Raw genomic sequence first — 57,671 nt, 5'->3', positions numbered from 1 at the left:
CAGCTGATCGTCAGCGGTGCCACGGTCGTCGGCGGTGTGGTGCTGATGTTCCTCATCGACCTGTGGCTGATGGCCGTCACCCTCGGCTGCCTGGGCGCCGCCAGCGTGCTGTCCATCGTGCTCGCCCGGAAGCTGCGCGGAGAGGCCCTGCGGAACCGGGAGGACACCGGCGCGTTCGCGAGCGGCGTGCAGCGCGTGCTGTCCGTGCTGCCCACGGTGAAGGCGTCCCGCGCCGAGTCCCGCGAGGCCGCCCGCATCGGGGGACTGGCCGCGCGGACACGGCGTTCCGGCATCCGGGTCAACGCCTACAACGCGCTGCTGATGCCGTCCATGAACGTCGGCACGCAGGGCGCCCTGGCCGTCGTCGTGGGCGTCGGCATGGCCCGGGTGGCCCGCGGCGAGATGGACACGGCGAGTCTGACCACGTTCATCATGTACCTCTTCCAACTGGTCTCGCCGCTGGTGCTGTTCTTCATGGGCGTGGGCCAGTTCGTCCAGGGCCGCGCCGCCGTGCAGCGGGTGGACGAGCTGGCCCGGCTGCCCCAGGAGGACGGGGGCACGGCCGGCGCGGCGCACCCGGCGTCCCTCGGCGCACCGGCCCCGTACCGGACGGCGGTCGAGTTCCAGGACGTGCGCTTCGCCTACCGGAGGGGGGAGCGGGCGGAGCGCACGCAGGTGCTCGACGGTGTCTCCTTCAGCGTGCCGGCCCACGGGCTGACGGCGGTGGTGGGGCCCTCCGGGGCGGGCAAGACCACCCTGTTCCAGCTGATCGAGCGCTTCTACCCGGTGGACGCCGGCCGCGTGCTGCTCGGCGGGCAGGACATCGCCACCCTGCCCCTGGACACGGTCCGCGGGCTGGTGGGCTACGTCCAGCAGGACAGCGCGGCCCTGCGCGGCACCCTCCGCGAGAACCTGACCTACGCCGCCCCGCACGCGGATGACGACGCCGTCCGGGAGGCGGTGGAGATGGCCGGCCTCACCTCGGTGATCGACCGCCTGCCGCACGGCCTCGACACCGAACTCGGCGACCAGGGCTCCGGGTTGTCCGGCGGCCAGCGCCAGCGCCTGTGCATCGCCCGCACGCTGTTGCAGCGGCCCGCGGTGATGCTGCTGGACGAGGCCACCTCCCATCTGGACTCCGAGACGGAGCGGGACTTCCGTGACGTGCTGCGCGGGGTGTCCCGGCGGTGCGCGGTCATCGCGATCGCCCACCGGATCTCCACGGTGATCGACGCCGACGAGATCGTGGTGCTGGAGGCGGGCCGGGTCCGGGCCACCGGCACGCATCACGACCTGATGCGCAGCGACGACCTCTACCGGCGCCTGGCCGGCTCGCAACTGCACGCCGGACTCGCACCGGCCCCCGGACTCGCACCGGCCCCCGGGCCCGCACCGGCCCCCGGACTCGCACCGGCCCCCGGGCCCGCACCGGCCCCCGGGCCCGCACCGGCTCCCGTACCCGCATCCGCATCCGGCAGCGCCGCGCGGGCGACGAGTCCGGACAGACGGGTGACCGGTCCGGACACGCGGGCGCCCGAGCCGGAACGGGCCGGACCCCGAGCACCCGAGCCCTCCTTCGCGGCCGGCCCACCGGCCCGTGCCGGGCACGGGGAGCGGCCGCCGCGGCTTCGGCCGGACGAGAGTGAGGAGCAGTGGTGAGTACCTCGGATGTCGCCATCGTGGGGACCGGGCCCAACGGCCTGGCGGCGGGCGTGGTCCTGGCCCGGGCCGGCCTGCGCGTGGAACTGCACGAGGGGGCCGGGACGATCGGCGGAGGGCTGCGCACCGCCCCGCTCTTCGACTCCGGCGTGGTGCACGACATCTGCTCCGCCGTCCACCCCATGGCCGCCGCCTCGCCGTTCTTCCGCGCGTTCGACCTGGCGGCCCGCGGGGTCGAACTCCTGCAGCCCGAGATCAGCTACGCCCATCCGCTGGACGGCGGTCGGGCCGCCCTGGCCCACCGCTCACTGGCGGCGACCTGCGAGCACCTGGGCGCCGACGGACCCGCCTGGCGCCGGCTGATGGGCCCGCTGCTCCAGCACAGCGAAGCCGTGGTCGACCTCGTCCTCTCCGGGCGGCGCGCGCTGCCGCCGGACCCCGTGGCCGCCCTGCTGCTGGCGAGCCGGGTGGCGGTGCACGGCAGCGGGCTCGGCGCGGCGCGATTTCGGGGCGAGGAGGCGCCCGCCCTGCTCACCGGCGTCGCCGCGCACGCGGTCGGCAAGCTGCCGAGCGTGGCCTCCGCCGCGGTGGCCATGCTGCTGGGCCACCTGGCGCACGGGACGGGATGGCCGCTGCCGCGCGGCGGCAGCGGCCGTATCGCGCAGGCCCTGGCCGAGGACATCACGGCGCACGGCGGTGTCTTCCACACCGGGCACCACGTGCGGGACCTGGCCGAACTGCGCGGCACCCGCGTGGTGCTGCTCGACACCGGAGTCAAGGGGTTCCTGGCCCTCGCCGGCGGCCGGCTGCCCCGCGCCTACGCGCGCCGCCTGGAGCGGTTCCGCTACGGCCCGGGGGCCGCCAAGGTGGACTTCCTGGTCTCCGAGCCGATCCCCTGGAGCGACCCGGCGGTGGGCCGCGCCGGGACGGTGCACCTGGGCGGCACACACGCCGAGATGGTCCGGCAGGAGACGGCGAACACCCGCGGTGTGCGTACCGGGGAACCGTTCGTCCTGCTGGTGGACCCGGCGGTGACCGACCCCGGGCGGGCGCTGCCCGGGAAGCGCCCCGTGTGGGCGTACGCGCATGTGCCCAACGGCGACCCCACCGACCCCCATGAGCTGGTCCGGGCGAGGATCGAGCGCCACGCCCCCGGGTTCGGGGACACCGTCCTCGCCCACCGTTCCGTCACCGCCGCCGGGTACGAGTCGTACAACCCCAATTACGTCGGCGGGGACATCGGGTCCGGCGCCATGACGCTCTATCAGAGCCTCGCGCGGCCGGTACCGCGGCTCGATCCCTATCGCACGCCGCTGCCCGGAGTCTTTCTCTGCTCGGCGGCCACCCCGCCGGGTCCCAGCGTGCACGGAATGTCGGGATATCTGGCCGCGCTCTCCGCACTCCGGCATGCTTTCGGGATACGGGACATGCCCGACTTGGCGCCCCTTCCCGTACCGCACGCCTTGCCGGAGTCCCGGTGATTACGAGGCGCCGACGCGTCACTGACCGACCGTCAGGTCCTTTTATTCCAGGCGTGTTTGAGAGATCACCCACCCGATATTCACGGGGCGGCTGATATCGCATTTGGTACGGTGGGGGCAACGAGTCTCCCCACGGACTCCGTTGAGGCGTTACCGCGCTGCTGCTTCACCGACCACGCGGGTGGTCGCGGAGCTTTCCGCGACCGGTGCACCGGCGACTCGCTTCCCGCCGGGTGCCGACCCCTCGGCATAGTGACGCTCCCATCGGTATGTCAGTGGGGACAACACGAGGGGGAATACCTGTGGAAACCGCAGTCGACGACATAGGTTACGGCAGGCAGTTCGAGGGTTGGTACGACCGACTGATCCCGGACGACAGAATCACCGCCGAGGCCGTGCGGGCCCTGGCGGACCGCCATCCCGATCCCGGAGCGGGAACCCTTGAATTCGGTGTCGGCACCGGGCGGATCGCGCTTCCGCTCTCCCGGACCGTCGGCCGGGTGACCGGCGTGGACTCCTCCCCGGAGATGCTGGACGCGCTGCGCGGCAAGCTGCGGGACGGCGACGACGTCACGCCGGTGCACGGGGACATCCGCAGCTACACCTCCCCGTCCCGCTACGGGCTGGTGTACTGCGTCTGCGCCACCCTGTCGTGCCTGATCACCCCCGAGGACCAGCAGCGGGCCGTGCGGCGCGCCGCCGACCTGCTGGTTCCCGGTGGCCGACTGGTGATCGAGACGCACAACAAGCCGGCGATCCTGGCCCTTCACGAGGGCCGGACCCGCACCACGTACTTCGTGCCCTACCCGCGGCCGGGGACCGGGGTGCAGACCCATTCCGCCCTGCTCGACGGCGGCCTGTGGCAGTGCTCGCACATCCTCTACGAGGCCGACGGGACCAGCAGGGTGGGCAGCGAACTCACCCGGCTGACCACGCCGGACGACGTCGACGGTTACGCGCGCGCGGCCGGGCTGGAGCCGGAGGCCCGTATGTCGCGCTGGGACGGCACCCCGTACAGCGCGGGGTCACCCCTGTTCATGTGCAGCTACATCAAGCCGTGAACGCACTCCACACAGCACGCGGTTGCCATGAGGGGGTTGTCCGTGGGGCGTCCGCCAGCACTTCCGGCAGACAAGAAACTCGGCCTGGTCATGAGAGTGATGAGCGGTGAACTGACGGCGGCGGAAGCCGCGCGGGAAGCAGGGGTTTCCGAACAATCGGTGTCGAACTGGCGCCGGCAGTTCATCGAGGGAGGCCGCAACGGCCTGGCCGGCGATGGCGGCAGGGACACCGAGGAAGTCTCCCGCATAGCTGAACTGGCTAAAGAAAACGCTATGTTGAAAGCGACGATCGGCGAACTCTACATGGAACTGCGGAAATACGGCCGGAGCGTGATCGACAGGCCGCCGCAGCCGCGTGGGCGAACCCATCCCGGGCGGATGGCCAATTAACCCATAAAATGAGCCCGGCATTACGTGTTAGCTTTCCGGGCAGACAGTCACTTCACATCACGGGGGAGGGAATGTGGCGTCTTTGGAGCGCCAGTTTGCCGTCGGCATCACTGGATTGGCCGGCGCAAGCCTTCTGACCGGTGCGGTAACGCGATTCGCCGGTGCTCGCGAGCGTGCGCGCCGCTACCAGCTGCACGAGAGGCCGGACGGCAGCCTCGTCGAGGTGTGCGTCCATATTCCCGCGCGGGCCCGGCGCGCCGTTCTGCTGGACAACGGCATGGGCGCACCGCAGGAATACTGGGACTGGGTCTGCGGGGCACTTCCCGCGGACATGGGGTACGTGCGGTTCAACCGCCCCGGCTACGGGCTCAGCACGCCGGACACCGGCTACGGCCTGGAGTCGCGGTTCGAGCTGCTCCAGGAGCTGCGCGACACCTACCTCGCCGATCTCCCGGTCGTCCTGGCGGGCCACTCCCTGGGCGGGTACTTCGTGGCGGCCTACGCCTCGCTGCACCCGGACGCGGTGCGGGGCGTGACCCAGGTGGTGATGATCGACGCCACCGAGGTGGTCAGCCTGCGCCACGCCCGGCGGACCGACGTGGACCGCTGGTCCCACCAGCGGATGGTCATGGAGCGGGTGTTCGCCGCCACGGGGCTTTCGGTCTTCCGCCCCGCCATGAACGCGCACCAGCAGTACCGCCCGGACGTCAACCGCAGCTACCGGGCGTTCCTGGCGACGCCCCGCACCTGGGCCACCGCCCACCGGGAGTACCGGGACGCGATGACCTATCCGGAGCTGGCCGCCCTGGACTGCCCGCTGACCGTGGTCACCGCGGAGAACAACATCGGCGACAACACCCTGCACGCCGGGATCCAGGCCAGGCTGGCCGTCATCTCCCGGCGGGCCCGGCACCACTTCGTCGAAGGCTCCGATCACGAGTCCCTGCTCGCCGTGCGCCGGCACGCCGAGGAGGTGACGGAGCTGATCGCCGGGGAGCCGCCCGCCGAGCCGCTCGGGGCGTCGTGGCAGCCGTCCACCACCGGACGCCGGGCCGGTGCGGAGAAGCGGGCCGGTGCGGAGAAGGCGGAGAAGGCGGCGAAGACGGAGCGACGAGAGGAGGAACTGGCGTGATCATCAAGCTGGACACCGAGCGCGCGAAGACCGCCGCCGTCACGACGGCACTGGCGGCCTGGCTGGTCGCGACGGCCGCGGCGCAGATCCCCGAGCAGCGCTTCGACGGTCTCCTGAACCGCGGGAAGCTGCGCGTGCCCACCCCGAACTGGCGCTTCTTCGGGCCGAACCCGGGCGTCAAGGACAACCACCTGCTCTACCGCGACATCACGGCCGGCCGGCCCGGTGCGTGGACGGAGGTCCCGGTCGTCCACGACCGGCCGTGGTACGCACTGGCGTGGAACGCGCGCAACCGGAGCCCGAAGGCCCTGTTCGACGCGACCCAGCACACCCTCGCCCAGGCGGTCGCCTTCGGCTCGGCGGTGCTCCCCGTGACGACGGCCTCCGGCTACCGGCTGCTGGCCCGCTACATCCAGCGCCACCTGCCCCATGCCGAGGGCGCCTCGCACAGCCAGTTCATGCTGCTGCACTCGTATCCGACCAGCCCCGAGGACCGGCACATCGAACCGGTCTTCGTCTCCCTCGAATTCCCGCTGGAGGGAGACGTCACTCCCGCCGGCGCCCCCACCCTGGCCGCGTAGCGAGTCGACCGACCCTCTCGACTGGAAGCCGCGAGCTCACTCGGCACCGCGTACCGCGTGAGTCCGCGCCCTCCCGCCGAACGGCTGGAGAACTCGCCCGAGAAGTTCCGAGAGAAAAGAGGACATTGTGTCTGTTGTGGCCGACTTCGCCAACACCGAGCTGACCGACGTGCGTCCGGGCCGTATCGGCAACGACGCGACCCCGACCATGCTGACCCCGCTGGCCACCCTCGCCACCCCGGAGGGTGTCGCGGTGACCTCCGCGACCGCCTACGCGCTGCACGAGGTCACCAAGGACATCCAGCGCTGAAGCACCGGCCGGCCGGTGGTGCCGACCGGCACCGTTAGCTCCGGCTGACTGACGCAGGACCGACTGACGGAAAACGCGGCGGCACGGTACGCCCGATACGCGTACCGTGCCGCCGCTTTCCCCTCCACCGTACTCGCCTCACATCACCGGGAGCACCCCTCCATGTTCCTCAGCGCTCCGCCCGAGGTCACGGCACGCCGAGTGGCTTCGCTGGGTACGCTGGTCTCCGCACTGGAAATGCTGAGCCAGACACGTAAGTTCGAAGACGGCGAAATGCTGAGCGGCCAGGTGGCGAACATGCGCCCCGGATTCGCCAAGCGCTTTCCCCGGCTGACGCGCGCCCTCGAATCCAAGAAGGCGGCGGTCGCGCTCTACGGGATACAGGCGGGTGCTTCCGCCGCGACCCTGGTCTGGGGCCACAAGCGCGCGGTGCGCACGGCGGGCAGCGCCGTCCTGGCGGTGACCGGCGCGGCCGGGCGGCTGCGCTCCCCCTTCGGCGGCGACGGCGCCGACCAGCTCCAGCAAGTGATCAACATCGTGATCGCCTCGACCGGCACCTTCAAGGACGACGAGAAGGCCCGTGACGTCGCCATGCGCGCGCTGGCCCTGGAGACGACCATCTCCTACGTCGCCTCCGGCGTGGTCAAGCTGGTGTCCCCGGTGTGGCTCAGCGGGGAGGCGTTCGGCGGCGTCATCCGCACGCACAACTACGGGGACCAGCGCGTCTACCGGCTGGTGCACAAGTACCCGATCGCGGGCAGGCTGGTGACCTGGGGCACGATCGCCGCCGAGGTCTCCTTCCCGCTGGTCTTCGTGCTGCCCAAACCGGTCGCGAAGGCGTTCCTCGGCTCGATGACCCTGTTCCACCTGGGGATCGGACAGTTCATGGGCCTCAACCGCTTCGTCCTGGCCTTCGGGGCCACGCACCCGGCGCTGCTCTACGTCTTCGACCGGAGCGGGCGGAGCGGGCGGAGCGTGGAGCCGGCGGCCGCGAGGACCCCGGTGGCCGAGGCCCCCGTGCAGGCTCCCGTGCCGGCCCTCGCCGGGTAGACGACACGCGACCGCGGTGCATCCTGAGAGGGCCCGGGGAACCCGGGCCGGTCACCACGCGTTGATAGCTTTGGGCGAGCGCCACCTGCCGCCGTACCCACCCCCACCCCTCTCAGGAGCCCGGAACCGTGACGACGCTTGCCCTCGGCCCGAGCTGGCTGGATCCGAATTACCTCCTGGACACCTTCGGCATCTGGGGTCTCCTCCTCATCGTCTTCGCCGAGTCCGGCCTGCTCATCGGCTTCTTCCTGCCGGGTGACTCGCTGCTGTTCACCTGCGGCCTGCTGATCACCTCGCACCAGCTGGACTTCCCGCTGTGGGCCGCGGTCGCGCTCATCTGCCTGGCGGCGGTCCTGGGCGACCAGGCGGGCTACATGTTCGGCAAGAAGGTCGGGCCGTCCCTGTTCAACCGCCCCGACTCGCGCCTGTTCAAGCAGGAGAACGTCGCCAAGGCGCACGACTTCTTCGAGAAGTACGGCCCGAAGTCCCTGATCCTGGCCCGTTTCGTGCCCGTGGTGCGCACCTTCACGCCGATCATCGCGGGCGTCAGCGGCATGCGGTACCGCTCGTTCCTGACCTTCAACCTCATCGGCGGCGTGCTGTGGGGCGCCGGCGTCACCCTGCTCGGCTCCTGGCTGGGCAACATCGCGTTCGTGAAGGACAACATCGAGGCGATCCTGGTCCTGATCGTCCTCGTCTCGGTCGTCCCGATCGCCATCGAGTTCCTGCGGGCCCGCGCCAAGGCGAAGCACGAGCCGCGGCCGCCCGCCGCCCCCGAGGAGCCGTACGGGCAGCAGCAGCCCCAGGCTCGCCAGGAGCAGTACGCGCAGGGGCAGCCCTACGCGCCGCAGCCCGTCCTGGACGACGCCACCACCCGCCTGCGCCGCATCGAGCCCCCGTACCAGCCGCAGCAGCCCCAGTCCCCCCAGCAGCCGCAGTCCCCCCAGCCCTACGGCTACGACCAGGGCCAGTACCACGGCGGCGGTCAGTACCCGCAGCAGCAGGCACACGGAGACCAGCAGCCGTACGGCGACCAGCAGGCGTACGGAGTCCACCAGCCGTATGGCGACCAGCAGGCGTACGGAGACCACCAGCCGTACGGCGATCAGCAGCAGCCGTACGGCGACCAGCACGGCGGCCACGACCGGAGCGCGCCCTACCCGGAGGGCGGCGGCTACCGCGCGCCCTAGCTCTTCGCTCTGTCTTCTCCTCTTCCTTTTCCTCTTCGCGAGGCGCGTGTCGCGGCCGGGCGGCGGCGGGCGGTCAGAAGCCGCGGGTGCGCTTCGCGGCCCGGCGGCCCGCCGCGCTGCCCGCCCCCGGCAGCCGCAGGAACAGCCGGGAGATCTCGGAGCCGAGGTTCACGCCGATCGCGATGGCCATCGCCAGCGACACCGCCTTGGCCAGGGACACCAGCCCCTTGTCGACGTGGTTCTGCGCGATCGACAGCAGGCCGAAGTACGTCGACGAGCCCGGCAGCAGCGGGCCGATCGCGGCGGTCGTGTAGGGCAGCGCGGAGGCGAACCGGTAGCGGGACAGCAGCTGCCCGAACAGCCCCACCAGGCCCGCCGCGGCGGCGGTGGAGGCCACCGGTGAGATGCCGCCGACCGAGTGCATCGCGCCGTACACCACCCAGGCGACCCCGCCGTTGAGCGTCACCCACAGCACGGTGGATCGTTCCTGCTGGAGCAGCACGGCGAAGGTCAGGGACAGCAGCATCGAGGCGATGATCTGCAGCACCGGCCGGTCGCTGCCCACCAGCGCCGCGTCCGGATTGAGCTGGGCGCCCAGCTTCACCCCGAAGTACAGGACCAGCAGCACACCGGTGACGATGCCGACGAAGAAGTACATGACCTCCAGCAGGCGCGCGGAGGCGGTGATGTAGAAGCCGGTCAGGCCGTCCTGCACCCCGGCCACCAGCGCCCGCCCGGGCAGCAGCGCGAACAGCCCACCGGTGATCACCGCGGACGCCTTCACGTCGACGTCCGCCACCGTGAGCGCCACACCGATCGCGGCCGGCGGCATCGCGGCCACCGTGAACTGGTAGAACTCCGGCAGCCCGCGGCCCGCGCACAGCCACGCCAGCCGGTCGCCGAGCATCGCGCCGAGGGCGGCGGCCACGAAGACCAGCAGATTGCCGCCGACGAGCAGGGCGGCGGCGCCGGCCAGCAGCCCGGCGGCCGAGGTCAGCGCCCAGCCGGGGTAGGGGTGCCGGTTGCGGCGTATCTCCGCCAGGCGCCGGTAGGCGTCCTCCAGGGAGACATGGGTCTCCGGGTCGCTCAGGTCGTCGACGAGCCGGAAGACGGCCGCCAGGCGGGTGTAGTCGGTGCCCCGGCGCCGTACCGTGCGCGACGCGGTGAGCGGGTCGTCCACCAGGGACGGCTGGTAGGAGATCGACAGCAGGGTGAAGGTGACGTTCGGCTCGCAGCGGTCCAGGCCGTAGGAGCGGCAGACCGCGAACATCGCCGCCTCCACGTCCTCGGCGCCCTCACCGCCGGCCAGCAGCAGCTCGCCGATCCGCAGGGTCAGGTCGAGCACGCGCGGGACGGCCGGGCCGCCCTCCTCCGCCTTCTGCACCTGCTCGGGCGCCGGCCGCTCGGTCACCGACATGCGCAGCATGGTGCGCATCCGGTCCTGCCAGGGGGCGTCCTTGATCAGGCTGACCGCGGGGGTGCCGCTCGGCGGCGTGAACGCGTACAGCGTCTCGCGGGCGCTGTAGGTGCTCGGCGGGGTGAACGCCGACCCCTCGGTCTCCGCGGTCCCCGGCTCGGGCACCGCCAGGCCGTCCGGGACGGCGAACTCCGAGGTCGTCTCGGACTCGCCGCCGGTCCTGGGCACGGCCAGCCCCTGGGGGAGGGCGAACTCGGACGTCGTGGACGACTCGTTGTCGACCGCCGGGAACACCGGGGTCATCCGGGTCACCTCGGTCACCTCGGCCATGTCGACCACAGGGATCACCTGTGTCGCCTGCGTCACCGACGAGCCGGCGGGGGGCCTGAACGCACTCCTCGCCTCGTCCGACTGCGGCTTGCGGTCCTCCGCATCCGTCACTGGGCAACGCTCCCTGAACGACACCTTCCGTATGCATCAGTATGCGCGGGTACCCCCGATCGCATGCCAAAAGGCCGCGTCACCCGGGGTGGCGCGGCCTTCCGACGGGGGCGGTCAGTGACCGCCGTGCTCCTCGAAACGCTTGCGGGAACGCTCGATCTCCGTCTCGGCGTCGGCGCGGCCCACCCAGTTGGCGCCCTCGACCGACTTGCCGGGCTCCAGGTCCTTGTAGACCTCGAAGAAGTGCTGGATCTCCAGGCGGTCGAACTCCGACACGTGGTGGATGTCACGCAGGTGCTCCACGCGCGGGTCGGACGCCGGCACGCACAGCAGCTTGTCGTCGCCGCCGGCCTCGTCCGTCATCCGGAACATGCCGATCGCGCGGCACTTGATGAGGCAGCCGGGGAAGGTCGGCTCGTCCAGGATGACCAGCGCGTCCAGCGGGTCGCCGTCCTCGCCGAGGGTGTCCTCGACGAAGCCGTAGTCGGCCGGGTAGCTGGTCGAAGTGAAGAGTCGACGGTCCAGGCGGATCCGACCGGTCTCGTGGTCCACCTCGTACTTGTTCCGCGAACCCTTCGGAATCTCGATCGTGACGTCGAACTCCACCGGTGGCTCCTCCATGATCAACACATAGTTCTGGTGATTAAGTGTCCCTCACGCAGGTGTGTGATCGCGAAAGGGGCTGGTGGTCGTGCCGGAGCTGAGGGGCTGGCAGGCCGCGCGACCGCGTCTGGCTCGCCTGGCGCGGACCGCACGACCGCGTCTGGCCCGCCTGGCGCAGGGCGCGCGCCCGGGTCTCACCCGAGCCGTACAGACCGTGAAACCGCAGGTCGCACGGCTTGCGTCGGCTGCCGGGCCGCGGCCTGGGCGGCCTCGGACCTGGCAGTACACCGCGGGTGCCGCCACCGCCGGGCTGGCGCTGGCCGCCGGTGTGGTGACCGCCGCCGGACCCTGGGACTCCACCGGTCAGCGTACGGCCGAGCGGGACCGGGCCGCCGCCCTGGGGCGCGCGGGTGGCGCAGATCACGGCCGCGGTTCCGATACGTCCGATGTGTCCTCCGGTACGTCCTCGGCGCCGAGCGCCGCCCCCGTGCTGGTCGGCCTCGGCGGCACCGGCACCGCGCTCACCTCGGCCGCCGGGGGCCCCGCCCTCGCCACCGTGCTCGGCCCGCTCCTGGACGACCCCGCCCTCGGTGTCCGCCGCTCCGCCGCGGTCGTCGACGTCGCCACCGGCCGCCGGCTGTACGGCAAGGGCGCCGACGACGGCTTCACCCCCGCCTCCACCACCAAGATCGCCACCGCGGTCGCCGCGCTGTCCGCCCTCGGCCCCGACCACCGCCTCACCACCCGCGCCGCCCTGGAGCCCGGCACCGGCCGGCTCGTCCTGATCGGCGGCGGCGACCCCACGCTCACCGCGCACCAGGCGGCCGGGGGCTGGGCGAGCCTGTGCACCCTGGCCGACGCCACGGCGGCCGCCCTCGCCGAGCGCGGCACGCACGAGGTGACGCTGTCGTACGACACCACCCTGTACGCCGGCTCCGGCCTGCACCCCATCGGCGTCAACGAGAACCTGGCCGAGGTCAGCGCCCTGACCGCCGACGAGGGCCGCACCGACGACTCGGCCGAGGGCCCGGCCCCGCGCGTCGCCGACCCGGCCGCGGACGCCGCCCGCGCCTTCGCCCGCTTCCTGGACGAGCGCGGCGTGCGGGCCACCGCCGATCCCGGCCCCGCCAAGGCGAGCGGCCGGGCGCGGACCGTCGCGGCCGTCTCCTCGCCGCCGTTGTCCGACGTGGTCGAGCGCATGCTCACCAACAGCGACAACGACATCGCCGAGGCCCTGGCCCGGCAGACGGCCGCGGCCACCGGCCGGCGCCCCGACTTCGCCGGCGGGGCGCAGGCCGTCGCCGCCCAGCTCGGCCGGCTCGGGCTGCCGCTGGGGGGCGCCGCGTTCCACGACGGCAGCGGCCTGGACCGCGGCGACCGGCTCACCGCCGACCTGCTGACCGCCCTGCTGCGCACCGCCGCCGCCCCCGGCCACCCCGAACTCCGCCCGGTCCTCACCGGCCTTCCGGTGGCCGGTTTCACCGGCACCCTCGCCGACCGCTACGCCGCGGGCGGCGCCGACGGCGCGGCCGGGATCGTCCGCGCCAAGACCGGCACCCTGACCGGCGTCAACACCCTGGCCGGCACGGCCGTCGACAAGGACGGCCACCTGCTGGCCTTCGCCTTCCTCACCGACGGCACCACCGACCCCGCGGCCGCCCAGGGGGCCCTGGACGCCACGGCGACGGCCCTGGCGGGGTGCGGCTGCGGGTAGCTCCGGCCGACGCCGCTGCTGGAGAAACCTTCCGGCGGGGTGGGGCGGGGCACTGCGGGGCAGGCGGTGGGCGAGGACCCCGTGCCCCGCCCACCGCCTGCCCCAAGTGGCGGGGCTCACGTACCGTTGACGCATGACGAGCATCGGTGGTGCCGCAAGTCCCGGGATGGTCGACTGGAATCTCGCGGTGGCGACCGCGACCCGGCTGGTCAGGCCGGGGCCCGAGGTGAGCCGTGACGACGCCCGGGCGATCGTCGCCGAACTGCGCCGGCACGCCAAGGTCTCCGAGGAGCACGTCCGGGGCTTCACCCGGCTGGGCACGGAGGAGACCCACGACACCCCCGTCCTCGTGGTCGACCGGCCCGGCTGGGTACGGGCCAATGTCGCCGGGTTCCGGGAACTGCTCAAGCCGCTGCTGGACAAGATGCAGGAGCGGCGCGGCGGCGGCCCCGGCAACGCGGTCCTCGGCGCCGTCGGCGGCAAGGTCACCGGCGTGGAGCTGGGCATGCTGCTGTCGTTCCTCGCCTCCCGCGTCCTCGGCCAGTACGAGACCTTCGCCCCGGCCGCCCGCGACCTGCCCGGCGGCGGTCCCGCCGACGCGCCGAACGGCGGCGGCCGTCTCCTCCTCGTCGCCCCGAACATCGTCCACGTCGAGCGCGAACTCGACGTACAGCCCCACGACTTCCGCCTCTGGGTCTGCCTGCACGAGGAGACGCACCGCACACAGTTCACCGCGGTGCCCTGGCTGCGCGACCACCTGGAGGGCGAGATCCAGTCTTTCCTCTCGGAGACCGACGTCGACCCCATGGCGTTCCTGGAGCGCATCCGCGACGCCGCCCAGTCGCTGGTCGGCGGCCGCCCCGAGGGCGAGGAGGACGACGGCGGGCGCTCCCTGGTCGAGCTGGTGCAGACGCCCGCCCAGCGCGAGGTCCTCGGCCGGCTCACCGCCGTGATGTCCCTCCTGGAGGGCCACGCCGACTACGTGATGGACGGCGTCGGACCCGCCGTCGTGCCGAGCGTGGCGGAGATCCGCGAGAAGTTCCAGCAGCGCCGGGCCAAGGGCGCCTCCCGGCTGGACTCGGCCCTGCGCAAGCTGCTCGGCCTGGACGCCAAGCTGCGCCAGTACCGGGACGGCGAGCGGTTCGTGCGGGCGGTCGTCGACCAGGTCGGCATGGACGGCTTCAACCGGGTGTGGACCTCGCCGAACACCCTCCCCACCAAGGCGGAGATCGCCAAACCGGCGGACTGGGTCGCGCGGGTGCACCGCAAGGCCGATTCGTGAACTGACGTACGGACGGGGTGAACGAATCCGGCCTGCGGCAGACGTACGCCCCTTCAATCACCCGTCCGAGGGACCGTAGGCGATGGGTAGGCGTGCGATGCTCGGGGAACGGCCTGTTTCTGTCACCATCGACACACTCTGAGTGACCGAATCGGGCTCACCCCCCGAAAACTCCGTGAAGGGAACCGGACATGGGTCCCCATCCTGCGGTCGCGGCGATACGCCTGGCGGTACGCCGCGTCCTGAACGACATCCTCGACGAACAGACCTCGCTCCGCGCCGGAGCGCCCCGCCCCGAGCTGCAGGCCGCGCACGCGGCCCAGACGGCGCAGGCGGCGTACGGCGACCGGACACGGCACGCCGCGCCGGGCCCGCGCACCGGGCAGCCGCCCGGCCGGCTCCCGCTCGGCGTGCCGGTGCCCAGCCGCACCCCGGGCCGCTCCCGGCCCGGCACCCCGCCGCCCGCGCACGCCCCGCGGAGCGCCCACGAACCCCCGTCCCCGCCGTCGCCGCTCGTGCTGGTGGCCTGCTCCGGCGGCGCCGACTCCATGGCCCTGGCCTCCGCCCTCGCCTTCGAAGCGCCCAAGCTCGGCGTCCGGGCCGGCGCCGTCACCGTCGACCACGGCCTGCAGACCGGCTCCGACCTGCGCGCCGACGAGGTCGCCGAACGGCTGCGCGAACTGGGCCTGGACCCGGTCGAGGCCGTCGCGGTCACCGTCGGCCGCGACGGCGGCCCGGAAGCCGCCGCCCGCGACGCCCGCTACGCCGCCCTGGACGCCGCCGCCGACCGCCACGGCGCCGCCGCGATCCTGCTCGGCCACACCCGCGACGACCAGGCCGAGACCGTGCTGCTCGGCCTCGCCCGCGGTTCCGGCATCCGCTCCCTGTCGGGCATGGCCGCGGTCTCGGGGGCCGGCGGCCGTTACCGGCGCCCGTTCCTGCACATCGACCGGCAGACCGCCCGCAAGGCGTGCATGGTCCAGTCCCTCCCGGTCTGGGACGACCCGCACAACGCCGACCCCGCCTACACCCGCTCCCGGCTGCGCCACGAGGGCCTGCCCGCCCTGGAGAAGGCGCTCGGCAAGGGCGTCGTCGAGGCGCTCGCCCGCACCGCCCAGCTCTCCCGCGACGACGCCGACGCCCTCGACGCCTGGGCCGGGCAGGCCGAGGCCACCGTCCGCGACGACGCCGGCTGCCTGGCGTGCGGCAAGCTGTCCGACCTGCCCCCCGCCGTCCGCCGCCGGGTGCTGCGCCGCGCCGCCATCGACGCCGGGGCCCCGGCCGGTTCGCTGTTCGCCCGGCACATCGAGGAAGTCGACCGGCTGATCACCGCCTGGCGCGGTCAGGGGGCCATCAACCTCCCGGGCAAAGTCGTCGCCCGGCGGCAGGGTGGCAGACTGGTCATTCGGCAAGGCTGAATCCTTCCTCCCGAAGACTCCGGAGAAAGGCGCCGGTCCCCCTCCGGGGAGGCTCCCGGCGGCCGGTCCTCCCCGGTGGGAGGCCGCAGCAGCCGCGAGCCGTCAATGCGGGACGACCGACCGAAAGTGATGCGGGTGGACGCGAAAGACATGGGTGCCGACCTCCAGCAGGTGCTCATCACCAAGGAAGAGATCGACGCGAAGCTGGCCGAGCTGGCCGCGAAGATCGACGCGGAGTACGCGGGCAAGGACTTGCTGATCGTCGGCGTGCTCAAGGGCGCGGTCATGGTCATGGCGGACCTGGCCCGGGCCCTGTCCACCCCCGTCACCATGGACTGGATGGCCGTGTCCTCCTACGGCGCGGGCACCCAGTCCTCCGGCGTGGTGCGGATCCTCAAGGACCTCGACACCGACATCAAGGGCCGGCACGTCCTGATCGTCGAGGACATCATCGACTCCGGCCTGACCCTGTCCTGGCTGCTGTCGAACCTCGGCTCCCGGGAGCCCGCCTCCCTCAAGGTGTGCACGCTGCTGCGCAAGCCGGACGCCGCGAAGGTCGCCATCGACGTGGAGTGGGTCGGCTTCGACATCCCCAACGAGTTCGTCGTCGGCTACGGCCTCGACTACGCCGAGAAGTACCGCAACCTGCCGTTCGTCGGTACGCTCGCCCCCCACGTCTACGGCGGCTGACCCCGAAGGGCCGAGCCCGGCGGACGTGATCGGGAACCCCGGCGGGCGTCAGGCCGTTGGAGCATGCAGAGGGGAACGCCAGCCCTCCCGTGCGGCTTCGCGCCACAATGCTGGGGTACCGTCAGAAGAACTGTCTTATCAAACTCACTATGGCAGGAGGGACGGGGCGACACCGCTCCGTATGGATGGACGTGAAGCGATACTTCCGTGGGCCGGTCATGTGGATCGTGCTGGCCGTCCTTGCCGTGGTCGTGTTGATGCAGGTCGTCGGCTCGTCCGGCGGCTACAAGACGGTGGACACAGGCCAGGTCGTAGCAGCGATCAATGACAACCGGGTCCAGCAGGCCAAGCTGACCACCGGCGACGAACAGACCATCAAGGTCGAGCTGAAGCCCGGCCAGAAGGTCTCCGGCAGCTCGAAGATCCAGGCGAGCTACATCGGCGACCAGGGCGTCGCCCTCGCCAACACGCTGCAGGACAAGTACCAGCACAAGCAGATCCCCAAGGGCTACACGATCTCGCCGACCAAGCAGAACGCGTTCGTCGGCATCCTGCTCTCCCTGGGTCTGCCCCTGGTCCTCATCGTGATTGTCTTCCTGTTCCTGATGAACCAGATGCAGGGCGGCGGCTCCCGGGTCATGAACTTCGGGAAGTCCAAGGCCAAGCTCATCACCAAGGACACCCCGAAGACCACGTTCTCGGACGTCGCCGGCGCCGATGAGGCCGTCGAGGAGCTCCACGAGATCAAGGAGTTCCTGCAGGAGCCGGCCAAGTTCCAGGCCGTCGGGGCGAAGATCCCCAAGGGCGTCCTGCTCTACGGCCCGCCCGGCACCGGCAAGACCCTGCTCGCGCGGGCCGTCGCGGGCGAGGCCGGCGTCCCGTTCTACTCGATCTCGGGTTCCGACTTCGTCGAGATGTTCGTCGGTGTCGGTGCCTCCCGGGTCCGTGACCTGTTCGAGCAGGCCAAGGCGAACGCCCCGGCGATCGTCTTCGTCGACGAGATCGACGCGGTCGGCCGCCACCGCGGCGCCGGCCTCGGCGGCGGTCACGACGAGCGCGAGCAGACGCTGAACCAGCTGCTGGTCGAGATGGACGGCTTCGACGTCAAGGGCGGTGTGATCCTCATCGCCGCCACCAACCGGCCCGACATCCTGGACCCCGCCCTGCTGCGTCCCGGCCGGTTCGACCGGCAGATCGCGGTGGACCGGCCCGACATGCAGGGCCGCCTGGAGATCCTCAAGGTCCACCAGAAGGGCAAGCCGGTCGCGCAGGACGTCGACCTGGCGGCGGTCGCCCGCCGCACCCCCGGCTTCACCGGCGCCGACCTGTCCAACGTGCTGAACGAGGCCGCGCTGCTCACGGCCCGCAGCGATCAGAAGCTGATCGACAACAAGATGCTGGACGAGGCGATCGACCGCGTGGTGGCGGGCCCGCAGAAGCGGACCCGGATCATGTCGGACAAGGAGAAGAAGATCACCGCGTACCACGAGGGCGGTCACGCCCTGGTCGCGGCGGCCTCGCCGAACTCCGACCCGGTCCACAAGATCACGATCCTGTCCCGCGGCCGTGCCCTCGGCTACACCATGGTCCTGCCGGACGAGGACAAGTACTCGACCACGCGCAACGAGATGCTGGACCAGCTCGCCTACATGCTGGGCGGCCGCGCGGCCGAGGAGCTGGTCTTCCACGACCCGACCACGGGTGCGGCCAACGACATCGAGAAGGCCACCTCCACGGCCCGCGCGATGGTCACGCAGTACGGCATGACCGAGCGCCTCGGCGCCATCAAGTTCGGCGGCGACAACACCGAGCCGTTCCTCGGCCGTGAGATGGCCCACCAGCGCGACTACTCGGAAGAGGTCGCCGCCCTGGTGGACGAGGAAGTCAAGAAGCTCATCGAGAACGCGCACAACGAAGCCTGGGAGATCCTGGTCGAGAACCGCGACGTCCTCGACAATCTGGTCCTGGCGCTGCTGGAGAAGGAGACGCTCGGCAAGGAGGAGATCGCCGAGGTCTTCGCCCCGATCGTCAAGCGCCCGCCGCGGCCCGCCTGGACCGGCTCCTCGCGCCGCACCCCCTCCACCCGCCCGCCGGTGCTCTCCCCGAAGGAGCTGGCCCTGACCAACGGGGCCAACGGCGCGACGGCGGCGATCAACACCGTGAAGTCCACGGCCACCGAGCCCGCCCCGGCCACGGAGCAGGCCCCGGAGGACCGCCCGGAGAACTGACAGGACGCTCCCCGGCCCCAGGGCGGGGGAGCGGCCCCGGAATGTGTGCCGCGCCCTCCAGGTTCTAGCCTGGAGGGCGCGGCATTTCGCATGCCCGCGGCTGAGACACACAGGAACGAGGCTTCAGATGACCGACCCCGTGACGCTGGACGGCGAGGGCGTGATCGGCGAGTTCGACGAGAAGCGCGCGGAGAACGCCGTACGCGAACTCCTCATCGCGGTCGGCGAGGACCCGGACCGCGAGGGCCTGCGCGACACGCCCGGGCGCGTTGCGCGGGCGTACAAGGAGATATTCGCGGGGCTGTGGCAGCAGCCGGAGGACGTCCTGACGACCACCTTCGACCTGGGCCACGACGAGATGGTCCTGGTCAAGGACATCGAGGTGTTCTCGACCTGTGAGCACCACCTCGTGCCGTTCCGGGGGGTCGCGCACGTCGGCTACATCCCGGCCTCCACCGGGAAGATCACGGGCCTGTCCAAGCTGGCCCGGCTGGTCGACGTCTACGCCCGCCGCCCGCAGGTGCAGGAGCGGCTCACCACGCAGATCGCGGACTCGCTGATGGAGATCCTGGAGCCGCGCGGCGTCATCGTCGTGGTGGAGTGCGAGCACATGTGCATGTCGATGCGGGGCATCCGCAAGCCCGGCGCGAAGACGATCACCTCGGCGGTGCGCGGCCAGCTGCGCGACGCGGCGACCCGCAACGAGGCGATGAGCCTGATCATGGCGCGCTGAGCCCGCTGAGCCCGCTGAACGGGGTCACGCGGCACCGGTGGTGCCGACGGGGTCGGCCGGTGGCTCAGGCCGCCGGTTCCGCGCCGCTGCCGCCGTGGTCCTGGTCGTCGTCCTCGGGGAGCCGGCAGACGCGCTCCAGGAACAGGGCCGCCGCTATCACCGCGATGCCGGCGATCACGGAGAAGCCCGCGTAGAGCGCCTGGTCGCGGCGGACCGGGATGTCGAGCAGCTCCAGCAGGAAGACGCCCGTGCCGCCGTACACCCCGGCGACGAGCGCGGCGACCAGGGCGCTGGCCTGGCCGAAGACGACGGCGCGGGCGGCCATCATGAGGTCGACGGCCTTGGCGCCGGGGCGGCGCTCGCGCTGGGCCCTGAGGCGGGCGCGCAGCGAGAGCGCCGTGGACAGCAGGACCGCGGCGATCAGGGCCAGGACGATGGGGGCGGCCAGCGGGACGCTGGGCAGTGTGCCCACCGAGTTCCACAGGCGGGCGCCCGCCCAGGAGAGCACTCCGGCGACGACGAACACGCCGACCAGCACCCTGATGCGCAGCTCTTTCACGGTGTCCCTTCAGCTCCCCCGGACCGTGGTCGGGCGTGGGCGGCGCGTCCCCGGCCGGTCGTGCCGGGCCGCGCCGTACGTCGTTGGACCTCGTAGACCTTAACGACTACTCGGGCAGCCGGAGTTCCAGGTCCTGGCGTGGTGCGACGCCCGCGCGGGTGACCGCGTCCAGCAGGCCGGCCACGGAGCCGCGCCCGGTCAGCTGCGCCTCGGGGTCCACGTCGTGCCACGGCGCGAGGACGAACGCACGTTCGTGGGCGCGCGGGTGAGGGAGCGTGAGGTGCGGGTCCTCGGAGACCACGTCGGCGTAGGAGACGATGTCGACGTCGATGGTGCGCGGGCCCCAGCGCTCGTCGCGGACCCGGTGGAACGCCTCCTCGATGGCGTGCGCGCGCTCCAGCAGGGAGGACGGCGGCAGCGTCGTCTTGAGGACCACCACCGCGTTGAGGTACGACGGCTGGGTGTCCGGCTCGACGCCCCAGGGCTGCGTCTCGTAGACCGGGGAGACCGCCTTGATGCGCACGCCCGGGGTGTCCTCCAGGGCGTCGACGGCGCCCTGGAGGGTCTCCAGGCGGTTGCCGAGGTTGGAGCCGAGGGAGATCACGGCCCGTTTCGGGTTGCTGAGGGTGGTGTCGGCGGCGTCGACCTGCTCGACGACGGAAGCGGGCACCGGCTGGACGGTCGGGTCGCTGTGACCCTGCAGGAAAGGTCGGGTCATACTCGGCTCCGGGTGATGGTGACGGTCACGTCGTCGAAGGGGACGGTGATCGGGGCGTCCGGCTTGTGGACGCAGACCTCGACCTCGCGGACCCCTTCGTGCTTCAGGCAGGCCTGGGCGATGCGCTCGGCGAGCGTCTCGATGAGATTCACCGGTTCGCCCTCGACCACGGCCACGACCTCTTCGGCCACGATGCCGTAGTGCACGGTCTTCGCCAGGTCGTCGTCGGCCGCGGCCGACCGGGTGTCCACGCCCAGGACGAGGTCGACGAGGAAGGTCTGGCCCTCCTCGCGCTCCTTGGGGAACACCCCGTGGTGCCCGCGGGCCTTCAGGCCGCGCAGCGCGACACGATCCACGCGAATCACTCCTGCAATCGTCGGTGTCGGCCGGTGCCTGCCGCGTGCGGGCGACGGACCGGCCTCGAACGAATCTACCTGCGGGCACTGACATCGCCGGGCCGCGGGGTGGCCGCCGGGGGCCGGGCGCGGCCTGGTTCACCCGGCGTTTCCCCTGGAGAACCCGGCTGCTCACGGGAGGGTGGCCGGTCCGGCCGCCGCCTCCGTGATTCCGGCCACTTCCGCCGCTCGTCCTGATCACCTACCCGCTCAGGCGGGCGTGTCGTCCTCGTCGTCGCCGTTGCTTTCGGCCAGAACCGGGGAGGCGTGGTGGGACCAGAGCTTCCAGCCGAGCGAGGTGCGCCGGAACACGTTCGTGGCCACCACGAGCTGTCCGACCAGCGGGCCCAGCTCGTCGCCGTCGTCGGGGGCCGGGCCGCCGCTGAGGATGTTCTCGGTGCAGGTGACCAGGGCGGTGTCGCCGGTGACCGACACATGCACGTCGGTCAGGAAGAACTGGATGTAGTCGGTGTTCGCCATGATCAGCGCGTACGAGCGGAGCACCTCGCCGCGGCCGGTGAGGACCGGCCAGCCGGGGTGCACGCAGGAGATCACGCCGGTGTCGGCCGGGTCGTGGTACTCCTCGTCGACGCCCAGGTCGGAAGGGGTGAGCCAGAGCGCGGAGACCTCGTCGAAGTCACCCTGCTCCAGCGCCTCGTAGAAGGCGGTGTTGGCGGCCTCGACCTGTTCGACGTCCGTGTGGGGGGCGCTCACCGGGCTCCTTCTGGGGCGCGGGAGGGGGCCTGGGGCGCCGCGGGCGCCTTGTGGACCGGCGCGTCGGCGCCGGTGCGCGCCCGCTCCACGGCGCGTGCGACGCGTACCGCGTCCGCCGTCGCGCGCACCTCGTGCACGCGGACCGCCCACGCGCCGGCGTGCGCCGCGAGCGCGGAGACCGCGGCCGTGGCCGCGTCGCGCTCCCGCGCGGGCGGCGGGGCGCCCTCCGGGCCGGCCAGCACCCGGCCGAGGAACCGCTTGCGGGAGGCGGCGACCAGCACGGGATGGCCCAGGCCGAGCAGGCGGTCGAGGTGGGCCAGCAGCTCCAGGTCGTGCCCGGCGTCCTTGGAGAAGCCGAGGCCGGGATCGACCACGACGCGGTCGGGAGCGACCCCGCCGGCCAGGACGGCCTCCACCCGCGCGCGCAGCTCGCCGGTGACCTCGGCGACGACGTCGGCGTAGTCGCCCCGGACGTTGCCGCCCTCCAGGAAGCCGCGCCAGTGCATCACGACGAAGGGGGCGCCCGCGTCCGCCACCACGGGGATCATGGCGGGGTCCGCGAGGCCGCCGCTGACGTCGTTGACCAGGGCGGCGCCGGCCGCGAGCGCCTGCTCGGCGACCTTGGCGCGCATGGTGTCGACGGAGAGGGTGACGCCCTCGGCGGCGAGGCCGCGCACCACCGGGACGACCCGCCGCAGCTCCTCGTCCTCGTCCACGCGGGCGGCGCCGGGGCGGGTGGACTCGCCGCCGACGTCGACGAGGTCGGCGCCCTGGGCGACCAGGTGGAGGCCGTGCTTGACGGCGGTGGTCGTGTCGAACCAGCGGCCGCCGTCGGAGAAGGAATCGGGGGTCACGTTCACGACCCCCATGACCGCGCACCGGTCCCATGCCGGAAGGCCCGTCACTCGGCCGCGCCCGCTCTGGTTGCTCATATGTTCAGCGTAGGCCCCGGGCGCCTGCCCGAGATCCCTGCCCCGGCGCTCCCCGGGGCGCCCTCCCGCGCGGGAGGCGGCACGGAACGGCCCGGGGCGGTACCTCCGCGTGGAGGTACCGCCCCGGGCCGTACAGGGGTGTCTCACGCCGCGCGGACGTCGCCCTCCGTCACGGAGTGCGCGCAGGCGCGCTGGGCGGCGGCGGCCCGGCGCCGGCGCAGGAAGCGCGGGAGCGGCAGGGCGAAGGTGACGAAGCCTTCCGCCTGCATGGCGGCGAAGCCGATGCGGGCCAGGTCGGAGGAGGCCCGGTAGACGACGAAGCGCGGCTCCCAGCGTGGCTGGAACTTGGCGTTGAACTTGTACAGCGACTCGATCTGGAACCAGCGGGAGAGGAACACCAGCAGCCCGCGCCAGGCGCGCAGCACCGGGCCGGCGCCGATCTTCTCACCGCGTGCCAGCGCCGAGCGGAACATCGCGAAGTTGAGCGAGACCCGGGTGATGCCGAACTTGGGGGCGGCCTGCAGCGCCGCCACGATCAGCAGTTCGTTCATGCCGGGGTCGGCCGAGCGGTCGCGGCGCATCAGGTCCAGGGAGGCGCCGTCCGTGCCCCAGGGCACGAAGTGCAGGATCGCCTTCAGGTCGCCGTACTCGCCGGGCTCGTCGTCGTGCTTGTGCGCGGTGGCTATGAGGCAGTCGCCGTCGGTGGGGTCCCCGATGCGGCCGAGCGCCATGGAGAAGCCGCGCTCGGTGTCGGTGCCGCGCCAGTCCTCGGCGGCCTGCCGGACGCGCTCCAGCTCGGCGCCGCCCAGGTCATGGACGCGCCGCACCCGGGTTTCGTAACCGGCCCGCTCGATGCGCTTGACCATCTGGCGGACGTTGCGCATCGCGCGGCCGGAGAGGGAGAAATCCGCGACGTCGACCACCGCCTCGTCGCCCAGCTCCAGGGCGTCCAGGCCGGTCTCGCGGGTCCACACCTCACCGCCGGTCTCGGAGCAGCCCATGACGGCGGGCGTCCAGGAGTGGGCCTTGGCCTCGTCCATGAAGCGCTCGATGGCGCCGGGCCATGCCTCGACGTCACCGATGGGGTCGCCGCTGGCCAGCATCACGCCGGAGACGACGCGGTAGGTGACCGCCGCCTTGCCGCTGGGGGAGAAGACGACCGCCTTGTCGCGGCGCAGCGCGAAGTGGCCGAGGGAGTCGCGGCGGCCGTGCTTGGTCAGCAGGTCGCGCAGTCGGCTCTCGTCCTCCTCGGTGAGGCGTGCGGCCGGGTGCTCGGGGCGGAAGGCCAGGTAGATCGTGGTGACCGCGGTGATCCAGCCGAGCGCGCCGAGGGAGTAGGCGACGGTCCAGGAGGTGTTGCCCTGGTAGTCGACCGGGCCCTCGAAGCCGACGAGGCCGTAGACCACGTGGGTCAGCCGGTCCGCCACGCTGGGGTCACCGACCATGCGGTCCGTGTGGACGCTGACGATCAGCATGCCCAGGGCCACCGAGCCGGCGCTCATGAGCACGAAGTTGGTGAGCGCCCGCCACCGGCTGCGCGGGTCCGGCAGGGCCGAGAACTCCTTGCGGTGGATCAGCAGGGGCGCCAGCAGCACCAGCGAGATGATGACGCCGATCACCGAGTGCCGGTAGACGAACTGGGCCGCCGCACCGGCCGGCAGCAGCACCACGGCCGCGCGCCACGCCCGGCGCTTGCGCCGGCGCAGGCCGTGCGCGAGCAGCAGCAGGAGCACGCCGGCGCTGAGCGAGAGCGCCGCGATGAACGGGCCGAACGAGCCCGGCAGCACCTCGGTGATGGCGTGCATACGGCTGTGCCGGAAGCGTGGGAAGACGCCTGCGGCAATGTCCAGGAGGCCCACGACGGCGCAGGCCCGGCCGATGAGGGTGGGTACGACCTCGGGGCGCGGACCACGCAGTATGCGCCGGAGCCGACCTGATCGGCTCGGAACCTCGTCCGGCATTTCCCCATCTATCCTGACAGACATCGCATCCCATAGTTCTGCGAGAGACCTTGAATCCGGTGCCGCGGGCATCCGGCGACACTGCGTCCTCTAGGACGACGTCCGGGGGAGAGAGGTTCACTCCTCGTCCGAAATGCGGGTCGAACCAGGAGAAGCCGCGGGCCGGCTCGCGCCGAGGAGGCGCCGGCGGGCCGGGCGTGGAGTGCAGGCAGGAAAGAGCCGATGGGTCTCACGAGCAAAAAGGTGCTGGCACTGGCGGTGCTGTTCGCCGTGCTGCTGTTCGTCGCTACGGTGTGGCTCTGGCCGCGCCTGGCCCGCCGCAACTGGCGGGCGGTCGGCGGCCGGGTCGGCGTCCTGCTGGCCACCCAGGTGGCGATCTTCGCCTGCGTCGGCCTCGCCACCAACCAGGCCTTCGGCTTCTACGCCAGCTGGGCCGACCTGTTCGGCCAGGAGACCGACCAGGGTGTCGTCGTCGACCACGCGGCGGGCGGCGCCGTCGGCCCGCTCAAGGTGGTCGGCACCCAGAAGGTGCAGGTCTCCGGCGGGAGCCGGCCGCAGCTGACGGGGCAGATACAGGAGGTCGACATCGCGGGAAGCTCCTCCCGGATCGCCTCCCCCGCGTTCATATACCTGCCGCCGGAGTACTTCCAGCCGCAGTACCGCACGCGCACGTTCCCCGCGTCCGTGGTCCTCACCGGCTACCCGGGCACCGCCCAGGCCCTGATCAGCAAGCTCGACTACCCGCGTACGGCGCAGGACCTGGCCAAGAAGGGCCGGATGCAGCCGATGATCCTGGTGATGCTGCGGCCGACCGTGGCGCCGCCGCGCGACACCGAGTGCGTGGACGTGCCGGGCGGCCCGCAGTCCGAGACCTTCTTCGGCAAGGATCTGCCGGACGCCGTCTCCGGTCACTACCGGGTCGCGAAGAAGCCGGGCGGCTGGGGCATCATCGGTGATTCCACGGGCGGTTACTGCGCGCTGAAAATCGCCATGCACCACCCCTCGGTGTACGGCGCCGGAGTGGGCCTGTCGCCTTACTACAAGGCGGCGATCGACCCCACCACGGGTGATCTCTTCCAGGGGAACAAGAATCTGAAGAATCGTGCCGACCTGTCATGGAGCATCAAGCACGAGCCTGCTCCCGACACTTCGCTGCTCGTCACCAGCAGCAGGCGCGGCGAGTCCGACTACCGGGCCACGATGAAGTTCATCGACGACGTCAAGGCCACCGGCAGGACCCGTATCTCGTCGATCATCCTGGAGAGCGGCGGCCACAACTTCAACACCTGGCTGCGGGAGATCCCGGGGTCGCTGGAGTGGATCAGCGCGCGGCTGGCCGAGCGCTGAAAATGATCTTGAATTCCCCGGGAACTCGGGTACGTACTCGGGTACGCACTCGTTCTGAACTCGGCATGTGCGGGGAAGGTTTCGGTATGGCCGCCTTTTTGCGGGGCGGCCCACCACGATTCGCCTACGCGCGGTAAGTTTCTGGCCATGCCACGTGGACGTCACCGCCATTCCCCTCCTCTGCACAGGCTGCTGCCGCCCTCCGCGATCGCCGGCGTCTCCGTCGTCTGCGCCCTGGGCCCCTGGGTGGTCACCGCGCCGCTGGTGCTGCGCTCCCTGGCCGCGGCCGCCGCGGTGACGGCGGTCGCCGGCGCGATCGTCCTGCGCCGCTGGGACACCCAGGCGGGCCGCCGGGTGGCCGACCTCACGCGCGCGCGGGCCAGTGACGAGTGGCGCTTCGAGGAACGCGTCGCCGAACTGGAGTCCGACCTCGACGAGTCGCGCGAACTGCGGGGCCGACTGGAGCAGAAGCTGCGCGCCAAGCGCACGGAACTGGCGGGGCTGCGCAACGAACACGCGGCACTGCTGCGCCGCTACGCCACCGCGGAGACCGAGCGCGCCAGCGCCCTGGAGGGCCGCCGGCTGCTGGAGCTGGAAGCGGGCACCGACGTCCCCGCGCTGCCGGCCGGGCCGACCGGTGCCGTGGACGGCGGGCGCGCCGATTCGGCCGAGTCCGCCGAGTCCGTCGAGCCCGTGGGGGACCAGCCGGCGGACGTGGCGCCCGCCGTGTTCTCCGCCGAGGGTGCCCGGCTGTTCCAGCGGGCCGGGGCCGCGCTGGCCCGGCTCGCGGCGTCCGGCGACGACCGCACGGCGCCCGGGCCGTCCGGTGAGGCGCGCGAGGAGACCGGCGGGAAGGCCGGAGCGGCCCCCGCGCGGGAGGACGGACCGCAGGGGAAGCCCGAGGCGGCCGCCGCACCCGCGCGCGTGGCCGCCGCCTTGACGCCCGGGGAGCCGGAGCAGGGCGAGACCGCCGAATCGGCCGGGGAGCCGGAGCGGCGCGTGGCCGCCGAACCGGGCCGGAGGACGGAACCGGGCGGGACCGCCGCACCGGCCGGGGAGGCGGACCAGCGCGCGGCTGCCGAATCGGCCGGGGAGCCGGAGCCGGTCGGGATTGCCGGACCGGGCCGGGGGACGGAGCGGCGCGAGGCCGCAGAACCGGGCCGCGAGACGGAACGGGGCGGGACCGTCGAACGGGCCGGGGAGGCGGAGCAGGGCGCGACTGCCGAACGGGCCGGGGAGGTGGAGCAGGGCGCGACTGCCGAACGGGCCGGGCAGTCGGAGCCTGACGAGATTGCTGAATCTGCCGGGGAGCCGGAGCGGCCCGAGACCCCCGGACCCACCAGGGACGCGGAGCCGGTTGAGCCCGTCGCGGCGGGCGCGGCGGGCAGGGTCGCGCAGCCGTCCGCCGGGCACTTCACCGTGCCGACCGCGGTGGCCGTCGTGCCCGCCGCGCCCGTACGGCGGCCGGTGACCGGGGGCGGGTTCGACTTCTTCGGTACGAAGAAGGAGGAGCCGTCCGCCGACCTGGAGGCCGTGCAGAACGAGGACCTGGCCGATGTGGTCGGCCAGGAGGCCCTCGCCCTGCACAAGGCCGAGTCGGAGTCGGCGTACCGCCCGGCCGGCCCCGTAACCGACGCCCGGGCCGTGGGCCAGGTCATCGACCTGACGGCGCACGACGAGACGGAACAGCTCGACGTACTGGACCTGCGGACCGCGGCGTCCTGAGCGGCGCGCGGGAGCGGGAACGGCGCACAGGGTAAGGGGCGCGGCACATGGTGCCGCGCCCCTTACCCGTGCCCCAACTCCCGGACGCGGAGCTTTAGGTCATCCACCGGTCCGGCCGCGCCCCGCGCCGCCCCGTGCGGGAGCGTTCCGCCTGGGAGCGCAGCAGTCCGGCCGCCTCCCCGGCGTCCCGCAGCCCGGCGGTGACGGTCTTGTTCGCGCCCGTGTCCACGTGGACGTCGGCCACCTTCCACAGCCGCTGCCAGGGCCCCTGCGTCAGCCGTACGCTCTGCACCTTGGCGTGCGGCACCAGCGCGAGCCGCCGCCGCAGCAGTCCGTGCCGGGCGGCGAACACCGTGTCGGTGACCGCGATCCCGTAGCCCCGCCGGCGCACCGGCGCGCACCACCGGGCGCGCCGCGGCACCGGCAGCAGGTCGGCGGCGGCCGGCACCGTCACTCCGGGCAGGACCCGCGCCACCAGGGAGTCGGCGACCTCGCGCGGGGCGACGGGCAGCAGCACCGAGTTCGACGAGCCGGCCACGTCCAGGCCCACCCGCACCCAGCCATGGCGCCGCCACAGCAGCGGTTCCACGATCCGTACGGCCTGGACGCGGCCCGGCGGCACCGTCTCGTGCGTGCGGTCCAGCAGGCCCCGGTCGATGCGCAGTCCGTCGGGGGACTCGCTCACCGTCCAGTCGTAGGCGCCGACGAAACGCTTCACGCTGCCGGTGACGGCCCCGCCGAGCAGGGGCAGCGCGGTCGCGAGGACCGTCCACAGGCTGTGGGTGGCCAGCCACAGCAGCGACGGCACGACGAGGGCCGCGGCCAGCGAGCCCCAGGTCGCACCGATCAGCAGCAGCGAGACGGCGATCACGCGCGCGGGCACCCGGACGAGTTCCCGCGCGGGTGCCTCACCGGCCTCGCGGGCGGTGGCGGGGGCGAAACCGGCCGCGCGGGCGAGCAGTTCGGCGCGCAGGGCGCGGGCCTCGTCCTCACCGAGGAAGGCGAGTTCGTCCTTCTTGGCCGTCCCTATGACGTCGAGCTTGAGCTTGGCCACGCCCGCGAGCCGGGCGAGGAGCGGGCGGGTGACGTCGACGGCCTGGAGCCGTTCCAGCCGGATGTGCGCGGTGCGGCGGAAGAACAGGCCGGTGCGGATGCGCAGTTCGGTGTCGGTGACCGCGAAGTACGTGAACCACCAGGACAGGACTCCGTACACGGCGCCCGCCGCGACGAGCGCCGCGAGCCCGGCCAGCAGCCAGGCCGTCGTCAGCCGGGTCAGCTGCTCCTGGGCCTGCCCGGGGTCGTGCGCGGCCCACCCGGCGAGCAGCGCGACCGGCGCCCACGCCCGGCGCAGCGGCGTCACGGGGTGCAGCCGCCGCTCGGCCACGGCCCGCCCGTCCCCGGGCTCCGGGGCCTCGCCTATCGCCGCTTCGTCCCCCGCCGCGGTCACAGCCCCGCCGATCGTGCCTCGCCCAGCTCGGTGAGCCGGTCGCGCAGTCGTTCCGCCTCGGCCGGGTCCAGACCGGGGATGGTCGCGTCGGTCGCCGCGGCGGCCGTGTGCAGCTGCACGGTGGCCAGCCCGAAGTGCCGTTCCACCGGCCCGGAGGTGACCTCGACCAGTTGCATCCGCCCGTAGGGCACGACGGTCTCCTCGCGCCACAGCACGCCCCGGCCGATCAGCAGGTCGTCGGCGCGTTCGGCGTACCGCCAGGAGCGCCAGTTGCGGCCCAGCAGCACCCAGCCCCAGGCCAGCAGCGCCAGCGGCAGCAGCGCGAACGCCGCCCAGGCCGGACCGGCCAGCAGCCCGAGCAGCACCCCCAGGGCCACGGCGAGCAGCCCCAGCCACACCACCAGCAGCAGCCGCCGCATCCGCAGCAGGCCGGGCGGCAGCGCGGTCCACGCCGGATCGTCCCCGGCCGCCCGTTCGTACTCCAGGCTCCCCGTTTCCATGGGGCAAGCGTACGTACGACAGACTGGGGCCATGACTCCTACGACGGAGACCATGGTCGGGATCGGCGGCGCCGCGGAGAGCACCGACATGGTGCTCAACATCGGGCCCCAGCACCCGTCCACGCACGGGGTGCTGCGGCTGAAGCTGGTGCTGGACGGCGAGCGCATCACGCGCGCGGAGCCGGTGATCGGCTATATGCACCGGGGCGCGGAGAAGCTGTTCGAGGCCCGCGACTACCGGCAGATCATCATGCTGGCCAACCGCCACGACTGGCTGTCGGCGTTCTCGAACGAGCTGGGCGTGGTCCTGGCCGTGGAGCGGATGCTCGGCATGGAGGTGCCCGAGCGGGCGGTGTGGACGCGCACGCTGCTCGCCGAGCTGAACCGGGTGCTCAACCACCTGATGTTCCTCGGCTCCTACCCGCTGGAGCTGGGCGGGATCACCCCTGTCTTCTACGCGTTCCGGGAGCGGGAGGTCCTCCAGAACGTGATGGAGGAGGTCTCCGGCGGCCGGATGCACTACATGTTCAACCGGGTCGGCGGCCTCAAGGAGGACCTGCCGGCCGGATGGGCCACACGCGCGCGGGGAGCCGTCGCCGCCGTGCGCTCCCGCATGGACGTCTTCGACGATCTGGTGCTCGGCAACGAGATCTTCCGGGGGCGCACGCGGGGCGTGGGCTCGCTGTCGCCGCGCGCCGTGCACGCCTACGGGGTGAGCGGGCCGATCGCGCGCGCCTCGGGCGTCGACTTCGACCTGCGCCGCGACGAGCCGTACCTGGCGTACGGGGAGCTGGCGGACGTCCTGCGGGTGGTCACCCGGCAGGAGGGCGACTGCCTGGCCCGGTTCGAGTGCCTGCTGGAGCAGACCCACAACGCGCTCGACCTCGCCGACGCCTGCCTGGACCGGCTGGCCGAGCTGGCGCCCGGCCCGGTCAACCAGCGGCTGCCCAAGGTCCTCAAGGCGCCCGAGGGGCACACGTACGCGTGGACCGAGAACCCGCTCGGCATCAACGGCTACTACCTGGTCAGCAAGGGCGAGAAGACCCCGTACCGGCTGAAGCTGCGCTCGGCGTCGTACAACAACATCCAGGCGCTCACCGAGCTGCTGCCGGGGACGCTGGTCGCGGACATGGTGGCGATCCTGGGGTCACTGTTCTTCGTGGTCGGGGACATCGACAAGTAGACCGGCCAGGCCGCGGGGCAGGCCCACCGGCCGCGCCAGCCAGCCGAAGTCGCCGAGCCCGCCCGGCGCGGTCAGCTCGGCCGCCGCACCGGCGGCCGCCAGGGCGCGCACGTACCGCGCCGGGTCGGTGGAGGCGAGCGCCAGCGGGGGGCGTACGCCGGTGATGCCCAGGGCGTGCAGGGCCTCGCGCTGGGTGAGCAGCCGTGCGCCGGGGAGTGCGCCCGGCGTGGCGGCGGCGCACGCGTCCAGGGCGACGTGCGCCGTGAGATCGCGGGAGCCGTCCGGCACGGGCGCCGTCTCGCGCCCCTCCCGGAAACCGGTGAGCGTGCCGAAGGGCGGCCGGGAGCCGCGCGTGTGCGCGTAGTCGACGGCGACCGCCAGGCCCCGGTCCACACAGGAGGCCGCCGCGGCCCAGGCGGTGTCCCGGGGCAGGCCGATCTCCGCGCGGAACCCCGGTCCGTCCGGCAGCGGCCACCACCGGTCCAGCCAACGGGCCTCCTCGCCCGCCACCGGCTCCCCCAGCCGTTCGGTCCCGTCCGGCCGGACGAGCACGCGCCGGGGTACGCCCGCGGAGTCCGTCTCCACCACCTCCACCGGCACGTTGTCCAGCCACTCGTTGGCGAACAGCACTCCGGTGAGGTGACGCGGGGGCTCGCTCAGCCACTCGATCCGGTGGTCGAGGCCCGGCGGCCGGGCGGCGATCTCGACGGCGTACACCCGCGCGCGGGAGGCCACCGGCGCGGGCAGCGCGGCGAGCACCCCGGCGGCCAGTTCGCCGCGCCCGGCCGCCATGTCGACGAAACCGAGCGCCGCCGGGCGGCCCAGCGCCTCGTCCACCCGGCACAGCAGCCGGGCCACGGCCGCCGCGAACAGCGGCGAGGCGTGCACGGACGTGCGGAAGTGCCCGGCCGGGCCCTCGGGCCGCCGGTAGAAGCCCGCAGAACCGTACAGCGCGTCCCGCGCCGCCGCGCCCCAGCCGCGCCACCGCGGCTCCCTCGTCCCGTCCGTCACCGGGCCAGACTAAGCACACGGGTGATCACAGCCTCCACCTTGGGGAGTACGCGCGGCGAGTGCGGATCGACCCTCCGGTTGACCCCTGCGCCTACCCCGTTTCCCTACTCTGGGTTACGTGCAGCGTCTCTATGACTTTCTCCGCAGGCACCCGACGTGGGTCGACGGCTTCTGGGCCCTCGTCCTGCTCGGGATCTCCGGCCTGACTTCGGCGAATGGCGGCGGGACGCCGGGACGGCACGGATCGTTCGCCGCGGCGCTGGCGGTGTCCGCGGTGCTGAGCGTGGTGGTGGCGCTGCGCCGCCGGACGCCCGAGAAGATGATGGTGCTGGCGGTGGCGACCGGCGTGGCGCAGCTGGTGCTGGACATCCAGACCACGGTCGCCGACTTCGCCCTGCTGGTGATCATCTACACGGTGGCCGCGATCGGCGCCCGCTGGGCCTCCCGGTTCGCGCTGGCCGCCGGGATGTGCGCGGCGTCGCTGGCGCAGCTCCGCTGGCCGCAGCAGAACTCCAGCGTGGCCGGCAATGTCGCCATCGCCGTCTTCACGACCGTGCCGTTCGCCCTGGCCTGGGTGCTGGGCGACTCCATGCGCACCCGCCGCGCCTACTTCGCGCAGCTGGAGGAGCGGGCCGCCCGGTTGGAGAAGGAGCGCGAGGCGCAGGCCAAGGTGGCGGTCGCCGCCGAGCGCGCCCGCATCGCGCGGGAGCTGCACGACGTGGTCGCGCACAACGTGTCGGTGATGGTGGTGCAGGCCGACGGCGCCGCCTATGTCCTCGACGCCGCGCCCGACCAGGCCAAGAAGGCGCTGGAGACCATCTCCTCCACCGGCCGCCAGGCCCTCGCCGAGATGCGCCGCCTGCTGGGCGTGCTGCGCACCGGCGAGCCGAAGGAGGGCGGCGAGTACGTGCCGCAGCCCAACGCCGAGCAGATCGAGGACCTCGTGGAGCAGTGCCGGGGCTCCGGGCTGCCGGTCGACTTCCGGGTGGAGGGCACCCCGCGCCCGCTGCCCAGCGGCGTCGAGCTGACCGCGTACCGCATCGTGCAGGAGGCGCTCACCAACACCCGCAAGCACGGCGGCCCGGACGCGGGCGCCAGTGTGCGCCTGGTGTACTTCGACGACGGCCTCGGCCTGCTCGTCGAGGACGACGGCAAGGGCGCCCCGCACGAGCTGTACGAGGAGGGCGGTGCCGACGGCCAGGGGCACGGCCTGATCGGCATGCGCGAGCGCGTCGGTATGGTCGGCGGCACGCTGGACGCGGGCCCCCGCCCCGGCGGCGGATTCCGCATCAGCGCGCTGCTGCCGCTCAAACCGGCGCACTGACGCACCCAGCACAGGCCCGCTGCCCAGCACCGGCCCGCTGTCCTGCACCGGCCCGCTGCCCTGCCCCGAGACGGAAGAAGAGGACCCCGATGACGATCCGCGTGATGCTCGTCGACGATCAGGTGCTGCTGCGCACCGGATTCCGGATGGTGCTCGCCGCCCAGCCGGACATGGAGGTCGTCGCCGAGGCGGGCGACGGCGTCGAGGCCCTCCAGGTGCTGCGGGCCACCGCGGTGGACGTGGTGCTGATGGACGTCCGCATGCCCAAGCTGGACGGGGTGGAGACCACCCGCCGCATCTGCTCGGAGCCCGACCCGCCCAAGGTGCTCATCCTGACCACCTTCGACCTCGACGAGTACGCCTTCTCCGGGCTGAAGGCGGGCGCCTCCGGCTTCATGCTCAAGGACGTGCCGCCCGGTGACCTGCTCGCCGCGATCCGCGCCGTGCACAGCGGTGACGCCGTGGTCGCGCCGTCCACCACGCGCCGCCTGCTCGACCGTTTCGCGCCGATGCTGCCCACCGGCGGTGGTGAGCCGCAGCACAAGGAGTTGCAGCGGCTCACCGAGCGCGAGCGCGAGGTCATGATCCTGGTCGCGCAGGGCCTGTCCAACGGCGAGATCGCCGCCCGGCTGGTGCTCTCCGAGGCGACCGTGAAGACGCACGTGGGCCGCATCCTGACCAAGCTCGGCCTGCGCGACCGCGTACAGGTCGTGGTCCTCGCCTACGAGACGGGCCTCGTCCGGGCGGGCGGCCTCGGCTGAGCGCCCGGCCGCCCGGCCTCGGCTGAGCGCCCGGCCGCCCGGCCTCGGCTGAGCGCCCGGCCGCCCGGCCTCTCGGGCACCCGGCCGCCCCCCCCGCCTCTCGGGCAGCCGGCCGCCGGTAGGGTCTGCGCATGCTCCTGTGGATCAACGGCCCTTTCGGGGGCGGCAAGACACAGACCGCACACGAGATCCAGCGCCGGCTGCCGGGCAGCGTCATCTGCGATCCCGAGCACGCCGGGTTCGGGCTGCGCCGCATGCTGCCGCCCGGACTGCGGGGCGACTTCCAGGAGCTGGTGTCCTGGCGGCAGGGTGTGGTCGAAGTGCTCGATCTGGCGCTGACCCGGCACGAGGGCGTGGTGATCGCCCCCATGACCGTCACCGACTCCGGTCACTTCGCGGAGACGGTGGGTCGGCTGCGCGAACTCGGCCACGACGTACGCCACTTCACCCTGCTCGCCGAGCGGGAGACCGTGATCGGGCGGCTGCGGGAACGCAGGGCCATGCACCTGATGAAGCGCGCCGGCGGGAAGGCCGTCGGGGGGAAGTCCGTCGGAGGGAAAGCCGCCGGTCCGGGCCGGGAGAGCTGGGCCGAGCGGCAGCTCGACCACTGCCTGTCGCGGCTGCGCGAGCCGGAGTTCGCCGAGCACCTGTGGACGGACCACTCGACCGTGCCGAAGACGGCGGACCGGATCGCCGTCCTGGCCGGACTGACGCTGCGGCCGCGCACCGGGGGCCCGCTGCGGACCCGGCTCCGGCAGGCGGGGGTCGGCATCCGGCACATCCGGTTCGACTGAGCCGTCGTCCCTCCCCTGTACGTGTGAGCCCCCCTCCCTCCCCTGTACGTGTGAGCCGTCGTCCCTCCTGTACGGGTGAGCCGTCGCCGGCCTTCGACCGGGCCGCCGTCCGCCTTCGACCGGGCCGCCCCTGTCGAGGACCGTCCGGTGCCCTAACGGAGGATGCCCTCCAGGAAGTCGCTGCCCAGGCGGGCCACCATCGCCACGTCGAGCTGGTGGTAGACGTACCGGCCGCGGCGGCGCGTGGTGACCAGGCCCGCCTTCTTGAGCACGCTCAGGTGCCGGGATATCTCCGGGGCGGTCATGCCGTGCGCCTGGGTCAGCTCGCCGGTGGTGAAGGCGCTGCGGGCCAGGCTGCGGCACAGCCGCATCCGCACCGGGTGGGACAGCGCCGACATGCGCAGGGTCAGCTGCTCCACCGAGGGCGGGGCGGACAGCTCAGGTGAGCCCACCGGGTAGTGCAGCACCGGCTGCCAGGCGTGGCGGTGCAGCACCATGAGGTGGGGCCAGCCCAGGCTCGTCGGGACGAGCAGCAGGCCGTGGTCCGCCGTGGCCGTGCGGCCCTCACCGAGCTTGTCGACCGTGATCCGCCCGGCCGCCTCGTCCAGCGCGACCGCCGGGGACACCGCGGCCAGCGCCTCGGCCAGGCCGCGGCGGCGCAGCAGCTCCGTCTTGTGCCGGGCGTCCGCGGCGAGCTGGTGGCGCAGCCGGGACCACGTCTCCGCGAAGAACGCCGCGTCGCAGTCCTGGAGGAACTGCCGCAGCCAGGCCCTGATCCGGGGCGGGTCGGCCAGCAGCCGCTCGCTGAACCGCACCTGCTGCGGCCCGCGCGCGGCGGCCAGCTCCAGGGCGCGGCGGCGCAGCCGCTCGTCACCGAGCGGACCGGCGCCCGGCTCCGCGTAGGGCAGAGCGCAGGTGAACTCCAGGGCCGCGTCCACGAACTGCTCGTCGGACAGCTTGTCCAGCAGGTCCAGTTCCTCGGCGAGCGTCTGGCCCGGCAGCCCGCCGCCGGGGAGGCCGGCGTACGGCAGGAAGAGGTCGGAGAACGTCGTGCGCCACAGGAAGTCCGCCTCGCACATCCGGTCGGCCAGATGCGGGTCGAGCCGGGCGGTCACGCCCGTGGCCCAGCCCTGGAGGCCCGGGTGGTGTCCGGGCTCGGACAGCGCGTGCAGCGCCATGCCCAGCTCCGCCAGCGGAGAGGGCACGACGGCGGCCTGTTCCGGCCGCAGCCCCGTGATGTCGATGCGCACGCTCATGGCCCCATGGTGCACGCCGCCACTGACAACGCGGCCGCCGATTGACAGCCGTCGTCAATCGGCGGGACTTCGCCCGGCCCTCCGGCGCAGCCTGGGACGACCGGGGCAGCCGCGGAGCCCGTTCCATCCCGTCCCGTGAAGGCGATACGACCATGAGCATCACCCAGCAGTTCCTCCTGGACACCCACCGTGCCCGGCAGCACGGCGAGCCGGCCCCGCCCGCGCCGGGCCTGAACGACTGGCAGGTCGCGCGCGAGCTGCGCGACCACCGGCGCTTCCGCGCGGTGATCGCGGGCCGGTGGCTGCGCGCGGCCCTGAGCCGGTGGCCGCGCGTGGCTTCGAGCCGGAGCCGGGACCGGCACATGGACCGGCACCCGGAGCGGCCCCGGGACCGGCACATGGACCGGCACCCGGAGCGGCCCCTGGACCGGCGTTCCCATCGGGCGGCTGCGACAGGCCCTACGACAGGCGCTAGCTGTTCCGGCTGCCGCTGACCGCCGCCAGCTGTGCGGCGAAGTCCGCGACCGCCACCTTGACGTCGTCCGCCGTCCACTCCAGGCCGGCGGCGCGCACGGTGACCTCGGTGAAGGCCAGCCCGGGGCCGCCCCGGTCCCAGGGGCGGCCGAACAGCAGGGTCCCGGTGGCCTCCGCCTGGCGCACCGCCGCCTCGGAGAGCGCGTCCCCGTCGTGGGGCAGCCAGACCTGGAACTCGTGGGTGTGCGGCACCTCGGGGTGCACGCGCGCCCAGGGCACGCCGGCCGCCGCGAACCCCTCACGCAGCGCGGCGGCCACCACGCGCGCGTGCCGTGCGTACTCCGGCAGGCGGGGCAGCTCCCGGTCGAGGCCGGCGAGCGCCGACAGCACCGTGGGGAACTGCTGGAACTGCAGCCCGCCGTACCGGTGCCGCCAGGTCCTGGCCTCCTCCACCAGCTCCCGCGGCCCGGCGAGCACGGCGCCGCCGTAGCCGTCGAGGGACTTGTAGAGCGAGACGTACACGCTGTCGGCCAGGTCCGCGATCTCGGGCAGCGGGCGGCCGAAGTGCTCGGTGGACTCCCACAGGCGCGCGCCGTCGAAGTGCACCACGGCGTCACGCTCGCGCGCCGCCTCGACGACCCGTGTCAGCTCCTCCCAGGAGGGCAGGACGAAACCGGCGTCGCGCAGCGGCAGTTCGAGCATCAGCGTGCCGAAGGGCTCGTCCAGGTCGCGCACCTCCTCGGCGGTCGGCTGCCGGGGCTCACTGGTCACCCGTACCGGGCGCAGGCCGCTGACCTGGCTGAGGGCGTGCCGCTCGTGCACCTCGGGGTGGGACAGGGCGTGCAGGGCCACGGCCGGGTCGCCGGTGCGCCGTGCCCAGCAGCGCAGCGCGATCTGCTGGGCCATCGTGCCGGTCGGGAAGAACGCGGCGGCCTCCTTGCCGAGCAGGCCGGCGACCTTCTCCTCCAGGGCCGTGACGATCCCGTCGCCGTACAGGTCCGCCGCCTCGTCGAGGTCGTACACCTCCCGCGCCCGGTCCAACACGGCCAGCCGCTCCCGGAGCGTGCCCAGGTACTCAAGGCGCGCGAGCACCCGCCGCGCGCTCCGGTGTGCGCGTATGCGCCGTTCACGCAGGCGCGCGCCCGGCTCCTCCGCCGCGGCCGCCCCGTCCTGCCGTATGTCTTTCCGTATGTCTTTCCGCGTGTCCTGCCGTACGTCCTGATCCGGCCGTTCCACGTGGTCGGGGTGCCGCGTCTGTTCCACCTGTTCCGCCTGTCCCGCCGTATCGCTCATGCCGGGGATCATCCCGCGCGCCGGCGCCGGCGGGCACCCGCATTCCGCGACGTCCGCGGGCACGTGCGCAAGCCCACAGCCTGTGGACGACCGCCCCTCTCGCGGACCGATAGCGTTAACATGACGAGAAATCGTCCGGTACCCGGAGCGGACTGGAACGGAAGGCCACCGTCGCGTGAGTACAAGCCAACAACCAGACCCCAGGGACCGTCCCGCGCGGCTCACCGTGGGCGTCGTCGGCGCCGGCCGGGTGGGCCCCGCGCTGGCCGCCTCCCTGAAGCTCGCCGGGCACCGGCCGGTGGCCGCCTCCGGAGTCTCCGACGCCTCCCGGCGGCGCGCCGAGCTGTTGCTGCCCGGCGTGCCCCTGATGCCGCCCGCCGAGGTGCTCCAGCGCGCCGATCTGGTCCTGCTGACCGTCCCCGACGACACCCTGCCCGGACTCGTCGCGGGCCTCGCCGAGACCGGCGCCGTGCGGCCCGGACAACTGCTCGTGCACACCTCCGGGCGGTACGGCGCGAAGGTGCTGGACGCCGCCCTGCGCGCGGGTGCGCTGCCGCTGGCCCTGCACCCGGCGATGACCTTCACCGGCACCCCCGTGGACGTGCAGCGGCTGGCCGGCTGCTCCTTCGGCGTCACGGCTCCCGAGGAGCTGCGGATGGCCGCCGAGGCGCTGGTCATCGAGATGGGCGGCGAGCCCGAGTGGATCGCCGAGGAACGGCGCCCGCTGTACCACGCGGCCCTCGCCCTGGGCGCCAACCACCTGGTCACCCTGGTCGCCCAGTCCATGGAGCTGCTGCGCGAGGCCGGTGTCGGGGCGCCCGACCGGATGCTCGGCCCGCTGCTCGGCGCCGCCCTGGACAACGCCCTGCGCTCCGGCGACGCCGCCCTCACCGGCCCCGTCGCGCGCGGGGACGCCGGCACGGTCGCCGCCCACATCGCCGAGCTGCGCCGGCACGCCCCGCAGACCGTCGCCGGCTACCTCGCGATGGCCCGCGCCACCGCCGACCGCGCCCTCGCCCACGGGCTGCTCAAGCCCGAACTGGCCGAGGACCTGCTCGGAGTGCTCGCCGACGGCGTGGACGGGTCCGACGGTGACGGTGGCACCGGCGGCACGGGCGGCACCGACAGCCCGGGCGGCACCGGCGGCCCCGGCGGGCCCGGCGGTACGAACCCGCCCAAGGGCTCCGGCAGCCCCGCCGCCCCGGACGCCCCCGAGCACCCCGAGCACCCCGAGCACCCCGAGCACCCCGAGAACAGGGAAGACCGATGAGCCCCCGCCGCACCTTCGAGCTGGTCCCCGCCGTCGAGGACCTCCGGCGCGTGCGCGAGCGCTCCGCCGTGCCGGGGCGCACCGCCGTCGTCATGACCATGGGCGCCCTGCACGAGGGCCACGCCACCCTGGTGCGCGCCGCGCGGGAGCACGTCGGACCCGAGGGGTTCGTGATCGTCACCGTCTTCGTCAACCCGTTGCAGTTCGGCGCGGGCGAGGACCTGGACCGCTACCCGCGCACCCTGGACGCCGACCTCAAGGTCGCCGAGCAGGCGGGCGCGGACGTGGTCTTCGCGCCCTCCGTGGACGAGGTCTACCCGGGCGGCGAGCCGCAGGTCCGCGTCACCGCCGGGCCCATGGGCGGACGCCTGGAGGGCGCCGTGCGCCCCGGCCACTTCGACGGCATGCTCACCGTCGTCGCCAAGCTGCTCCACCTCACCCGCCCCGACACCGCGTTCTTCGGCCAGAAGGACGCCCAGCAGCTCGCCCTGATCCGGCGCATGGTGCGCGACCTGAACTTCGGTGTCGAGATCGCCGGCGTGCCGACCGTGCGCGAGGACGACGGCCTGGCCCTGTCCAGCCGCAACCGCTACCTCGCCCCGAAGGAGCGGCGCACCGCCCTCGCCCTGTCCCAGGCCCTGTTCGCGGGCCGGGACCGGCACGCGGCCCAGGAGGCGCTGCGCGCGCGGGCCCGCGAGGTGCCCTCCACGCGTGCGCGTGCCGACGCCCTGAGCGCCCTGGGCGAGTCCCGGGCCGCCGCCGACGCCGCCGCCGTCGCCAAGGCGGCCCCGGGCGCGGCCGCCGCCGTCCGTGCGACCGCCCGGCTGGTCCTGGACGAGGCCGCCCGCCTCGACCCGCCGCTGGAACTCGACTACCTGGCCCTGGTCGACCCGTCCGACTTCACCGAGATCGGGGACGACTTCACCGGCGAGGCCGTCCTCGCCGTCGCCGCCCGGGTCGGGGCGACCCGGCTGATCGACAACCTGCCCCTCACCTTCGCCACCCCCGGGTCCACCGCACCCCTTGGAGCCGCTTCGTGACCAGCACAGGCACCAGCACAGGCATACGACTGCACGCACCCGCGCCCGGGTGGTCCCTCACCGCGGACGTCGTCGTGGTCGGCTCCGGCGTCGCCGGGCTCACCGCCGCCCTGCGCTGCGAGGCGGCCGGCCTGGACACGGTCGTCGTCACCAAGGCCCGCCTGGACGACGGCTCCACCCGCTGGGCCCAGGGCGGCATCGCCGCGGCCCTCGGCGAGGGCGACACCCCCGGACAGCACCTGGACGACACCCTGGTGGCCGGCGCCAGCCTGTGCGACGAGGAGGCCGTACGGCTCCTCGTCACCGAGGGCCCCGACGCCGTACGGCGGCTGATCTCCACCGGCGCGCACTTCGACACCGACGACGAGGGCGGCATCCAGCTCACCCGCGAGGGCGGCCACCACCGCCGCCGCATCGCGCACGCGGGCGGGGACGCGACCGGCGCGGAGGTCTCCCGCGCGCTGGTGGCGGCCGTCCGCGCGCGCGGGCTGCGCACCGTGGAGAACGCGCTCGTCCTGGACCTGCTCACCGACGCCGAGGGCCGCGCCGCGGGCGTGACCCTGCACGTCATGGGCGAGGGCCAGCACGACGGCGTGGGCGCGGTGCACGCGCCCGCCGTGGTCCTCGCCACCGGCGGCATGGGCCAGGTCTTCTCCGCGACCACCAACCCGGCCGTGTCCACCGGCGACGGTGTGGCGCTCGCCCTGCGGGCCGGCGCGGACGTCTCCGACCTGGAGTTCGTGCAGTTCCACCCGACCGTGCTCTTCCTCGGCGCGGACGCCGAGGGCCAGCAGCCGCTGGTCTCCGAGGCGGTGCGCGGCGAGGGCGCCCACCTGGTCGACGCCGGCGGCACGCGCTTCATGGTGGGGCAGCACGAACTGGCCGAGCTGGCGCCCCGGGACATCGTCGCCAAGGGCATCACGCGCCGGATGCAGGAGCAGGACGCCGAGCACATGTTCCTCGACGCCCGGCACTTCGGCGCCGCCATGTGGGAGCACCGCTTCCCGACGATCCTCGCCGCCTGCCGCGCCCACGGCATCGACCCGGTCACCGAGCCGATCCCGGTCGCCCCGGCCGCCCACTACGCCTCCGGGGGCGTACGCACCGACTCCCGCGGCCGGACCACCGTGCCCGGCCTGTACGCGTGCGGAGAGGTCGCCTGCACGGGTGTGCACGGCGCCAACCGGCTGGCCTCCAACTCCCTCCTGGAGGGCCTGGTCTACGCCGAGCGGATCGCCGCCGACATCGCCCGGGAGCACGCCGGGAACGGCCTGCACGCGCGCGCGGCGCAGCCCGTACCGCAGCCCGGGCAGCCCGCGCACCCGCTGCTCGCCCCCGAGACCCGGTTCGCGATCCAGCGGATCATGACCGAGGGCGCGGGCGTGCTGCGCTCCGCCGAGTCCCTCGCCACGGCCGCCGACCGGCTCGGGCGGCTGCGCGCCGAGGCGCGCGGCGCCCTCGACGAGAACGGCAAGACCGCCGAGCCCGGCGTCGACACCTGGGAGGCCACCAACCTCCTGTGCGTCGCCCACGCCCTGGTCGCCGCCGCCCGGCTGCGCGAGGAGACCCGCGGCTGCCACTGGCGCGAGGACCACGCCGAGCGCGACGACACCCGCTGGCGCCGCCACCTCGTCGTACGGCTGGATCCCACGGGTACCCCGGCCGTGCACACCACGGACACCGCAGACTTCCCCCCGACCCGTCCCGAGGCCCCAGCGCCCCGCCGTCCCCAGGAGCAGTGACACCAGTGAGCACCGACGACCTTCCCCTCGCCCCGAACGGCGGCTGCGGCGACGGCTGTGCCTGCGGCGCGGACCCGGACGAGGAGTACCTGGAGTGCGGCCTCGACCCCGCGCTCGCCCAGCTGCTGGCCGACGCCGGCCTCGACCCCGTGGAGATCGAGGACATCGCCAACGTCGCCCTCCAGGAGGACCTGGCGGGCGGCGTGGACGTGACCACGGTCGCCACCATCCCCGAGGAGGCCGTGGCCACCGGTGACTTCACCGCGCGCGAGGCGGGCGTGGTGGCCGGTCTGCGCGTCGCCGAAGCGGTCCTCTCGGTCGTCTGCACGGACGAGTTCGAGGTCGAGCGGCACGTCGAGGACGGCGTGCGGGTGGCGGCCGGGCAGAAGCTGCTGTCGGTCACCACTCGCACGCGTGACCTGCTGACCGCCGAGCGCAGCGCGCTGAACCTGCTGTGCCGCCTGTCCGGCATCGCCACCGCCACGCGCGCGTGGGCGGACGCCCTGGAGGGCACCGCGGCCCAGGTGCGCGACACGCGCAAGACGACACCGGGACTGCGGTCCCTGGAGAAGTTCGCCGTCCGGGCCGGCGGCGGCGTCAACCACCGCATGTCGCTGTCGGACGCGGCCCTGGTCAAGGACAACCACGTGGTCGCCGCCGGCGGTGTGGGACCGGCCTTCAAGGCGGTCCGGGAGGCCTTCCCCGACCTGGCGATCGAGGTCGAGGTCGACACCCTGCACCAGCTGCGCGAGGTCGTCGACGCGGGCGCCGACCTGATCCTGCTGGACAACTTCACGCCCGGCGAGTGCGAGGAGGCCGTGGCGATCGTCGAGGGCCGTGCCCTGCTGGAGGCGTCCGGCCGGCTCACCGTGGACAACGCCCGGGTCTACGCCGACACCGGCGTCGACTTCCTGGCCGTGGGCGCCCTGACCCACTCCTCGCCGATCCTGGACATCGGCCTGGACCTGCGCGAGGCGGAGTAGACCCGGCCATGCTCCTGACCATCGACGTAGGCAACACCCACACGGTCCTGGGCCTGTTCGACGGGGACGAGATCGTCGAGCACTGGCGCATCTCCACCGACGCCCGGCGCACCGCCGACGAACTGGCCGTGCTGCTGCAGGGCCTGATGGGCATGCACCCGCTGCTCGGCGACGAGCTGGGCGACGGCATCGACGGCATCGCGATCTGCGCGACCGTGCCGTCGGTGCTGCACGAGCTGCGCGAGGTGACCCGCCGCTACTACGGCGACGTACCGGCCGTGCTCGTGGAGCCCGGCGTCAAGACGGGCGTGCCGATCCTGACCGACAACCCCAAGGAGGTCGGCGCCGACCGCATCATCAACGCGGTCGCGGCCGTCGAGCTGTACGGCGGTCCGGCCGTCGTCGTGGACTTCGGCACCGCGACGACGTTCGACGCGGTCTCCGCGCGCGGGGAGTACATCGGCGGCGTCATCGCCCCCGGCATCGAGATCTCCGTGGAGGCCCTCGGCGTCAAGGGCGCCCAGCTGCGCAAGATCGAGGTGGCCCGGCCGCGCAGCGTGATCGGCAAGAACACCGTCGAGGCGATGCAGGCGGGCATCGTCTACGGGTTCGCCGGCCAGGTCGACGGGGTCGTCGGCCGCATGGCCCGCGAGCTGGCCGACGACCCGGACGACGTCACCGTGATCGCCACCGGCGGCCTGGCCCCCATGGTGCTCGGCGAGTCCTCCGCCATCGACGAGCACGAGCCCTGGCTGACCCTGATCGGCCTCCGCCTGGTCTACGAACGCAACATGTCCCGCCTGTGACCACCGGCGGCCCTCCCGCCCGCGGCAGGGCCGCCGCAGGATCACCGGCCACCGGCCACCCCCGCGCCACACCCGCGCCTTATGTCGAATTTGTCTGATTAGCGCGTATGGTCGGGCTATGCCCACGCCATACGGAACCCGCGGCGGCATGGCGTTCGGCGCGGAGGAGCTGCGTGTGCTCCGCCGCGCCCTCGCCGTCGCCCTCCATCTGCGTCCCGCCAGCGCCGAGGACGCGCAGGACTGCCTCCGGCTCGCCCAGTCGCTCGACGAGGCGATGCGCGAGGGCGCCCGGCTGCGCGCGTTCCTGGTGGCCGACCTCGCCCGCTACCGCGACGCGCTGCCCGGTACGGCCGCCGGCTACCTCACCCTGCTGGCGGAGGCCCTCGGCGCCGGCTACCAGCCCGTGACCGACGACCTGGCCGCCCTGCGCGCCCTGCGCGGCAACCCGGCCGCGGCGGCCCTCCTGCGCCGCTGCGGGGCGGGAGAGGGCACCTCCGGCACTTCCGGCACCTCCACCACCTCCGCCGCCATCGCCGCCGTACCGGCCTCCCGCACCCCCCTGAGCCCCGTACGGGCGCTCAGCGGCGGTGTGGTGCCGGCCGCCCGGGCGGCGGCCGAGGGCGCGGAGCGCGGCAAGGAGCCCGCGAAGCGGCCCGCGCCGAAGCCGGGGGAGCGCCCGGCGCCCGCCCAGCCCGCGCCCAGCACCCCCAAGCCCGCCCGCCGTCCCGTCCCCACCCCGGGCGAGGTCTTCCCGCGCCGCAAGCCGGCCCCGCCGCCCGGCGCCCCGCAGCAGCGGCTCACCGCGCGACTCGCCGTGGTGTAGCGGTCCGGGCCACCCCGCCCCTGTTTGTCCCGGGGCCGTGGCTACTCTGGAGCCATGGACTACGTCTCCGCACTCGTTCCGCCGATCGTCATGGCCGCGTTCTTCATCGGTCTGGTCAGGGTGATCGTGAAGACCCAGGGCGGGGCCGCCAAGGCCAAGGAGGACGCGGCGGTCGACGCCGCCCTGGCCCGCACGCAGGGCGCCGGCCCCGCCGCGGGCGCCGCCTCGCCCGACGCCTGACAGGGCGTACGGCCCGCAGTCGGTGGACCCGGACCCGGACCTTGACCCGGGCCCCGCCCGAACCGCCGGCCGTACGCCCTTTCTGTCATCGTTCGCGGGAGAAGCGCACGTCCCGCACGCCATTACCGTCATCTCCCACTATGGTCTGAAGTGTGCCTCGCCCCTTGGGAGAACTCGAAGACGCGGTCATGACGCGGGTGTGGAAGTGGAACCGCCCGGTGACCGTTCGGGAAGTCCTGGAAGACCTCCAGCAGGAGCGGTCCATCGCGTACACCACGGTGATGACCGTTTTGGACAATCTCCATCAGAAGGGCTGGGTACGCCGCGAAGCGGAAGGCCGGGCCTATCGATATGAGGCGGTCTCCACCCGGGCCGCCTACGCCGCCGCGCTGATGAACGACGCCTGGTCCCAGAGTGACAACGCCGCCGCCGCTCTCGTCGCCTTCTTCGGCATGATGAGCGAGGAACAGCGGCGCGCCCTGCGGGACGCCGTACGGATCGTCGAAGGCACCACGGCCACGGCCGAAGTCCCGCCGGAACCGCCGGCCGAAGTCCCGCCGGAAGCGGCTCCCGAAGTCCGCGGCGAAGTCCCGGATACCCCCGATGCCGCCGAAACCGGTGACCGGAACCCCGGCTCGGTGCGGGGCGGCGACGGGCGATAGCGTCCGCTCATGTCCGCAGAGCAACCCGAAGTCTCCGCAAAAGCCATCACCGTCCGGCGGGCCAGGACCGACGATGTCCCGGCCGTGCGCCGGCTGCTGGACGACTACGCCCGCGGCCGCATCCTGCTCGACAAAGCGACCGTGACGCTTTACGAGGACATCCAGGAGTTCTGGATCGCGGAACGGGACGACAACGCCGAGGTCGTCGGCTGCGGCGCACTGCACGTGATGTGGGAAGACCTGGCGGAAGTGCGCACTCTCGCCGTCAAGCCGGGCCTCAAGGGCGCCGGCGTGGGCCATCAGTTGCTGGAGAAGTTGCTGCAGACCGCGCGCCGGCTCGGTGTTCGCCGCGTTTTCTGCCTGACCTTCGAAGTCGACTTCTTCGGGAAGCACGGCTTCGTCGAGATCGGGGAGACGCCGGTCGACCGTGATGTCTACGCGGAGCTGCTGCGTTCCTATGACGAGGGCGTAGCGGAGTTCCTCGGTCTCGAACGAGTGAAACCGAACACCTTGGGCAACAGTCGGATGCTTCTGCATCTGTGACCGCCGCGGGCGGTCGGTGCCGGAGCGGGGAAGCCGTATTCCGCCGGGCCGGTCATGCCCGCGTTCCCTATGTCCGAAACGCACATGTTTCCGGTCCGGGATGATGGTCCGGTCTCTCCCAGGGGTTTGTGTTTTTCCCGCAAAAGCGGTTTGCTTTCCGACGTACTGCAGCACTGCATATAACAGGGGACGGCGAAACGGCGGACACCGACGAGCCCCGGCCCTCACGTTATCGATGAAAGGAAATCCGGTGGCACAGAAGGTTCAGGTCCTTCTTGTCGACGACCTCGACGGCGGCGAGGCGGACGAGACGGTGACGTTCGCACTGGACGGCAAGACCTACGAGATCGATCTCACCACCGCCAATGCGGACAAGCTCCGTGGCCTTCTCGACCCGTATGTGAAGAGTGGCCGCCGTACCGGGGGCCGCGCTTCCGGCGGTCGCGGGAAGACGCGTGCCGCCGCGGCCGGCGGCAGCCAGGACACGGCGCAGATCCGGGCCTGGGCGAAGGAGAACGGTTACGAGGTCAACGACCGCGGCCGCGTTCCCGCGACCATCCGCGAGGCGTACGAGAAGGCCAACGGCTGACACGAGCCGATGAGCGGCCCGACGGGCCGCGGCCGAGGGCCGGGCGTCCGCGCACGGCCGTCCGGTCGCGGGACCGGGCCGGCCGCCGTCCGGCCGCAGGGTCGGCCCTCCGGTCGGCAGGTCCGGACCGTCGAAATCAAAAAGCCCGGCGGCCCAGGACCGACTCCGGCCGCCTAGGACGACTCCGGTGGCCGGCCGCACGCGCGCCGCAGCCGGACCCGGTGGCACTGCGTGGCCAGCGTGCTCACCAGGCGTACGAGATCGGGGGCGCCCTCGCCGCCCCCCACGGCCGGCCCGGCGGACAGCGCGGACAGGGCCGGCAGCGAGGTCCCGGTCTCGCACCCGGGCTCAGGGGGCCGCAGCCACACGGCGGCCCCCTGCGGAGTGCCCTGACCCGGCGGGCGCGGCCACGGCCCGGCGCCGGGCGGCGCCGGCGCGTCCATCAGCGCGCCCTCCCCCAGCCCCACCAGATCCAGGTCCAGCGCGCCCCACTCCAGCCAGCGCAGCAGCCCCGGCAGCTCCTCCGCGCCGCCCGCGGCCACCAGGAGCTGCATCCGGTCCGCCCGCACGGCCACCGGGGACAGCGGCGGCCCCAGGCGGCGCAGCGCCGCGCGCCCCGCCTCCAGCGGCACGTCCAGGACGTCGAAACGGTGGCCCACGACCAGCCGCACCGGGTTGCCGGGGGCCGTCGCCCAGCCCAGCTCCCGCTCGTACCAGCGCCGCACCCGGCCGTCGCCGCCGGGACCCGGCGGCCGGCGGGGGAGCGGGACGGGGACGGGAACGGTGAGCGGGGAGGGACGGCCGGCCATGCCGGGTGCAACCACCGGGAGGCCCCGGAGGTTACGCTGGGTGGCTGTGTGCACGCGCCCCGTGTCGAACAAGGGGGCGCGCGGAGGTGGGAAGGGGCGCAAGGTTGTTCGCCCATAGCGGAGGGAACCGGTGCGCGCCGCATGGAGTGTCAGTCGGTGCGGGTAAGACATGCCTAGTGGGAGGGGGCGACACGCAGGCCGCACCCGGGCAAAGGAGTCTCACGTTCGCCATCGGCGTACTGGCGACTGGGGTATCTGCCTGGCCTGCGGGAACATCGTCTCGCACCATCGGGTTGGAGCAGATGTCGGCGTTCGGGGTCAGGAGGCCATCGACGGTGTCGGCAGTTGGAATGAGCGGTCCCCGCTTGCGGGACTAAGCTGCGGAAGGACAGGGAGGGGAAGTTCCCCCCACTGCCTGACCGCTCTGAGGAGCGATTAACGATGTTCGAGAGGTTCACCGACCGCGCGCGGCGGGTTGTCGTCCTGGCTCAGGAAGAAGCCCGGATGCTCAACCACAACTACATCGGCACCGAGCACATCCTCCTGGGTCTCATCCACGAGGGCGAAGGTGTCGCCGCTAAGGCCCTGGAGAGCCTCGGCATTTCGCTTGAGGCGGTCCGCCAGCAGGTGGAGGAGATCATCGGTCAGGGCCAGCAGGCCCCGTCCGGCCACATTCCCTTCACCCCCCGTGCCAAGAAGGTCCTGGAGCTGTCGCTCCGCGAGGCCCTTCAGCTGGGTCACAACTACATCGGCACGGAGCACATCCTGCTCGGCCTGATCCGTGAGGGCGAGGGTGTCGCCGCCCAGGTCCTGGTCAAGCTGGGCGCAGACCTCAACCGGGTGCGGCAGCAGGTCATCCAGCTGCTCTCCGGTTACCAGGGCAAGGAGACCGCCACCGCCGGCGGCCCCGCCGAGGGCACCCCCTCGACCTCCCTCGTCCTGGACCAGTTCGGCCGGAACCTCACCCAGGCCGCTCGTGAGTCCAAGCTCGACCCGGTCATCGGGCGCGAGAAGGAGATCGAGCGGGTCATGCAGGTGCTGTCCCGCCGTACCAAGAACAACCCGGTGCTGATCGGTGAGCCCGGCGTCGGCAAGACCGCCGTCGTCGAGGGCCTCGCCCAGGCCATCGTCAAGGGCGAGGTGCCCGAGACCCTCAAGGACAAGCACCTCTACACCCTGGACCTCGGTGCCCTGGTCGCCGGCTCCCGCTACCGCGGTGACTTCGAGGAGCGCCTGAAGAAGGTGCTCAAGGAGATCCGCACCCGCGGTGACATCATCCTGTTCATCGACGAGCTGCACACGCTGGTCGGCGCGGGTGCCGCCGAGGGCGCCATCGACGCCGCCAGCATCCTCAAGCCGATGCTGGCCCGCGGTGAGCTGCAGACCATCGGTGCCACCACCCTGGACGAGTACCGCAAGCACCTGGAGAAGGACGCGGCCCTGGAGCGCCGCTTCCAGCCCATCCAGGTCGCCGAGCCGTCCCTGCCGCACACCATCGAGATCCTCAAGGGCCTGCGCGACCGGTACGAGGCGCACCACCGCGTCTCGATCACCGACGAGGCCCTGGTCCAGGCCGCCACCCTGGCCGACCGGTACATCTCGGACCGCTTCCTGCCGGACAAGGCGATCGACCTGATCGACGAGGCCGGATCGCGGATGCGCATCCGCCGGATGACCGCGCCGCCGGACCTGCGCGAGTTCGACGAGAAGATCGCCGGTGTCCGCCGGGACAAGGAGTCCGCGATCGACTCGCAGGACTTCGAGAAGGCCGCCTCCCTGCGCGACAAGGAGAAGCAGCTCCTGGCCGCCAAGGCCAAGCGGGAGAAGGAGTGGAAGGCCGGCGACATGGACGTCGTCGCGGAGGTCGACGGCGAGCTGATCGCCGAGGTCCTCGCCACGGCCACCGGCATCCCGGTCTTCAAGCTGACCGAGGAGGAGTCCAGCCGTCTGCTCCGCATGGAGGACGAGCTGCACAAGCGGGTCATCGGCCAGGTCGACGCCGTCAAGGCGCTGTCCAAGGCGATCCGCCGTACGCGGGCCGGCCTGAAGGACCCGAAGCGTCCCGGTGGCTCGTTCATCTTCGCCGGCCCCTCCGGTGTCGGTAAGACCGAGCTGTCCAAGGCGCTCGCCGAGTTCCTGTTCGGTGACGAGGACGCGCTGATCTCCCTCGACATGTCGGAGTTCAGCGAGAAGCACACGGTCTCGCGTCTCTTCGGTTCGCCCCCCGGCTACGTGGGCTACGAGGAGGGCGGCCAGCTGACGGAGAAGGTCCGCCGCAAGCCGTTCTCGGTCGTCCTGTTCGACGAGGTCGAGAAGGCGCACCCGGACATCTTCAACTCGCTGCTGCAGATCCTGGAGGACGGTCGCCTGACCGACTCCCAGGGCCGGGTCGTGGACTTCAAGAACACGGTCATCATCATGACGACCAACCTCGGCACCCGGGACATCTCCAAGGGCTTCAACCTGGGCTTCGCGGCCTCGGGTGACACCAAGACCAACTACGAGCGCATGAAGAACAAGGTCCAGGACGAGCTGAAGCAGCACTTCCGGCCCGAGTTCCTCAACCGCGTCGACGACGTGGTCGTCTTCCCGCAGCTCACGCAGGAGGACATCCTGCGGATCGTCGACCTGATGATCGGCAAGGTGGACGAGCGCCTCAAGGACCGGGACATGGGCATCGAGCTGTCCCAGTCCGCCAAGGAGCTGCTGTCCAAGAAGGGCTACGACCCGGTGCTGGGCGCGCGTCCGCTGCGGCGCACCATCCAGCGCGAGGTCGAGGACTCGCTGTCGGAGAAGATCCTCTTCGGCGAGCTGCGCCCCGGTCACATCGTGGTCGTGGACACCGAGGGCGAGGGCGACGAGAAGACCTTCACCTTCCGGGGTGAGGAGAAGTCGGCGCTGCCCGACGTCCCGCCGATCGAGCAGGCGGCCGGCGGAGCCGGTCCGAACCTGAGCAAGGACGCGTAGCCCTCCGGGGGTACGGCGGAGCCTGGAAGGGGCCGGTGCTTTCGAGCACCGGCCCCTTCTTCAGCGCTCGGCCAGCGTCACCGGTACGCCGGGGAAGGCCCCGGCGTACCGGTCGGCCGGGAAGCGGCTGCCGGGGTAGGTCCGCAGGATGACCTCGCGCAGTGCGGGCAGGCGCGCGGCCAGGGCGGACAGGTCCTCGGTGCCCCGCAGGGCGAGGATGCTCAGCTGGACGACGCCCGGCAGGGGCGGCATGGCCTCGATGCTCTCGGGGAAGCGCGCGACGAGGCTCGCGTTCAGGTGCAGTGTGGCCAGTGCGGGCAGCCCGGCCACGGAGCGCCAGTCGTCGGCGGTCGGGGCGGTCGACAGCTCTCCCAGGCCGAGGTCGATGAGTCCGGACCAGTGACCGAGGCCGCGCAGTCCCGTCCGGGCCGTGGTGCCGCGGCCCAGGAAGAGGGTCTCCAGCGGGGCACGGAGCGGCAGCGTGTCGGTGAGGGCGTCACCCGGCAGCTCCTGGTCCAGGGTGATCCGCCGCAGGGAGTCCAGCGCCGCCAGGCCGGCCAGGTCGGCGATCCGGCCGCAGCCGAGATTGTCGAGGGAGAGCGGGGCGAGCCGGTCCAGGCCGTGGGCCGCGAGACAGCCCTTGATCCACAGGGTGCCGAGCGAGCCGAACGGCAGCAGCGCGCCCACATCACCGATCAGCGGGTTGTCGCACAGGTCCAGGTAGGTGACGGCCGCGCGCTCGCGGACGGCCGACACCATCTCCTCGGCCGGGTGCGCGCCCCGGAAGGTCACGCTCGTCCAGGGCCGCATCCCCGCCAGGGCCGCCCGCTGCTCCGCCGACTCGCAGCTGATCCGGAGGCCGGTGCGGTCGAGATGGTCGAGGACCTCCGCCGCGTACTCCTCGGTGCCGAAGCGGCCCCAGGTGCCCACGAGCTGGCGGCGGACGTCCAGGCAGGGGTGGGAGCGGAAGCGGCGGAGCACGCCGAGGGCGCCCGCGGGCTCCTCCGAGCCGAGCACCGACGCGGTGACCGTGACCCCCAGCGCCTCGGCGTCGCTCAGCCCCTCCGGTCCCGGCAGCAGCTCCAGCACCAGCGGTCCGGCCTCCACCAGGGCCCGCGCGTCCTGGGCCGTCCGGGGCGGGATCAGCGCGGCGGCCCGTGCCTCCACCTCCGCCCGTACGCCCGGCTCCAGGGCCGCGGCGTGCTCCAGGCAGGCCAGTGCCAGCAGGGTGAGCCGGGGGGTGTCCCGGGCCAGCAGCCGCCGCAGCACCCAGGCGCGCTCGCGGGGGCGGGCGTGGGCCACCGCCATGCGGATGACGTCCTCCCACTGGGCGTCCTCGGCGTGGCTGGTCAGCACGTCGAGGTGGCCCTCCTCCACGGCGTACCGCGCCCCCAGGTAGTCCTGGAAGGTGCGGTGCACGAAGTCCACGGTGCCCTCGGCCGGCCGGCGCAGCAGGCCGCTGCGCAGCAGCAGGGTGTGCAGGACCGCCGCCGCGGCGCCGGGTCCGGCGGGCAGGGCGACCGAGGGCAGGCAGCGCTCCACGATGCCCTCGGCGGTCTCGGTGTCCATCTCGGTACGGCCGCTCAGCACCAGCGCGTAGGCGAGCCGCTGCAGCAGTTCCAGCGCCGCCTCCTCGCCGATCTCCACGTCGTCCACGTCGGTCGTGCCGCGTTCGCGGTCCCGGCGGGTCAGCAGCATCGCGAGGGCGGCGTCGTACAGCTCCTTGCGGCCGGTGGGCAGGTAGCCGCGGCGCTCGCGGTGCAGCGCGCAGATCAGGCCGCACAGCAGCGGGTTGGTGGCCAGCCGGGCCAGGTCGCGCTTGGTCCGCAGGGCCTCCAGGAGCGGGCCCTCGTACTCGGGTGCGCGCGCCGCCTGGTGCCAGCGGCGGACGAACGTGGTGGCCTCCGAGGGGCGCATCGGGGCCAGGGACAGCTCCCGGAAGTCCTCCTGGGCCAGCCAGTCGGCGCGTACGGCCGTGGGGCGGGAGGTGACGAGCCAGCGGTTGCCGGGGTAGGCCCGCAGCAGGGCGCACAGCCAGTCGCGGGTGCGGTGCCGCTCGGCGGCCGGGATCTCGTCCAGGCCGTCCACCAGGACCAGGCCGCGGCCCGCCGCCAGGACGCGGTCGGCCCAGCCCTCCGGCGGGCTCAGCGGGCAGCCCACCGCCTTGAGGAAGTCGGCGGGCGCGGGCAGCGGCCCGGTGCGGACCAGGGTGCGCAGGGGCAGCACGTACGGGACGCGGTCGCCGTCGCGGGCCGCCGTGACCGCCAGCCACTGCACCAGGGTCGTCTTGCCGGAGCCGGCGTCGCCGCGCAGCAGGACCCGGGAGTCGGCGAGCAGGGCCTCCTCGGCGGGCAGCCGGGCCGGTGCGCCGGGATGCTGGTCCGGCGCCGGCTCGGCCGTGCCGTCCGGCGCACCGGTCGCCTCCAGGCTCAGGTACGCCACTTCCAGCGGCCAGCGGTCGGGGGAGTCGCGCAGGTCGATGCCGTAGATGGTGAGGTGGTCGTGCTGCCGGGCGAGGTAGGGCAGGTAGCGGCGCTCGAAGGCGGTGTCGCGGGCGTCGGGGCGCGGGACGCGGGTGATCAGCTCGTCGACCCGGGCGATCAGCTCGGACTGCGTCCGGGTCTGCTCCACCAGGGTGCGGGCCACGAAGGTGGAGCGGCGGGTGAAGAACTCCAGCACCTGGAGGCAGGCCCACTCGGTGGCGGTCTCCAGGAAGTGGCACGCGTCGCCGGACAGCCCGTGGCCGGCGGCCGGCGCGTGCCGGCCGAGCCGCCTGGCCAGCTCGCGATGGCCCAGCCGGACGGCCTGCACGTCGTCCATGTCGAGGTCGCCGAGGGCGAGCAGGCGGCCGGCCAGGGCGCCGGCGACGGCCTCCTGCTCGGCGGCCGGGAAGGGCGGCTCGCCCGGCGAGTCCACCGCCTCCCGCACCAGCTGCCCGGCGAGCCCGCGCACCTCCTTGGCGCCCAGCACCCGCTTCTCGCCGCGGAAGGACACGAGGTCCTTCATCCGCACCGGCCGGTCCACCAGCCCGGCGCCCGGGCCGTCCGCCACGAACAGCTTCCTGACCAGCGGCGCGACCAGGCTGGACGCGAGTTTGCCGCCGATTACCGTGGGCTCCATCCGCCGCACCCCCCGTGATTGCACGAACAGCGGGAGCCTATCCGCAGGTCAGGACAACTGGCCGTCGTAGTCGGGCAGTTTGAAGGTCTTCTCGGCGTGGCCGCCGGACAGGTCGGTGGCGCTGTTGCCGATGTTGGCGATGATCGTGTAGCCCTTCGCCTCGATGCCGGCGCGCTGGGCGGTCTTGTAGTCGGCGACGTTCTTGAACAGGTCGAGCAGGCCGCGGACGTAGAGGCCGTCCACCTCGTAGCCGTCGTGCTCCAGGTTGTAGGCGGTGGGCGCCGCGATGATCCCGGGGCGGGCGGTGACGAAGAACAGCGAGACGCCGTGCTCCTGGGCGTACCGGGCGACCTCCAGCACGGGCCGGTTGGCCGGCTGCGGCCAGTGGAAGCCGAAGTCGGTCTCCAGGGTGGTGTTGTCCACGTCGAACACGATGGCCCGCTTCTCGCCCGGGGCGCCGGCCGCGATCCGCTCCTCGATGTAGGGCAGCGCCTGGTCCATCACGCCCTGGCAGTCCCGCTGCCAGGTGGCGTGGTCGACCTTTCCGGACGCGGCGGCGGTGGCGGCCCGGGCGGGGGCGCTCGCCGGGGCCTGGACCCGGGCGGGGGCCGGGGCGTCCGTGGCGGCGTGGGCGCCCGCGGGGACGGCCAGCGCGGTGACGGCGACCGTGGCGAGTGCGGTCAGGCCGGTGCGGCGTGCCCGGGTGCCAGTGCTCATGAGGGGGTCCTCTCGCGTCCGTAACGCTACGGGTTGTTGTGGGCATGCTCGTGCGTCAGGGTGGCGGCAGGGGAACCGGATGATTACTTGCTGGTAACCCTGCTGAGACGGGCACCACATGAGCCCGGTCACAGGAAAGGGGGGTCCAGGGGGGTCGGCCGGTGACATGGGGCACAGGCGGCGTGGCCGGTACTACGGCACCTAGTGGGGGACAGGTCTCCTTAAATCGGGCATTTCACCCCACGCAATGGGAGGGGATAGTGGTTTTACAGGGCTTTTGTCCCATATGGGTGAGGTGTCAAGAGACCTGCATCACTGCCCCTGGTTACTAGTTTGCGTCGTAGTGGGGGTGTTTGAGGGCCGCTGTCCGGCCGGGTTACCAAGGTGGAGCCCGCCCGGCGAAGGCAGAAACGTCCGGGTGGTTCACATGTCCCCCACCCCCAGAGGTTTCGATGTTCCAGCGCGCCACCGTCCGTTCTTCCCGTGCGACCAAGCTCCGTACCCGCGCCGCCGTCCTGGCCGCCGGCCTGGGAGTCTCCGTCGCGCTGGGGGCGGGCGCCGCGTCGGCCGCCGAGATGGCGGCCCCCACCGCCACCGTCGCCAAGTCGGCGGCCGCCTGGGTCGACCCGGTGAAGCACTACACCCTCACCGCCAGCTTCGACCAGGGCGGCAGCCACTGGATGCACAAGCACAGCGGTCAGGACTTCGCCGTGCCGATCGGCACCGACGTCTCCGCGGCCCACGGCGGCACCGTCGTCAAGGCCGGCCCCAACGGCGGCGGCGACGGCCCCGCCTACGGCAACGCCATCGTCGTCAAGCACGCCAACGGGCTGTACTCCCAGTACGCCCACCTGTCCCGGATCGACGTGAAGGTCGGCCAGGTCGTCGCCACCGGTCAGCACATAGCCAAGTCCGGCAACACCGGCAACACCACCGGCCCGCACCTGCACTTCGAGATCCGCACCACCGCGAACTACGGCTCCGCCGTCAACCCGGTCGTCTTCCTGCGCGCCCACGGCGTGAAGGTCTGAGCCACGGCCTGACGGCCGGCCGGTCCGGCTGAACGCCTCCTCATCGCCGCCCGCTGCATGCCAGCGGGCGGCGGTGTGCTGCCGGGAGCCGTTCCGGACCCGGCGCAGGAGCCGTGTTCCGGACCGGCTCAGGAGCCGTGCGCGCCGCGGTGGGCCTGGGTCACCAGGTCGATGGAGACCTCCAGGACGGCCTTGCGCCGCTCCTCGGGGCCGGCCTCGATGTCCTGCATGAGGAACATCCCGGCGTGCAGCGTGAAGAGCGCGCTGACACAGCGCACCTGATCGGTCAGGCTCGCCTCCGGGTCGATGATGATGTCCCGCAGGCCGGCCATCCGGTCCTTGAAACTGTCGCCGATCCGCAGCTCGCGCACCGTCGCCTGGTTCTCCTGCATGAAGCGGAACAGCGGCGAGGCGCCGTCGAGGGCGTCGCTGTAGCGGCGGATGATCTCCTGCTTGGTCGCCAGGGTGTGCGGCTGCCCCCGGCCCCACTCGATCAGGTCCTGGATCGGCTGCGTCAGATCCTCGAAGAGACTGACGATGATCTCTTCCTTGGTCTTGAAGTGGTAGTAAAGCGCCGCCTTGGTGACGTCCAGCCGCTCCGCGATCTCGCGCAGGGACGTCTTCTCGTAGCCCTGCTCGGCGAAGAGTTCGAGGGCTACGTCCTGGATGCGCTGGCGCGTGTTCCCGCGGCGCTGCTGCTTGGTGCCGTCCATCGTGCCGCCCATCCTCGTACTCCTCGTGCCATGTCGGAAACTTACCTGCCGGCCGGTCAGCAGAAACTTACTTGACGCCCGGCTAGTAAACCTCTACCTTCCGGAGTGTAGTCACTTGCCGGTCGGCAAGTAAGTAGGTCGGCGCAGCTGGGGGAAGTAGGGATCATGGCGGTAGCGGAGATAGCGGAGACGGAGACCGGCACAGCCGGCAAACAGCCCAGGAGCGTGCGGGTCGTCCTGCTCGCCCTCATGATCGCGATGATGCTCGCGATGCTGGACAACATGATCGTGGGCACGGCGATGCCGACGATCGTCGGTGAGCTGGGCGGTCTGGAACACCTGTCCTGGGTGGTGACCGCGTACACCCTCGCGACCGCCGCCGCGACCCCGCTGTGGGGCAAGCTCGGCGACATGTACGGGCGCAAGGGCGCCTTCATGACCTCGATCGTGCTCTTCCTGGTCGGCTCCGCGCTGAGCGGCATGGCCCAGGACATGGGACAGCTGATCGGCTTCCGCGCCGTGCAGGGCCTGGGCGCCGGCGGCCTGATGGTCGGCGTGATGGCGATCATCGGTGACCTGATCCCGCCCCGCGAGCGCGGCAAGTACCAGGGCATGATGGCCGGTGTCATGGCGCTGGCGATGATCGGCGGCCCGCTGGTCGGCGGCACCATCACCGACAACTGGGGCTGGCGCTGGGCCTTCTACATCAACCTGCCGCTCGGCGCGGTGGCGCTCGTCGCGATCAGCATCGTCCTGCACCTGCCGAAGAAGCGCGCCGATGCCCGCGTCGACTACCTGGGCGCCGCGCTGCTCACCCTCGGCATCAGCTCCATCGTGCTCGTCACGACCTGGGGCGGCTCGCAGTACGCCTGGACCTCCGCGCGGATCATGGAGCTGATCGCGATCGGCGTGGCCGCGCTGATCGGGTTCGTGTTCTGGCAGACCAGGGCCGCCGAGCCGATCGTGCCGCTGCACATCTTCCGCAGCCGCAACTTCACCCTGATGTCGCTGATCGGCTTCATCACCGGTTTCGTGATGTTCGGCGCGGTGCTCTTCCTCCCGCTGTACCAGCAGTCGGTGCAGGGTGCCTCCGCGACCAACTCCGGCCTGCTGCTGCTGCCGATGCTCGGCGCGATGCTGGTCGTGTCGATGATCGCGGGCCGGGTCACCACCAACAGCGGCCGCTACAAGGTCTTCCCGGTCGTCGGCAGCGTCCTGATGATCGTCGGCCTGTACCTGCTGTCCCTGATGGACACCGGCACCACCCGGCTGACCTCCGGCCTCTACATGGCCGTGCTCGGGGCCGGCATGGGCTGCCTGATGCAGATCACCATGCTGGTCGCGCAGAACAGCGTGCAGATGAAGGACATGGGCGTGGCCTCCTCGTCCACCACCCTCTTCCGTACGCTCGGCTCGTCCTTCGGCGTGGCGATCATGGGTGCGCTCTTCAACCACCGGGTCCAGGACGTCATGGCCGAGCGGGCCGGCGCGGCGGGCTCGAAGATGACCGAGCAGTCGGCGCAGCTGGACGCCAAGAGCCTGGAGAAGCTGCCCGCGGTGGCGCGGGAGGCCTACCAGCACGCGGTGTCCTCCGGTACGCACTCGGCGTTCCTGCTGGGCTCCGTGGTCGCGATCGTCGCGCTGGTGGCGGCGGTGTTCGTCAAGGAGGTGCCGCTCAAGGGCGCCGGCCCGGCCGCGGCCAAGACCGAGAGCTAGGACGTTCCTCCCGTCCCGGCGCATGAGGAAGGCCCCCGGCGGTGGCCGCGGCGGGGGGCGGGCGGGGCGGCGGGGGGGGGGGGGGGGGGCGCGCACACCCCCCGGAGAGCCGGACGCGGGGAGCTG

Annotated in this window: 51 protein-coding genes (1 of these 51 running past the window's edge); 34 read left to right on the top strand and 17 right to left on the bottom strand. The window is 72.8% G+C overall.

Annotated elements, in window-relative coordinates; all coding sequences use genetic code 11:
- The 9 genes from ABZ858_RS30630 to ABZ858_RS30590 all read left to right on the top strand — a co-directional run.
- Nucleotides 1–1,659, top strand: the 3' portion of a protein-coding gene (locus ABZ858_RS30630) for an ABC transporter ATP-binding protein (RefSeq protein WP_361386017.1). The gene continues 432 nt to the left of window position 1, outside the view; only the last 1,659 of its 2,091 coding nucleotides appear in the window; the start codon falls outside the window, past its left edge; its stop codon occupies nt 1,657–1,659.
- The gene (locus tag ABZ858_RS30625) at nt 1,656–3,140 is read left to right on the top strand and encodes an NAD(P)/FAD-dependent oxidoreductase (protein WP_361385813.1); all 1,485 of its coding nucleotides are present in this window, start codon (nt 1,656–1,658) and stop codon (nt 3,138–3,140) included. The genes ABZ858_RS30630 and ABZ858_RS30625 overlap by 4 nt, the downstream gene beginning before the upstream one ends.
- 302 nt (nt 3,141–3,442) lie before the next feature.
- Entirely contained in the window at nt 3,443–4,201 is a 759-nt protein-coding gene (locus tag ABZ858_RS30620; protein WP_361385810.1) for a class I SAM-dependent methyltransferase, read from the top strand.
- A gap of 27 nt (nt 4,202–4,228) precedes the next feature.
- A complete protein-coding gene (locus ABZ858_RS30615; protein WP_361385808.1) occupies nt 4,229–4,591 on the top strand; it encodes a helix-turn-helix domain-containing protein in 363 nt (120 codons plus the stop codon).
- Nucleotides 4,592–4,814: 223 nt separating this feature from the next.
- A complete protein-coding gene (locus ABZ858_RS30610) occupies nt 4,815–5,723 on the top strand; it encodes an alpha/beta hydrolase (RefSeq protein ID WP_361385805.1) in 909 nt (302 codons plus the stop codon).
- Nucleotides 5,720–6,304, top strand: a complete 585-nt coding sequence (locus tag ABZ858_RS30605; protein WP_361385802.1) for a hypothetical protein — start codon at nt 5,720–5,722, stop codon at nt 6,302–6,304. The genes ABZ858_RS30610 and ABZ858_RS30605 overlap by 4 nt, the downstream gene beginning before the upstream one ends.
- 127 nt (nt 6,305–6,431) lie before the next feature.
- On the top strand, nt 6,432–6,614 hold the full coding sequence (locus tag ABZ858_RS30600; RefSeq protein ID WP_361385799.1) for a linaridin family RiPP: 183 nt from the start codon (nt 6,432–6,434) through the stop codon (nt 6,612–6,614).
- Nucleotides 6,615–6,911: 297 nt separating this feature from the next.
- Entirely contained in the window at nt 6,912–7,664 is a 753-nt protein-coding gene (locus ABZ858_RS30595) for a hypothetical protein (protein ID WP_361385796.1), read from the top strand.
- 128 nt (nt 7,665–7,792) lie between these two features.
- Nucleotides 7,793–8,854, top strand: coding sequence for a VTT domain-containing protein (locus ABZ858_RS30590; protein WP_361385793.1), 1,062 nt, complete (start codon nt 7,793–7,795; stop codon nt 8,852–8,854).
- 73 nt (nt 8,855–8,927) lie between these two features.
- Here ABZ858_RS30590 and ABZ858_RS30585 read toward each other — a convergent pair whose 3' ends face one another.
- Both ABZ858_RS30585 and ABZ858_RS30580 read right to left on the bottom strand, forming a co-directional pair.
- Nucleotides 8,928–10,712, bottom strand: a complete 1,785-nt coding sequence (locus tag ABZ858_RS30585) for a threonine/serine exporter family protein (protein ID WP_361385790.1) — start codon at nt 10,710–10,712, stop codon at nt 8,928–8,930.
- Nucleotides 10,713–10,826: 114 nt separating this feature from the next.
- Nucleotides 10,827–11,318 (bottom strand): inorganic diphosphatase, encoded by a 492-nt coding sequence (locus ABZ858_RS30580; protein ID WP_360971414.1) that lies wholly within the window; start codon nt 11,316–11,318, stop codon nt 10,827–10,829.
- Nucleotides 11,319–11,397: 79 nt separating this feature from the next.
- Between ABZ858_RS30580 and dacB the strand changes: the two genes are divergently transcribed.
- From dacB to folE, 6 genes are all read left to right on the top strand, one after another.
- On the top strand, nt 11,398–13,029 hold the full coding sequence (gene dacB, locus ABZ858_RS30575) for a D-alanyl-D-alanine carboxypeptidase/D-alanyl-D-alanine-endopeptidase (RefSeq protein WP_361385787.1): 1,632 nt from the start codon (nt 11,398–11,400) through the stop codon (nt 13,027–13,029).
- Between the two features lie 133 nt (nt 13,030–13,162).
- Nucleotides 13,163–14,311 carry a zinc-dependent metalloprotease gene (locus ABZ858_RS30570; protein ID WP_361385784.1) on the top strand — a complete coding sequence of 383 codons (1,149 nt, stop codon included), beginning with the start codon at nt 13,163–13,165 and terminating at the stop codon, nt 14,309–14,311.
- A gap of 191 nt (nt 14,312–14,502) precedes the next feature.
- Entirely contained in the window at nt 14,503–15,729 is a 1,227-nt protein-coding gene (tilS, locus tag ABZ858_RS30565; RefSeq protein ID WP_361385781.1) for a tRNA lysidine(34) synthetase TilS, read from the top strand.
- A 129-nt stretch (nt 15,730–15,858) separates the two neighbouring features.
- Nucleotides 15,859–16,419, top strand: a complete 561-nt coding sequence (gene hpt, locus ABZ858_RS30560) for a hypoxanthine phosphoribosyltransferase (RefSeq protein WP_190203269.1) — start codon at nt 15,859–15,861, stop codon at nt 16,417–16,419.
- A 185-nt stretch (nt 16,420–16,604) separates the two neighbouring features.
- Nucleotides 16,605–18,647, top strand: a complete 2,043-nt coding sequence (ftsH, locus tag ABZ858_RS30555; protein ID WP_361385778.1) for an ATP-dependent zinc metalloprotease FtsH — start codon at nt 16,605–16,607, stop codon at nt 18,645–18,647.
- Nucleotides 18,648–18,774: 127 nt separating this feature from the next.
- Nucleotides 18,775–19,380: a GTP cyclohydrolase I FolE gene (gene folE / locus ABZ858_RS30550; RefSeq protein ID WP_361385775.1), complete on the top strand. Its 606-nt coding sequence runs from the start codon at nt 18,775–18,777 to the stop codon at nt 19,378–19,380.
- Between the two features lie 64 nt (nt 19,381–19,444).
- On the opposite strand, the gene ABZ858_RS30545 is transcribed toward folE, so the two are convergent.
- From ABZ858_RS30545 to ABZ858_RS30520, 6 genes are all read right to left on the bottom strand, one after another.
- The gene (locus ABZ858_RS30545) at nt 19,445–19,939 is read right to left on the bottom strand and encodes a DUF3180 domain-containing protein (RefSeq protein WP_361385772.1); all 495 of its coding nucleotides are present in this window, start codon (nt 19,937–19,939) and stop codon (nt 19,445–19,447) included.
- A gap of 106 nt (nt 19,940–20,045) precedes the next feature.
- Nucleotides 20,046–20,657, bottom strand: a complete 612-nt coding sequence (folK, locus tag ABZ858_RS30540; RefSeq protein WP_361385769.1) for a 2-amino-4-hydroxy-6-hydroxymethyldihydropteridine diphosphokinase — start codon at nt 20,655–20,657, stop codon at nt 20,046–20,048.
- Complete coding sequence (gene folB / locus ABZ858_RS30535; protein ID WP_361385766.1) at nt 20,654–21,013, bottom strand: dihydroneopterin aldolase; 360 nt, start codon at nt 21,011–21,013, stop codon at nt 20,654–20,656. The genes folK and folB overlap by 4 nt, the downstream gene beginning before the upstream one ends.
- A 249-nt stretch (nt 21,014–21,262) precedes the next feature.
- A complete protein-coding gene (locus tag ABZ858_RS30530) occupies nt 21,263–21,766 on the bottom strand; it encodes a nuclear transport factor 2 family protein (protein ID WP_361385763.1) in 504 nt (167 codons plus the stop codon).
- Entirely contained in the window at nt 21,763–22,698 is a 936-nt protein-coding gene (gene folP, locus ABZ858_RS30525; RefSeq protein WP_361385760.1) for a dihydropteroate synthase, read from the bottom strand. The genes ABZ858_RS30530 and folP overlap by 4 nt, the downstream gene beginning before the upstream one ends.
- 143 nt (nt 22,699–22,841) lie before the next feature.
- Nucleotides 22,842–24,659, bottom strand: coding sequence for a phosphatidylglycerol lysyltransferase domain-containing protein (locus ABZ858_RS30520; protein WP_361385757.1), 1,818 nt, complete (start codon nt 24,657–24,659; stop codon nt 22,842–22,844).
- 222 nt (nt 24,660–24,881) lie between these two features.
- On the opposite strand from ABZ858_RS30520, the gene ABZ858_RS30515 reads away from it, so the two are divergent.
- Together ABZ858_RS30515 and ABZ858_RS30510 are read left to right on the top strand one after the other, a co-directional pair.
- Nucleotides 24,882–26,006 (top strand): alpha/beta hydrolase-fold protein, encoded by a 1,125-nt coding sequence (locus ABZ858_RS30515; RefSeq protein WP_361385754.1) that lies wholly within the window; start codon nt 24,882–24,884, stop codon nt 26,004–26,006.
- A gap of 147 nt (nt 26,007–26,153) precedes the next feature.
- Nucleotides 26,154–27,731, top strand: a complete 1,578-nt coding sequence (locus ABZ858_RS30510; protein ID WP_361385751.1) for a hypothetical protein — start codon at nt 26,154–26,156, stop codon at nt 27,729–27,731.
- 94 nt (nt 27,732–27,825) lie between these two features.
- Here ABZ858_RS30510 and ABZ858_RS30505 read toward each other — a convergent pair whose 3' ends face one another.
- A complete protein-coding gene (locus ABZ858_RS30505) occupies nt 27,826–29,178 on the bottom strand; it encodes a PH domain-containing protein (protein WP_361385748.1) in 1,353 nt (450 codons plus the stop codon).
- Entirely contained in the window at nt 29,175–29,678 is a 504-nt protein-coding gene (locus tag ABZ858_RS30500; RefSeq protein ID WP_361385745.1) for a PH domain-containing protein, read from the bottom strand. Before ABZ858_RS30500 ends, ABZ858_RS30505 begins: the two co-directional genes overlap by 4 nt.
- A 31-nt stretch (nt 29,679–29,709) precedes the next feature.
- Here ABZ858_RS30500 and ABZ858_RS30495 point away from each other — a divergent pair, with 31 nt between their 5' ends.
- Nucleotides 29,710–30,861, top strand: coding sequence for an NADH-quinone oxidoreductase subunit D (locus tag ABZ858_RS30495; RefSeq protein WP_361385742.1), 1,152 nt, complete (start codon nt 29,710–29,712; stop codon nt 30,859–30,861).
- Here ABZ858_RS30495 and ABZ858_RS30490 read toward each other — a convergent pair.
- Nucleotides 30,826–31,872: an SAM-dependent methyltransferase gene (locus ABZ858_RS30490; protein WP_361385739.1), complete on the bottom strand. Its 1,047-nt coding sequence runs from the start codon at nt 31,870–31,872 to the stop codon at nt 30,826–30,828. The two genes, ABZ858_RS30495 and ABZ858_RS30490, sit on opposite strands and share 36 nt — an antisense overlap.
- A gap of 118 nt (nt 31,873–31,990) precedes the next feature.
- Here ABZ858_RS30490 and ABZ858_RS30485 point away from each other — a divergent pair, with 118 nt between their 5' ends.
- The 3 genes from ABZ858_RS30485 (at nt 31,991) to ABZ858_RS30475 (ending at nt 34,751) form a co-directional block, all read left to right on the top strand.
- Complete coding sequence (locus ABZ858_RS30485) at nt 31,991–33,196, top strand: sensor histidine kinase (protein ID WP_361385736.1); 1,206 nt, start codon at nt 31,991–31,993, stop codon at nt 33,194–33,196.
- Between the two features lie 89 nt (nt 33,197–33,285).
- Nucleotides 33,286–33,957: a response regulator transcription factor gene (locus ABZ858_RS30480; RefSeq protein ID WP_361385733.1), complete on the top strand. Its 672-nt coding sequence runs from the start codon at nt 33,286–33,288 to the stop codon at nt 33,955–33,957.
- A 131-nt stretch (nt 33,958–34,088) separates the two neighbouring features.
- Nucleotides 34,089–34,751: an AAA family ATPase gene (locus ABZ858_RS30475; protein ID WP_361385730.1), complete on the top strand. Its 663-nt coding sequence runs from the start codon at nt 34,089–34,091 to the stop codon at nt 34,749–34,751.
- A gap of 152 nt (nt 34,752–34,903) precedes the next feature.
- On the opposite strand, the gene ABZ858_RS30470 is transcribed toward ABZ858_RS30475, so the two are convergent.
- Nucleotides 34,904–36,007 carry a DUF5937 family protein gene (locus ABZ858_RS30470; protein WP_361385727.1) on the bottom strand — a complete coding sequence of 368 codons (1,104 nt, stop codon included), beginning with the start codon at nt 36,005–36,007 and terminating at the stop codon, nt 34,904–34,906.
- A 471-nt stretch (nt 36,008–36,478) separates the two neighbouring features.
- Entirely contained in the window at nt 36,479–37,774 is a 1,296-nt protein-coding gene (locus tag ABZ858_RS30465; RefSeq protein WP_361385724.1) for a beta-eliminating lyase-related protein, read from the bottom strand.
- Between the two features lie 175 nt (nt 37,775–37,949).
- Between ABZ858_RS30465 and ABZ858_RS30460 the strand changes: the two genes are divergently transcribed.
- From ABZ858_RS30460 to ABZ858_RS30415, 10 genes are all read left to right on the top strand, one after another.
- The gene (locus tag ABZ858_RS30460) at nt 37,950–39,044 is read left to right on the top strand and encodes a DUF2520 domain-containing protein (RefSeq protein WP_361385721.1); all 1,095 of its coding nucleotides are present in this window, start codon (nt 37,950–37,952) and stop codon (nt 39,042–39,044) included.
- Nucleotides 39,041–40,084 carry a pantoate--beta-alanine ligase gene (panC, locus tag ABZ858_RS30455; protein WP_361385718.1) on the top strand — a complete coding sequence of 348 codons (1,044 nt, stop codon included), beginning with the start codon at nt 39,041–39,043 and terminating at the stop codon, nt 40,082–40,084. Before ABZ858_RS30460 ends, panC begins: the two co-directional genes overlap by 4 nt.
- Nucleotides 40,081–41,826, top strand: coding sequence for an L-aspartate oxidase (locus tag ABZ858_RS30450; protein ID WP_361385715.1), 1,746 nt, complete (start codon nt 40,081–40,083; stop codon nt 41,824–41,826). Before panC ends, ABZ858_RS30450 begins: the two co-directional genes overlap by 4 nt.
- A gap of 5 nt (nt 41,827–41,831) precedes the next feature.
- Nucleotides 41,832–42,809 carry a carboxylating nicotinate-nucleotide diphosphorylase gene (gene nadC / locus ABZ858_RS30445; RefSeq protein ID WP_361385712.1) on the top strand — a complete coding sequence of 326 codons (978 nt, stop codon included), beginning with the start codon at nt 41,832–41,834 and terminating at the stop codon, nt 42,807–42,809.
- An 8-nt stretch (nt 42,810–42,817) separates the two neighbouring features.
- Entirely contained in the window at nt 42,818–43,615 is a 798-nt protein-coding gene (locus ABZ858_RS30440; RefSeq protein ID WP_361385709.1) for a type III pantothenate kinase, read from the top strand.
- Nucleotides 43,616–43,733: 118 nt separating this feature from the next.
- Nucleotides 43,734–44,438, top strand: coding sequence for a hypothetical protein (locus ABZ858_RS30435; protein WP_361385706.1), 705 nt, complete (start codon nt 43,734–43,736; stop codon nt 44,436–44,438).
- Between the two features lie 54 nt (nt 44,439–44,492).
- On the top strand, nt 44,493–44,678 hold the full coding sequence (locus ABZ858_RS30430) for a hypothetical protein (RefSeq protein ID WP_361385703.1): 186 nt from the start codon (nt 44,493–44,495) through the stop codon (nt 44,676–44,678).
- Nucleotides 44,679–44,830: 152 nt separating this feature from the next.
- Nucleotides 44,831–45,340 carry a BlaI/MecI/CopY family transcriptional regulator gene (locus ABZ858_RS30425; protein ID WP_361385700.1) on the top strand — a complete coding sequence of 170 codons (510 nt, stop codon included), beginning with the start codon at nt 44,831–44,833 and terminating at the stop codon, nt 45,338–45,340.
- 9 nt (nt 45,341–45,349) lie between these two features.
- Nucleotides 45,350–45,883: an amino-acid N-acetyltransferase gene (locus ABZ858_RS30420; protein ID WP_361385697.1), complete on the top strand. Its 534-nt coding sequence runs from the start codon at nt 45,350–45,352 to the stop codon at nt 45,881–45,883.
- Between the two features lie 250 nt (nt 45,884–46,133).
- Complete coding sequence (locus ABZ858_RS30415) at nt 46,134–46,472, top strand: Lsr2 family protein (protein WP_361385694.1); 339 nt, start codon at nt 46,134–46,136, stop codon at nt 46,470–46,472.
- A 173-nt stretch (nt 46,473–46,645) separates the two neighbouring features.
- Here the strand turns inward: ABZ858_RS30415 and ABZ858_RS30410 are convergent, their stop codons facing one another.
- Complete coding sequence (locus ABZ858_RS30410) at nt 46,646–47,281, bottom strand: SCO3374 family protein (RefSeq protein WP_361385691.1); 636 nt, start codon at nt 47,279–47,281, stop codon at nt 46,646–46,648.
- A gap of 441 nt (nt 47,282–47,722) precedes the next feature.
- Between ABZ858_RS30410 and ABZ858_RS30405 the strand changes: the two genes are divergently transcribed.
- Nucleotides 47,723–50,248: an ATP-dependent Clp protease ATP-binding subunit gene (locus ABZ858_RS30405; RefSeq protein WP_361385687.1), complete on the top strand. Its 2,526-nt coding sequence runs from the start codon at nt 47,723–47,725 to the stop codon at nt 50,246–50,248.
- Nucleotides 50,249–50,308: 60 nt separating this feature from the next.
- On the opposite strand, the gene ABZ858_RS30400 is transcribed toward ABZ858_RS30405, so the two are convergent.
- Nucleotides 50,309–53,368 carry an NACHT domain-containing protein gene (locus ABZ858_RS30400; protein WP_361385683.1) on the bottom strand — a complete coding sequence of 1,020 codons (3,060 nt, stop codon included), beginning with the start codon at nt 53,366–53,368 and terminating at the stop codon, nt 50,309–50,311.
- Between the two features lie 48 nt (nt 53,369–53,416).
- Nucleotides 53,417–54,085: an HAD family acid phosphatase gene (locus ABZ858_RS30395; RefSeq protein ID WP_361385680.1), complete on the bottom strand. Its 669-nt coding sequence runs from the start codon at nt 54,083–54,085 to the stop codon at nt 53,417–53,419.
- A 452-nt stretch (nt 54,086–54,537) separates the two neighbouring features.
- Between ABZ858_RS30395 and ABZ858_RS30390 the strand changes: the two genes are divergently transcribed.
- On the top strand, nt 54,538–55,116 hold the full coding sequence (locus ABZ858_RS30390) for a M23 family metallopeptidase (protein ID WP_361385677.1): 579 nt from the start codon (nt 54,538–54,540) through the stop codon (nt 55,114–55,116).
- A 128-nt stretch (nt 55,117–55,244) separates the two neighbouring features.
- Here ABZ858_RS30390 and ABZ858_RS30385 read toward each other — a convergent pair whose 3' ends face one another.
- Complete coding sequence (locus tag ABZ858_RS30385; RefSeq protein WP_361385674.1) at nt 55,245–55,841, bottom strand: TetR/AcrR family transcriptional regulator; 597 nt, start codon at nt 55,839–55,841, stop codon at nt 55,245–55,247.
- Nucleotides 55,842–55,994: 153 nt separating this feature from the next.
- Between ABZ858_RS30385 and ABZ858_RS30380 the strand changes: the two genes are divergently transcribed.
- Nucleotides 55,995–57,545, top strand: a complete 1,551-nt coding sequence (locus tag ABZ858_RS30380; protein WP_361385671.1) for an MDR family MFS transporter — start codon at nt 55,995–55,997, stop codon at nt 57,543–57,545.
- Nucleotides 57,546–57,671 lie beyond the last annotated feature (126 nt).

The sequence above is a fragment of the Streptomyces sp. NPDC047017 genome, assembly GCF_040644175.1.
In the GTDB taxonomy this organism is placed as follows: domain Bacteria; phylum Actinomycetota; class Actinomycetes; order Streptomycetales; family Streptomycetaceae; genus Streptomyces.
The sequence above is the reverse complement of the archived record's forward strand: the minus strand, read 5'-3'. Positions and strand labels throughout refer to the sequence as shown.

Coding starts and splice junctions, on each gene's coding strand:
- ABZ858_RS30500 (WP_361385745.1), bottom strand. CDS start 29,678: ATGGAAACGGGGAGCCTGGAGTACGAACGGGCGGCCGGGGACGATCCG.
- ABZ858_RS30440 (WP_361385709.1), top strand. CDS start 42,818: ATGCTCCTGACCATCGACGTAGGCAACACCCACACGGTCCTGGGCCTG.
- ABZ858_RS30515 (WP_361385754.1), top strand. CDS start 24,882: ATGGGTCTCACGAGCAAAAAGGTGCTGGCACTGGCGGTGCTGTTCGCC.
- ABZ858_RS30435 (WP_361385706.1), top strand. CDS start 43,734: ATGCCCACGCCATACGGAACCCGCGGCGGCATGGCGTTCGGCGCGGAG.
- ABZ858_RS30570 (WP_361385784.1), top strand. CDS start 13,163: ATGACGAGCATCGGTGGTGCCGCAAGTCCCGGGATGGTCGACTGGAAT.
- ABZ858_RS30510 (WP_361385751.1), top strand. CDS start 26,154: ATGCCACGTGGACGTCACCGCCATTCCCCTCCTCTGCACAGGCTGCTG.
- hpt (WP_190203269.1), top strand. CDS start 15,859: ATGCGGGTGGACGCGAAAGACATGGGTGCCGACCTCCAGCAGGTGCTC.
- ABZ858_RS30385 (WP_361385674.1), bottom strand. CDS start 55,841: ATGGGCGGCACGATGGACGGCACCAAGCAGCAGCGCCGCGGGAACACG.
- ABZ858_RS30430 (WP_361385703.1), top strand. CDS start 44,493: ATGGACTACGTCTCCGCACTCGTTCCGCCGATCGTCATGGCCGCGTTC.
- tilS (WP_361385781.1), top strand. CDS start 14,503: ATGGGTCCCCATCCTGCGGTCGCGGCGATACGCCTGGCGGTACGCCGC.
- folK (WP_361385769.1), bottom strand. CDS start 20,657: ATGACCCGACCTTTCCTGCAGGGTCACAGCGACCCGACCGTCCAGCCG.
- ABZ858_RS30380 (WP_361385671.1), top strand. CDS start 55,995: ATGGCGGTAGCGGAGATAGCGGAGACGGAGACCGGCACAGCCGGCAAA.
- ABZ858_RS30470 (WP_361385727.1), bottom strand. CDS start 36,007: ATGAGCGTGCGCATCGACATCACGGGGCTGCGGCCGGAACAGGCCGCC.
- ABZ858_RS30395 (WP_361385680.1), bottom strand. CDS start 54,085: ATGAGCACTGGCACCCGGGCACGCCGCACCGGCCTGACCGCACTCGCC.
- ftsH (WP_361385778.1), top strand. CDS start 16,605: ATGGACGTGAAGCGATACTTCCGTGGGCCGGTCATGTGGATCGTGCTG.
- folE (WP_361385775.1), top strand. CDS start 18,775: ATGACCGACCCCGTGACGCTGGACGGCGAGGGCGTGATCGGCGAGTTC.
- ABZ858_RS30520 (WP_361385757.1), bottom strand. CDS start 24,659: ATGCCGGACGAGGTTCCGAGCCGATCAGGTCGGCTCCGGCGCATACTG.
- ABZ858_RS30595 (WP_361385796.1), top strand. CDS start 6,912: ATGCGCCCCGGATTCGCCAAGCGCTTTCCCCGGCTGACGCGCGCCCTC.
- ABZ858_RS30400 (WP_361385683.1), bottom strand. CDS start 53,368: ATGGAGCCCACGGTAATCGGCGGCAAACTCGCGTCCAGCCTGGTCGCG.
- panC (WP_361385718.1), top strand. CDS start 39,041: ATGAGCCCCCGCCGCACCTTCGAGCTGGTCCCCGCCGTCGAGGACCTC.
- ABZ858_RS30495 (WP_361385742.1), top strand. CDS start 29,710: ATGACTCCTACGACGGAGACCATGGTCGGGATCGGCGGCGCCGCGGAG.
- ABZ858_RS30465 (WP_361385724.1), bottom strand. CDS start 37,774: ATGAGCGATACGGCGGGACAGGCGGAACAGGTGGAACAGACGCGGCAC.
- ABZ858_RS30475 (WP_361385730.1), top strand. CDS start 34,089: ATGCTCCTGTGGATCAACGGCCCTTTCGGGGGCGGCAAGACACAGACC.
- ABZ858_RS30615 (WP_361385808.1), top strand. CDS start 4,229: ATGAGGGGGTTGTCCGTGGGGCGTCCGCCAGCACTTCCGGCAGACAAG.
- ABZ858_RS30480 (WP_361385733.1), top strand. CDS start 33,286: ATGACGATCCGCGTGATGCTCGTCGACGATCAGGTGCTGCTGCGCACC.
- folP (WP_361385760.1), bottom strand. CDS start 22,698: ATGAGCAACCAGAGCGGGCGCGGCCGAGTGACGGGCCTTCCGGCATGG.
- ABZ858_RS30410 (WP_361385691.1), bottom strand. CDS start 47,281: ATGGCCGGCCGTCCCTCCCCGCTCACCGTTCCCGTCCCCGTCCCGCTC.
- ABZ858_RS30420 (WP_361385697.1), top strand. CDS start 45,350: ATGTCCGCAGAGCAACCCGAAGTCTCCGCAAAAGCCATCACCGTCCGG.
- ABZ858_RS30405 (WP_361385687.1), top strand. CDS start 47,723: ATGTTCGAGAGGTTCACCGACCGCGCGCGGCGGGTTGTCGTCCTGGCT.
- ABZ858_RS30390 (WP_361385677.1), top strand. CDS start 54,538: ATGTTCCAGCGCGCCACCGTCCGTTCTTCCCGTGCGACCAAGCTCCGT.